The organism is Saccharopolyspora antibiotica (assembly GCF_047200635.1).
In the GTDB taxonomy this organism is placed as follows: Bacteria; Actinomycetota; Actinomycetes; order Mycobacteriales; family Pseudonocardiaceae; genus Saccharopolyspora_C.
The window spans coordinates 1-56867 of sequence record NZ_JBJZOI010000019.1; the positions used below are offsets into that span (position 1 = coordinate 1).

59 protein-coding genes (1 of these 59 running past the window's edge) are annotated in these 56867 nt (G+C 70.6%); 52 read left to right on the forward strand and 7 right to left on the reverse strand.

Features of this window, described 5'->3' with window-relative positions:
- The 8 genes from ACL03H_RS16720 to ACL03H_RS16755 all read left to right on the forward strand — a co-directional run.
- Window positions 1–502 (forward strand): MCE family protein (locus ACL03H_RS16720; RefSeq protein WP_412812178.1); only part of this gene is annotated, 502 nt, incomplete at its 5' end.
- Complete coding sequence (locus ACL03H_RS16725) at window positions 499–1524, forward strand: MCE family protein (protein WP_412812179.1); 1026 nt, start codon at window positions 499–501, stop codon at window positions 1522–1524. The genes ACL03H_RS16720 and ACL03H_RS16725, both read left to right, overlap by 4 nt.
- Window positions 1521–2501 carry an MCE family protein gene (locus ACL03H_RS16730; RefSeq protein ID WP_412812180.1) on the forward strand — a complete coding sequence of 327 codons (981 nt, stop codon included), beginning with the start codon at window positions 1521–1523 and terminating at the stop codon, window positions 2499–2501. Before ACL03H_RS16725 ends, ACL03H_RS16730 begins: the two co-directional genes overlap by 4 nt.
- Window positions 2498–3706, forward strand: a complete 1209-nt coding sequence (locus tag ACL03H_RS16735; protein ID WP_412812181.1) for an MCE family protein — start codon at window positions 2498–2500, stop codon at window positions 3704–3706. The genes ACL03H_RS16730 and ACL03H_RS16735 overlap by 4 nt, the downstream gene beginning before the upstream one ends.
- The gene (locus ACL03H_RS16740; protein WP_412812182.1) at window positions 3703–4938 is read left to right on the forward strand and encodes an MCE family protein; all 1236 of its coding nucleotides are present in this window, start codon (window positions 3703–3705) and stop codon (window positions 4936–4938) included. Before ACL03H_RS16735 ends, ACL03H_RS16740 begins: the two co-directional genes overlap by 4 nt.
- Window positions 4938–6044 (forward strand): MCE family protein, encoded by a 1107-nt coding sequence (locus tag ACL03H_RS16745; protein ID WP_412812183.1) that lies wholly within the window; start codon window positions 4938–4940, stop codon window positions 6042–6044. Before ACL03H_RS16740 ends, ACL03H_RS16745 begins: the two co-directional genes overlap by 1 nt.
- Before the next feature lie 49 nt (window positions 6045–6093).
- Window positions 6094–6651, forward strand: coding sequence for a nuclear transport factor 2 family protein (locus tag ACL03H_RS16750; protein ID WP_412812184.1), 558 nt, complete (start codon window positions 6094–6096; stop codon window positions 6649–6651).
- Window positions 6652–6696: 45 nt separating this feature from the next.
- Entirely contained in the window at window positions 6697–7716 is a 1020-nt protein-coding gene (locus ACL03H_RS16755; protein WP_412812185.1) for a hypothetical protein, read from the forward strand.
- 28 nt (window positions 7717–7744) lie between these two features.
- On the opposite strand, the gene ACL03H_RS16760 is transcribed toward ACL03H_RS16755, so the two are convergent.
- Complete coding sequence (locus ACL03H_RS16760) at window positions 7745–10897, reverse strand: CHAT domain-containing protein (protein ID WP_412812186.1); 3153 nt, start codon at window positions 10895–10897, stop codon at window positions 7745–7747.
- Window positions 10898–11624: 727 nt separating this feature from the next.
- Here ACL03H_RS16760 and rpoB point away from each other — a divergent pair.
- Together rpoB and ACL03H_RS16770 are read left to right on the forward strand one after the other, a co-directional pair.
- Window positions 11625–15107, forward strand: coding sequence for a DNA-directed RNA polymerase subunit beta (rpoB, locus tag ACL03H_RS16765; protein ID WP_412812187.1), 3483 nt, complete (start codon window positions 11625–11627; stop codon window positions 15105–15107).
- Window positions 15108–15218: 111 nt separating this feature from the next.
- Complete coding sequence (locus tag ACL03H_RS16770; protein WP_412812188.1) at window positions 15219–19130, forward strand: DNA-directed RNA polymerase subunit beta'; 3912 nt, start codon at window positions 15219–15221, stop codon at window positions 19128–19130.
- Between the two features lie 143 nt (window positions 19131–19273).
- Here the strand turns inward: ACL03H_RS16770 and ACL03H_RS16775 are convergent, their stop codons facing one another.
- On the reverse strand, window positions 19274–19597 hold the full coding sequence (locus tag ACL03H_RS16775) for a hypothetical protein (RefSeq protein ID WP_412812189.1): 324 nt from the start codon (window positions 19595–19597) through the stop codon (window positions 19274–19276).
- A gap of 97 nt (window positions 19598–19694) precedes the next feature.
- On the opposite strand from ACL03H_RS16775, the gene ACL03H_RS16780 reads away from it, so the two are divergent.
- Complete coding sequence (locus tag ACL03H_RS16780) at window positions 19695–20630, forward strand: NADP-dependent oxidoreductase (RefSeq protein WP_412812190.1); 936 nt, start codon at window positions 19695–19697, stop codon at window positions 20628–20630.
- A gap of 137 nt (window positions 20631–20767) precedes the next feature.
- Here ACL03H_RS16780 and ACL03H_RS16785 read toward each other — a convergent pair whose 3' ends face one another.
- Entirely contained in the window at window positions 20768–21235 is a 468-nt protein-coding gene (locus ACL03H_RS16785; protein ID WP_412812191.1) for a DUF6319 family protein, read from the reverse strand.
- A 124-nt stretch (window positions 21236–21359) separates the two neighbouring features.
- The gene (gene pdxR / locus ACL03H_RS16790) at window positions 21360–22763 is read right to left on the reverse strand and encodes a MocR-like pyridoxine biosynthesis transcription factor PdxR (protein WP_412812192.1); all 1404 of its coding nucleotides are present in this window, start codon (window positions 22761–22763) and stop codon (window positions 21360–21362) included.
- 146 nt (window positions 22764–22909) lie between these two features.
- Between pdxR and ACL03H_RS16795 the strand changes: the two genes are divergently transcribed.
- The 33 genes from ACL03H_RS16795 to map all read left to right on the forward strand — a co-directional run bounded on the left by ACL03H_RS16795 (window position 22910) and on the right by map (window position 48907).
- Window positions 22910–24013, forward strand: coding sequence for an ADP-ribosylglycohydrolase family protein (locus ACL03H_RS16795; protein ID WP_412812193.1), 1104 nt, complete (start codon window positions 22910–22912; stop codon window positions 24011–24013).
- Between the two features lie 301 nt (window positions 24014–24314).
- A complete protein-coding gene (locus tag ACL03H_RS16800; RefSeq protein ID WP_412812194.1) occupies window positions 24315–27752 on the forward strand; it encodes an ADP-ribosylglycohydrolase family protein in 3438 nt (1145 codons plus the stop codon).
- A 658-nt stretch (window positions 27753–28410) separates the two neighbouring features.
- Complete coding sequence (gene rpsL / locus ACL03H_RS16805) at window positions 28411–28785, forward strand: 30S ribosomal protein S12 (protein WP_009948619.1); 375 nt, start codon at window positions 28411–28413, stop codon at window positions 28783–28785.
- Complete coding sequence (rpsG, locus tag ACL03H_RS16810) at window positions 28785–29255, forward strand: 30S ribosomal protein S7 (RefSeq protein ID WP_412812195.1); 471 nt, start codon at window positions 28785–28787, stop codon at window positions 29253–29255. Before rpsL ends, rpsG begins: the two co-directional genes overlap by 1 nt.
- A 76-nt stretch (window positions 29256–29331) precedes the next feature.
- Entirely contained in the window at window positions 29332–31434 is a 2103-nt protein-coding gene (gene fusA, locus ACL03H_RS16815) for an elongation factor G (RefSeq protein WP_412812196.1), read from the forward strand.
- Between the two features lie 160 nt (window positions 31435–31594).
- Window positions 31595–32788 (forward strand): elongation factor Tu, encoded by a 1194-nt coding sequence (gene tuf, locus ACL03H_RS16820; protein ID WP_412812197.1) that lies wholly within the window; start codon window positions 31595–31597, stop codon window positions 32786–32788.
- Window positions 32789–33400: 612 nt separating this feature from the next.
- Window positions 33401–33706 carry a 30S ribosomal protein S10 gene (rpsJ, locus tag ACL03H_RS16825; RefSeq protein WP_009948626.1) on the forward strand — a complete coding sequence of 102 codons (306 nt, stop codon included), beginning with the start codon at window positions 33401–33403 and terminating at the stop codon, window positions 33704–33706.
- Between the two features lie 63 nt (window positions 33707–33769).
- Window positions 33770–34420 (forward strand): 50S ribosomal protein L3, encoded by a 651-nt coding sequence (gene rplC / locus ACL03H_RS16830; RefSeq protein ID WP_412812198.1) that lies wholly within the window; start codon window positions 33770–33772, stop codon window positions 34418–34420.
- Complete coding sequence (gene rplD / locus ACL03H_RS16835; RefSeq protein ID WP_412812199.1) at window positions 34420–35091, forward strand: 50S ribosomal protein L4; 672 nt, start codon at window positions 34420–34422, stop codon at window positions 35089–35091. The genes rplC and rplD overlap by 1 nt, the downstream gene beginning before the upstream one ends.
- Window positions 35088–35387: a 50S ribosomal protein L23 gene (gene rplW, locus ACL03H_RS16840; protein ID WP_412812200.1), complete on the forward strand. Its 300-nt coding sequence runs from the start codon at window positions 35088–35090 to the stop codon at window positions 35385–35387. The genes rplD and rplW overlap by 4 nt, the downstream gene beginning before the upstream one ends.
- Window positions 35388–35419: 32 nt before the next feature.
- Entirely contained in the window at window positions 35420–36253 is an 834-nt protein-coding gene (gene rplB, locus ACL03H_RS16845) for a 50S ribosomal protein L2 (RefSeq protein ID WP_412812201.1), read from the forward strand.
- An 18-nt stretch (window positions 36254–36271) separates the two neighbouring features.
- Window positions 36272–36553 carry a 30S ribosomal protein S19 gene (rpsS, locus tag ACL03H_RS16850; protein ID WP_184476345.1) on the forward strand — a complete coding sequence of 94 codons (282 nt, stop codon included), beginning with the start codon at window positions 36272–36274 and terminating at the stop codon, window positions 36551–36553.
- 32 nt (window positions 36554–36585) lie between these two features.
- Window positions 36586–36999 (forward strand): 50S ribosomal protein L22, encoded by a 414-nt coding sequence (gene rplV, locus ACL03H_RS16855; protein WP_412812202.1) that lies wholly within the window; start codon window positions 36586–36588, stop codon window positions 36997–36999.
- Window positions 36999–37898, forward strand: a complete 900-nt coding sequence (gene rpsC, locus ACL03H_RS16860) for a 30S ribosomal protein S3 (RefSeq protein WP_412812203.1) — start codon at window positions 36999–37001, stop codon at window positions 37896–37898. Before rplV ends, rpsC begins: the two co-directional genes overlap by 1 nt.
- Before the next feature lie 3 nt (window positions 37899–37901).
- Window positions 37902–38321, forward strand: a complete 420-nt coding sequence (rplP, locus tag ACL03H_RS16865) for a 50S ribosomal protein L16 (protein WP_224956659.1) — start codon at window positions 37902–37904, stop codon at window positions 38319–38321.
- Window positions 38321–38563 (forward strand): 50S ribosomal protein L29, encoded by a 243-nt coding sequence (rpmC, locus tag ACL03H_RS16870; protein WP_412812204.1) that lies wholly within the window; start codon window positions 38321–38323, stop codon window positions 38561–38563. Before rplP ends, rpmC begins: the two co-directional genes overlap by 1 nt.
- On the forward strand, window positions 38560–38841 hold the full coding sequence (gene rpsQ / locus ACL03H_RS16875) for a 30S ribosomal protein S17 (protein WP_412812205.1): 282 nt from the start codon (window positions 38560–38562) through the stop codon (window positions 38839–38841). The genes rpmC and rpsQ overlap by 4 nt, the downstream gene beginning before the upstream one ends.
- Window positions 38842–38980: 139 nt before the next feature.
- Entirely contained in the window at window positions 38981–39349 is a 369-nt protein-coding gene (rplN, locus tag ACL03H_RS16880) for a 50S ribosomal protein L14 (RefSeq protein ID WP_412812206.1), read from the forward strand.
- The gene (gene rplX, locus ACL03H_RS16885; RefSeq protein ID WP_412812207.1) at window positions 39349–39663 is read left to right on the forward strand and encodes a 50S ribosomal protein L24; all 315 of its coding nucleotides are present in this window, start codon (window positions 39349–39351) and stop codon (window positions 39661–39663) included. Before rplN ends, rplX begins: the two co-directional genes overlap by 1 nt.
- A gap of 2 nt (window positions 39664–39665) precedes the next feature.
- Window positions 39666–40229, forward strand: coding sequence for a 50S ribosomal protein L5 (gene rplE, locus ACL03H_RS16890; RefSeq protein WP_412812208.1), 564 nt, complete (start codon window positions 39666–39668; stop codon window positions 40227–40229).
- Between the two features lie 42 nt (window positions 40230–40271).
- The gene (locus ACL03H_RS16895; RefSeq protein WP_412812209.1) at window positions 40272–40457 is read left to right on the forward strand and encodes a type Z 30S ribosomal protein S14; all 186 of its coding nucleotides are present in this window, start codon (window positions 40272–40274) and stop codon (window positions 40455–40457) included.
- Window positions 40458–40678: 221 nt separating this feature from the next.
- Window positions 40679–41077, forward strand: a complete 399-nt coding sequence (gene rpsH / locus ACL03H_RS16900) for a 30S ribosomal protein S8 (protein WP_184476384.1) — start codon at window positions 40679–40681, stop codon at window positions 41075–41077.
- A 12-nt stretch (window positions 41078–41089) separates the two neighbouring features.
- Entirely contained in the window at window positions 41090–41629 is a 540-nt protein-coding gene (gene rplF / locus ACL03H_RS16905) for a 50S ribosomal protein L6 (protein WP_412812210.1), read from the forward strand.
- Window positions 41630–41631: 2 nt separating this feature from the next.
- Window positions 41632–42036: a 50S ribosomal protein L18 gene (gene rplR / locus ACL03H_RS16910; RefSeq protein WP_412812302.1), complete on the forward strand. Its 405-nt coding sequence runs from the start codon at window positions 41632–41634 to the stop codon at window positions 42034–42036.
- A 42-nt stretch (window positions 42037–42078) separates the two neighbouring features.
- Complete coding sequence (gene rpsE, locus ACL03H_RS16915; protein WP_184476393.1) at window positions 42079–42690, forward strand: 30S ribosomal protein S5; 612 nt, start codon at window positions 42079–42081, stop codon at window positions 42688–42690.
- A 1-nt stretch (window position 42691) separates the two neighbouring features.
- A complete protein-coding gene (gene rpmD, locus ACL03H_RS16920) occupies window positions 42692–42874 on the forward strand; it encodes a 50S ribosomal protein L30 (RefSeq protein ID WP_412812211.1) in 183 nt (60 codons plus the stop codon).
- 2 nt (window positions 42875–42876) lie between these two features.
- Complete coding sequence (gene rplO / locus ACL03H_RS16925; RefSeq protein WP_412812212.1) at window positions 42877–43326, forward strand: 50S ribosomal protein L15; 450 nt, start codon at window positions 42877–42879, stop codon at window positions 43324–43326.
- Window positions 43327–43821: 495 nt separating this feature from the next.
- Window positions 43822–44325: a hypothetical protein gene (locus ACL03H_RS16930; RefSeq protein ID WP_412812213.1), complete on the forward strand. Its 504-nt coding sequence runs from the start codon at window positions 43822–43824 to the stop codon at window positions 44323–44325.
- An 88-nt stretch (window positions 44326–44413) separates the two neighbouring features.
- Complete coding sequence (locus ACL03H_RS16935) at window positions 44414–45019, forward strand: hypothetical protein (RefSeq protein WP_412812214.1); 606 nt, start codon at window positions 44414–44416, stop codon at window positions 45017–45019.
- A gap of 61 nt (window positions 45020–45080) precedes the next feature.
- Window positions 45081–45677, forward strand: coding sequence for a hypothetical protein (locus ACL03H_RS16940; protein ID WP_412812215.1), 597 nt, complete (start codon window positions 45081–45083; stop codon window positions 45675–45677).
- 292 nt (window positions 45678–45969) lie between these two features.
- The gene (gene secY / locus ACL03H_RS16945) at window positions 45970–47274 is read left to right on the forward strand and encodes a preprotein translocase subunit SecY (protein WP_412812216.1); all 1305 of its coding nucleotides are present in this window, start codon (window positions 45970–45972) and stop codon (window positions 47272–47274) included.
- Window positions 47275–47523: 249 nt separating this feature from the next.
- Window positions 47524–48081 (forward strand): adenylate kinase, encoded by a 558-nt coding sequence (locus ACL03H_RS16950; protein WP_412812217.1) that lies wholly within the window; start codon window positions 47524–47526, stop codon window positions 48079–48081.
- 34 nt (window positions 48082–48115) lie between these two features.
- Window positions 48116–48907 carry a type I methionyl aminopeptidase gene (gene map, locus ACL03H_RS16955; RefSeq protein ID WP_412812218.1) on the forward strand — a complete coding sequence of 264 codons (792 nt, stop codon included), beginning with the start codon at window positions 48116–48118 and terminating at the stop codon, window positions 48905–48907.
- 82 nt (window positions 48908–48989) lie between these two features.
- Here the strand turns inward: map and ACL03H_RS16960 are convergent, their stop codons facing one another.
- Window positions 48990–49589, reverse strand: a complete 600-nt coding sequence (locus ACL03H_RS16960; RefSeq protein WP_412812303.1) for a class I SAM-dependent methyltransferase — start codon at window positions 49587–49589, stop codon at window positions 48990–48992.
- Window positions 49590–49699: 110 nt separating this feature from the next.
- Window positions 49700–50347: a class I SAM-dependent methyltransferase gene (locus ACL03H_RS16965; RefSeq protein WP_412812219.1), complete on the reverse strand. Its 648-nt coding sequence runs from the start codon at window positions 50345–50347 to the stop codon at window positions 49700–49702.
- A 597-nt stretch (window positions 50348–50944) separates the two neighbouring features.
- Here ACL03H_RS16965 and infA point away from each other — a divergent pair.
- From infA to truA, 8 genes are all read left to right on the forward strand, one after another.
- The gene (infA, locus tag ACL03H_RS16970; protein ID WP_009948665.1) at window positions 50945–51166 is read left to right on the forward strand and encodes a translation initiation factor IF-1; all 222 of its coding nucleotides are present in this window, start codon (window positions 50945–50947) and stop codon (window positions 51164–51166) included.
- Between the two features lie 53 nt (window positions 51167–51219).
- Window positions 51220–51333: a 50S ribosomal protein L36 gene (gene rpmJ / locus ACL03H_RS16975; RefSeq protein ID WP_009948666.1), complete on the forward strand. Its 114-nt coding sequence runs from the start codon at window positions 51220–51222 to the stop codon at window positions 51331–51333.
- Window positions 51334–51507: 174 nt separating this feature from the next.
- Window positions 51508–51888: a 30S ribosomal protein S13 gene (rpsM, locus tag ACL03H_RS16980; RefSeq protein ID WP_412812220.1), complete on the forward strand. Its 381-nt coding sequence runs from the start codon at window positions 51508–51510 to the stop codon at window positions 51886–51888.
- Window positions 51889–51913: 25 nt separating this feature from the next.
- Window positions 51914–52318, forward strand: coding sequence for a 30S ribosomal protein S11 (gene rpsK, locus ACL03H_RS16985; protein ID WP_224956627.1), 405 nt, complete (start codon window positions 51914–51916; stop codon window positions 52316–52318).
- Window positions 52319–52341: 23 nt separating this feature from the next.
- On the forward strand, window positions 52342–52947 hold the full coding sequence (rpsD, locus tag ACL03H_RS16990; protein ID WP_412812221.1) for a 30S ribosomal protein S4: 606 nt from the start codon (window positions 52342–52344) through the stop codon (window positions 52945–52947).
- 144 nt (window positions 52948–53091) lie between these two features.
- Window positions 53092–54174 (forward strand): DNA-directed RNA polymerase subunit alpha, encoded by a 1083-nt coding sequence (locus tag ACL03H_RS16995; protein WP_224956624.1) that lies wholly within the window; start codon window positions 53092–53094, stop codon window positions 54172–54174.
- Window positions 54175–54224: 50 nt separating this feature from the next.
- On the forward strand, window positions 54225–54773 hold the full coding sequence (gene rplQ / locus ACL03H_RS17000) for a 50S ribosomal protein L17 (RefSeq protein WP_412812222.1): 549 nt from the start codon (window positions 54225–54227) through the stop codon (window positions 54771–54773).
- Between the two features lie 68 nt (window positions 54774–54841).
- Entirely contained in the window at window positions 54842–55669 is an 828-nt protein-coding gene (gene truA / locus ACL03H_RS17005; RefSeq protein WP_412812304.1) for a tRNA pseudouridine(38-40) synthase TruA, read from the forward strand.
- A gap of 19 nt (window positions 55670–55688) precedes the next feature.
- Here the strand turns inward: truA and ACL03H_RS17010 are convergent, their stop codons facing one another.
- A protein-coding gene (locus tag ACL03H_RS17010; RefSeq protein ID WP_412812223.1) for an ABC transporter permease crosses the window boundary here: on the reverse strand, window positions 55689–56867 show its 3' portion. Its footprint extends 9 nt past the window's final position; 1179 of the gene's 1188 nt are visible here — the last part of the coding sequence; its start codon lies off the right edge, out of view — the gene reads right to left on this strand; it ends in the stop codon at window positions 55689–55691.

Sequence of the window (56867 nt, forward strand, 5' to 3'; positions counted from 1 at the left end):
CCCGGCCTTCCCCTGCTTCCTCAAGGGCATGGCCGACTACGTCCCGCTGGTCGACCAGGCCTTCGGCGTCGGCACCGACGAGCCCGGCCTGCACATCACGCTGGAGGTCGTGCCGAACCGGGGCAAGTACGTCCCCGGCCAGGACGAACCGGAGTACGGCGACAAGCGCGGGCCGCGCTGCTACGACTTCGTCAACGGGCCGAAGCCCTTCCCGCAGTACCCGCCGGACGGCCCGCTCGTCGACGGTTCGGTGCCGCCGCCCGCGGCGCGCACCGGCAACGAGGGGCTGCTCCCCAGCGGTGGAGCGCCCGCGAGCACGACGCCGCAGGCGGCGAGCGCGCCCGCCCCGGACGGTCTCGGGCTGTTGAACTCGCCGGCCGAGCGGGACGTGGTCTCGACGGTGCTGGCACCGACGATGGGCCTGCCCGCCCAGGAGGTCCCCGGCTGGGGCTCGCTGCTGGTCGGCCCGGTCCTGCGCGGAGCGGAGGTGAGCTACCGGTGAACGCGCGCGGCGTGCTCGGACCCCTGGTCAAGTTCGGCGTCTTTGTCCTCGTCACGGTGCTGGCCACCGGCATCCTGGTGATCACCATCGCGAACGACGACCTGCGCTCCTCGGAGTCCTACCGGGCGCGGTTCACGGACGTGACCGCGCTCAACGAGGGCGACGAGGTGCGCATCTCCGGGGTCAAGGTCGGTCAGATCGAGAAGATCAGCGTGGTCGACCGGCGCCAGGCCGAGGTCGAGTTCAGCGTCTCGGAGCGCAGGCTGCCGAAGTCGGTGCGGGCGACGCTGAAGTACCGCAACCTCGTCGGCCAGCGCTACCTCGCACTGGAGCAGGGGCCGGGAGCCCCGAACGACTACCTGCCCGCTGGCGGCACCATCCCGCTCGCCCAGACCAAGCCCGCGCTGGACCTGACCGTGCTGCTCGGCGGGTTCAAGCCGCTGTTCCAGGCGCTGTCCCCGGACGACGTGAACAAGCTGTCCTACGAGATCATCCAGGTCCTGCAGGGCGAGGGCGGCACGGTCCAGAGCCTGTTGTCGCACACGGCCTCGCTGACCTCGACGCTGGCCGCCAAGGACCAGGTGATCGGCGAGGTGGTCAACAACCTGAACGGGGTGCTCGGCACGGTCAACGCGCGCGACGAGCAGCTCTCGGGGCTCATCGTGCAGTTGCAGCAGGTTGTCTCCGGGCTCGCGGCCGACCGCGAGTCCATCGGCGACGCGGTGGGCGCGCTCGACGGCCTCACCAACACCACGGCCGGGCTGCTGACCGAGGCGCGGCCGCCGCTGCGGCAGGACATCGCCGCGCTCGGCGCGCTGTCGCAGAACCTCAACGACAACGAGGAGATCACCGAGCGGACCCTGCGGAACATGCCGGACAAGCTGCACACCATCACGCGGACCGGTACGCACGGCGCCTGGTTCAACTTCTTCCTGTGCGGGCTCTCCGGTCAGGTCGGCATCGGCGACGCGAACCTGCCGCTGCCGCTGATGCCCGTCACCCAGCCGAGGTGCCAAGCATGACGTCATTCCAGAAGCGCGATCCCCTCAAGATCGGCCTGGCCGGGATCCTGGTGCTGGTCATCGGGTTCGTGATCGCGATGAACTTCGAGCGCCTCCCGCTGATCAGCGGAACCAGCTACCAGGCGAACTTCAGCGAGGCCGCCGGGTTGATGCCGGACAACGAGGTCCGGGTCGCCGGGGTGAAGGTGGGCGCCGTCAGCTCCGTGGAGCTGGAGGGTGATCACGTCGCGGTGTCCTTCCGCGTGAAGGACACCTGGATCGGGAACAACACGACCGCCGCGATCAAGATCAAGACCCTGCTGGGGCAGAAGTACCTCGCGCTGGACCCGCGCGGCTCCGAGGAGCAGGACAGCTCGGAGCCGATCCCGCTGAACCGGACCATGGCGCCCTACGACGTGATCGAGGCGTTCAGCGGCTTGCAGCGCACCGTCGGCAGCATCGACACCGAGCAGCTCGCGGAGAGCTTCCGGACCCTGTCCGACACCTTCGCCGACACCCCCGGCGACGTGCGGGGCGCGCTCAACGGGCTCTCCGCCCTGTCGCAGACGATCTCCTCGCGCGACCAGCAGCTCAAGGAGCTGCTCGCGAACACCGCGAACGTGTCGCGCACCGTCGCCGACCGCAACGCCGAGTTCGAGAAGCTGCTCGCCGACGGAAACCTGCTGCTCGGCGAGATCCGCGACCGCCGGGACCAGATCAGCTCGCTGCTGGACGGGACTCGCGCGTTGTCCGCGCAGCTCAGCGGCCTGGTGGACGAGAACTCCGCGCAGCTCGGACCAACCCTGGCGCAACTGGACAAGGTCACGAAGATGCTCCAGCGCAACCAGGACTCGCTCAGCCGCAGCATCGAGGCGTTCGGGCCGTTCACCCGGGTCTTCGCCAACGTGCTCGGCACCGGCCGCTGGTTCGACACCTACATCTGCGGCCTGCTGCCGCCGTCCGTCGGACCGATCAACCCGGAGGGCTGCCGGCCATGAGCACTCGGAGAAAGCCGCTCACCAGCGTGATCGCCATCGCCTGCGCGGTCGCGCTGCTGGCCACCGGCGCCGCGTGGTGGCTGTTCCACGGCGCGGGCGAGAAGCGGGTCACCGCCCACTTCTCCGCCGCGGTCGGGATCTACCCCGGTGGCGACGTGCGGATGCTCGGCGTGTCGATGGGCACCGTCGAGGAGGTCGTCCCGCAGGGCCGGACCGTGCGCGTGACGCTGTCGCTGGACCGGGACGTGGACGTGCCCGCCGACGTGAACGCGGTGCTCGTCTCGCCGAGCGTGGTCAGCGACCGGTACGTGCAGCTGGCGCCGGTCTACCGGGGCGGGCCGAAGCTCCAGGACGGCGCGGTCATCCCGAAGGAGCGGACCGCCACCCCCGTCGAGCTCGACGAGGTCTACCGCAGCCTCAACGACATCACCGCCGCGCTCGGCCCGGAGGGCGCGAACCGGGACGGCGCGCTGAGCGACCTGCTCAACACCGGGGCGGCCAACCTCGACGGCAACGGGCAGGCGCTGGCCGACACCCTCCAGCACCTCGGCCAGGCGGGCAGCACGCTGTCCGGCAGCAGCGAGGACCTGTTCGCCACGGTGGACAACTTGCAGCGGTTCACCGCGATGCTCAACGCCAACGACGGGCAGGTGCGCGAGTTCAACACCCAGATGCAGGAGGTCAGCGCGCTGCTGGCCGGGGAGCGCGAAGACCTCGGCGCCTCCCTGGCGGAGCTGGCCGTGGCGCTGGGCAAGGTCGAGTCCTTCGTTCGGGACAACCGCGAACAGCTCAAGTCCAACGTGGACCAGCTGAACGGGGTCGCGCAGGTGCTCGTGGAGCAGAAGGCGGCGCTGTCCGAATCGCTCACCGACGCCCCGCTGGCGCTGGGCAACCTGCAGAACTCCTACAACGCCGCCTCCGGCACCCTCGACACCCGCGCGGTGATCAACGAGCTGAACGAGCCGCCGCTGGTGGCGGTGTGCAAGCTCGTGCGCCAGCCCACCGCGGGCACCCCGTTGCAGCTGCCGGACGACGTGCTCGCCGCCTGCGACGCCATCCAGCCGGTGCTCGACGGGCTGCTGCCCGTCTCCAGCATCGCCGACCTGCTCGCCCAGCTGCAGGGCAACCCGCCCGCGCAGCAGAACGGCACCCCGTTCCCGCTCGGCGGCTCCGGTGCCCCGCTCGTCACCGGAGGTGGCCAGTGAACCGCTCCGCGCGCCGCGCTGCCCGGCTCCGCAACGGCAAGCTCCTCGCCCTCACCACCACCGCCCTGGTGCTGGTGAGCGGATGCGGATTCACCGGCGTGTCCGGCTTACCCCTGCCCGGCGGGGCCGACGTCGGCGACCATCCCTACCAGGTGAAGGTGCGCTTCGCCGACGTCCTCGACCTGGTGCCCAACGCCGGGGTCCGGGTCAACGACGTGCCCGTCGGCCGGGTCAGCCGGATCGGACTCGCCCCCGGCTCCTGGGACGCCGAAGCCGTCCTCGAGGTCAACCGGGACGTCGAACTGCCCGGCAACGCCATCGCGCGGCTGCGCCAGTCCAGCCTGCTCGGCGAGAAGTACGTGGAGCTCGCCGCCCCGCCCGAGCCGCCGCGGGGCGAGTTGATCAACGGCGACGTCATCGGCCTCGACCGCAGCGGGCGCAACCCCGAGGTGGAAGAGGTGCTGGGCGCCCTGTCCCTGCTGCTCAACGGTGGCGGCGTGGCGCAGCTGCAGAACATCACCCGCGAGCTCAACGCCGCGCTGGAGGGCCGCGAGGGCGACGCCCGCGACCTGCTCGGCAACCTCGACCAGCTCGTCGCCGGGCTGGACGCGCAGCGCGACGACATCACCCGCGCCCTCGACAGCGTCAACCGGCTCGCCGCCCGGCTCGACGAGCAGCGCGGCAACATCGACGTCGCGCTCCGGGACCTCGAACCCGGGCTGAAGGTGCTCGACGACCAGCGCACCCAGCTGGTCACCATGCTGCGGTCGCTCGACGAGCTCTCCGGGGTGGCCACCGACGTCGTCAACCGCAGCCAGGACGACCTCGTGCACAACCTGCGGGCGTTGCAGCCGACGCTGCTCCAGCTGCAGGCCGCCGGTGACGACCTGCCGAAGTCCTTCGAGATCCTGCTGACCTACCCGTTCACCGACGGTGCCGTGCAGGGGATCAGGGGGGACTACACGAACCTCTACATCGACGCCGACCTCAACCTCACCAACATCCTCGGCAACATCGGCCGCTCCCGGCAGCCGCTGGTCCAGCTGCCAGGCGCGCCCCCGCTGCCGCTGCCGCAGCCCGCGCCGGACCAGCGGCCCGGTACCAGCTCGCCCGGCACGTCCACCCCTCCCGAGCCCGGCGCCGGCTCCGGGGACGGCGGCGACACCGGGAACGACGGCGACGCGGGGAAGGACGGCGGCCTGCTCGGCTTCCTGTTCGGAGGTGGTGACTGATGCTCACCCGCAAGACCCGCCTGCAGATCGTCGCGTTCCTCGCGATCGCGCTCGTCGGCATCGGCTACGCGGGTGCCCGCTACGCCGGGCTGGACCGGTTGCTCGGTCCGCGCGGCTACGTCGTGACGATGAACCTCGCCGACTCCGGCGGGATCTTCGACAACGCCGAGGTCACCTACCGGGGAGTGCCCATCGGCCGGGTCGGGACGATGCGCCTCACGTCGAACGGGGTGGAGGTCCCGCTCGACATCGAGGCCGGGCACGACCGGATCCCGCGCGACGTCGAAGCCGTGGTCACCAACCGCTCCGCGGTCGGCGAGCAGTACGTGGACCTGCGGCCCCGGCGCGACGACGGGCCCTACCTGCGCGACGGCTCGATCATCGACCGGGCCGCCACCAGCACCCCGCTGCCGGTGGAGCAGCTCATGACCAACCTCGACGACTTCGCGAAGTCGGTCCCGGAGGACTCGCTGCGCACCGTCGTCGACGAGCTCGGGACCGCGTTCCGGGACAACGGCGGCAACCTGCAGCGGATCCTCGACACCACCCGCGAGTTCACCACCGAGGCCCAGGCGCACCTGCCGCAGACCAGGCAGCTGCTGGCGGACGGCAACGCGGTGCTGGCGACGCAGAACGAGCAGGGCTCCGCGATCCGCTCCTACAGCTCCGACCTGCGGTTGCTCGCCGAGCAGCTGCGCAGCTCCGACCCGGACCTGCGGAACCTGATCGAGCGGGCCCCGCCGGCCGCCCGGCAGATCAGCGGGCTCCTGCGCGAGACCGGCCCGCAGCTGGGCGATCTGGTGCGGAACCTGACCAGCACCACCGACCTGCTCGCGGCCAACAACGACGGCATCGAGCAGCTGCTGGTGACCTATCCGATGGTCTCCGCGGGCGGCTACAGCGTGGTGCCCGGCGACGGCACGGCCCACTTCGGGCTCGCGCTCAACGTCTTCGACCCGCTGCCGTGCACGGCGGGTTATGAGGCGACCGTCAAACGTGCTGGCAACGACCTGACGCCGACCCCGCTGAACACTGATGCACACTGTGCGGAGCCCCCGGGCAGCCCGATCAACGTGCGCGGTGCGCAGAACGCCCCCGGGCAGTGAGGCGGTGCGGCGAACCAGTGGCTCGACGACCCGTGAAACGTGGTGAGCGATGACCGAGAACGAGACCGGAACAGGTTCCGAACCGGCTGCCCCGGCGCCGGGCCCGGCGGCGAAGCGGCCGCTGGTGATCTCGGCGGCGCTGCTGGCCGTCGCCCTGCTGGCGGCGGTGGTCACCGGGGTCAGCTGGGCGATCGCCGCCAACGGAGGTACCGCCGCCTTCGCCGCCGAGCGGGACGACGCCCTGCAGGCGGGCACCCAGGGGATCATCAACTTCAACACGCTGGACCACCGCGACGTGCAGGGCGGGCTCGATCGGTGGGAGGCCTCCTCCACCGGACCGCTGCACGAGGACGTCGTGCGCGGGCGGCAGCAGTACGTCGACACGATCACCCAGGCGAAGACCGTGACCTCGGCCGAGGTCCTCTCCGCCGGGCTCACCGAGCTCAACGAGCGGGCGGGCAAGGCCCGCATGATCGCCGTGGTGAAGGTGGTCGTGACCCCCGAGGGGCAGCCGCCGACCGAGAAGCGCAGCCGGTACCAGGCCGAGCTGACCCGCGAGAACGACCAGTGGAAGCTCAGCGTCCTCGGACCCGTCGCGGTCGGCTGACCCGTCCGCGAGCCCGCCGACCAGTTCGCACTAGGAGTGGTTCCCGTGCCCAGTCCCCGCCGTCCCGGATCGTCGCGGCCGCGCGTCGCCGGTCAGCGCAACCGAACCGGATCCAGGGGCCCCGGCGCGCGTCCCGGGCTGAACCGGCCGGAGGAGGCGGAGCAGCAGCCCCCGGAGGACACCGCCGCGCCCGGAACCGGGCAGGACGGAACTGAGGCATCCCCGGAGGACACCGCCGCGCCCGGAACCGGGCAGGGCGGAACTGAGGCATCCCTGGAGGAATCGGACGCGACGGACACGAGCCGGGCGGCCGACCGGCCGGAGCCCGAACCGGACGGGGCTCCCGCGGTCGCCGGGCGCGAGCCCGAGGAAGCCGCCACCGAACCGGGCGGCGGGGGAGCCGGGGAGCCGGAGCCCGACGCCACCCATGACGATGCCGCTCCGCCCGATGCCGCCGCGTCCGGCGCGACCGCGCCCGCCGAGGCGTCCCCCGCTGAATCCGCCCCCGCTGATCGCGCCGAGGACGAGGGCTCGGCGACCGAGGCCGCCGGCGGCGGCCCGGATCGCCGCGGCTCCACCGGGCTCATCGCCGCGATGCTCGCGGCCGCCGTCGTGCTCGCCGGGCTCGCCACCTGGTTCGGAGTCCAGGCCCACGCCGCGCACAACGGGAACCGGGCCCTCGCCGACCAGGCGGGCACCAGCGAGGTGAACGGCCAGATCAGCCAGGGCGTCGAGCAGATCTTCTCCTACGACTTCGCCGACACCGGCAAGACCGAGCGGGCCGCGAAGGACCTGCTCGTGGGCGACGCGGTGGGCGAGTACGAGCAGCTGTTCACCACCGTCAAGCAGCAGGCGCCCATCCAGAAGCTCGTCGTGACCACCACCGTCAAGGCCAGCAGCGTCACCCGCCTCGAAGGCGACCGCGCGGAGGTCCTGCTGTTCGTGGACCAGAACGCCACCCGCACCGACATCGGCGGCGAGCCCTCGGTCGGCCCGGCGCAGGTCGTGATCAACGCCGAGAAGCGGGGCGACCGGTGGAAGATCTCCCGGATCAGCCAGCACTGACCACGACCGCCGAGCAGCGCTGCCCGGGTCAGGGGCCGACGTGCAGGTGCGCCGCCCAACGCGACGGCACGTCGGGATACTCCGCGCGCAACCGCCGCGACACCTGGTGCAGGGCGGTCGCGGACCGCCCGGTGTCCAGCCCCTCGGCGCCGAAGACCGCGTCGTAGACCTCGGCGTGCACCTCCAGCGCGCACTCCTCGTCGACTTCCCAGAGAGTGCCGATGACGTGCGCGAACCCGGCGAAACCCAGCGCCGGCGCGAGCGGCAGGGCCGCCGCCGACGGCACGTCCACGAAGGTCGAGCAGCGTCCCAGGTATCCGAACTCGACCTGGTGCAGCCCCAGCTGCCCCAGCTCGACGAGCCCGAGCCCGCGCTGCGGCGGTTCCCGGTCCAGCACCAAGCCCGCCGCGGGCTGCGCGGGGTACTGCGCGCTCGGTTCGCAGACGTGCACCCAGCTGGCGTCCGGCAGCAACCGCTGCACCTCCACCGCCGAAGTCGAATCGGGCGAGAGCACCTCCGCCTCCGGCCAGTAGCGGGCCAGGATCTGGTTCTCCCGGGGCAGCTCGCGCGCGCCCGGGCCCAGCGAGTCCGCCGCCACCAGCGCTCGGCCCCCGTCCGGAACCGGCCGCGTCCTCGTCTCGTTCAAGGTGCCCAGCGAGGGCGCGTACGAGGACACCACCCGGTCCAACGCGCTCGCGCCGTCCCGCGCGGCAGCCGCGTGCAGCGGGAGGAACGACAGCGCCCCCAGCACGCACCACCACAGCCGGGGCCAGCGCTCGCCCTCGGCGGGCGGCTGCACGTACCCCATGCGGTCCAGCACCGGGCGGGTGATGTTGTGCCAGGACCAGTCCAGCGCCTCCCGCAGCGCCCGCTGGTCCCGCTGGTCCGTCGCGGCCAGCGAGTTCCGCACCTTCTCGGCCGCCGCTTCCGGACCCGCGCCGGGCAGCGGGACGGTGAGCACCCGGCCGGCGACCAGGATCAGCGCGTCGGAGCGGTACCGGCTGAGGTTGACCAGCACAACCGAGCCGTCCGAGTCCTCGCCCGCCAGCTCGCTGAACGGGCGTAATCGCAGGTGACCGGCGTGCGCCGGATCCGAGCGGACCTCCCGCAGCAGGTCCTCCCAGGCGTCCACCAGCCGCGCGCGCAGCTCCACGCCTTCCTCGGGGTCGGTCAGCGCGGGCTCGCCCGGCGGCCGGTCCAGCAACCGGCGCAGCCGCACCGCCTCGTCGGCGAGCTCCGGGTGGTCGCGGTGCAGGCCGCCCAGCTCACCGCCCGCGGGCAGGAAGTCGGCGAGCAGTGCGGTGCGGCCGTGCTCCAGCAACTCCACGGCCCGCTCCGGCTCGCCGTTCTCCACCGCGCAGGCGGCGGCGTCGGCGGCGATCAGCGCCCAGCGCTGCTGCATCGCGGGAGAGGCCACTGCGCGCTTGGACCGGGTGACCAGCGGCAGCAGCTCCACGGCCTCGGTGAACGCCTCCGCGGCCTCCGACCAGCGCTGCGCCCCGGCGGCGAGGCGTCCGTTCAGGCTCGCGGCCCGCAACCGCTGGTCCGCGGGCGCGGAGGCCTGCGCGGCGGCCTCGCCGAGCACGCGCCTCGCCCAGCGGTAGAACCGGCGCCGCCCGCTGCGCTGGTGCAGCGATTGGAGGGCCCGGCCCAGGTGGGTGGCGACGGCGGCGCGCTCCGGGGCGTCGGCGGACATCCCCGCCAGCGCGCGGTCGAACCACTCCACGGCGGTATCCAGATCGCCGGTGCGGGTGGTGCGGCGGAAGCGGTGCGCCGAGATCACGCCCAGCTGCGCCCAGGCGAGGTGTCGCGGCACGTCCGGGAGGGCCTCGGCCTGCTCGCAGAGCTGCTGCGCGCGGTCCAGGTCGGCCTCGTCCGCGCCGTTCTCGTAGCGGGTGAGCAGGCTCAGCACCAGCGAGTGCAGCACCCTGCCGTGCTGCGCGGACTCCACCGAGGCCTCGCCGGCGGCGACGGCGGTGTCCAGCGCACCGGCCTCGGCCCCGTGCAGGAAGTGCCTGCGCAGCAGGGCGCCGTACCCGGCGAGCGCGAACGGCTGCTCCGGGTCGTCGGCGGCCATCCCGCGAGCGCTCGCCGAGTAGGCCCGCAGCGTGCGCCGCAGCGGCCCCGGCTCACCGGTGCTGTCCACGTGCGCGGCGGTGGACTCCGCCAGCAGCACCAGCGCCCGGCCCAGCATCGGGTGACCCGCGCCCAGCACGCCCAGCACGCCGACCAGCTCACCGATCCCGGCTTCGAGGTCGGCCAGATCGCCCGCCTGCTCGAAGCGCAGCCGCAAGGCACCCGCCAGCTGGCACAGCGCGTTGCGCCGCGGCTCGCCGTCCGCCAGCGCGTCGGCCCCGCGGCGCAGGTGCGTGATGCCCTCGTCGAGGTCCTGCGGCGAGCCCGCGCGCTGGTAGCGGCGCAGCACGGCCGCGCCCAGGTTGATCCGCAGCTCGGCGGCCTCCGCGCCGCCCGTCCGGGACGCGGCGCGGGCCGCCTCCCGGAAGGCGTCGATCGCCTCGTCGTCCGAGCTCGGATCTGAGGCGAGCCGGGCGTGGGTCTTCAGCGCGTTCGCGAGGCGGACCAGCGTCATGATCCGCCGCGGGTCGCGGCGCGGCGTCTGCTCGGCGGCGGCACGACCGGCGCGCACCGCCTCCGCCGCCTGGACGGCGTCCCCGGTCTGGGCGGACAGCTCGGTCAGCGCCAGCGCCAGGTTGCACTGGTAGAGCACCAGGTCCGGATCTTCCTGGTGGGCCTGCGCGGCGGCGCCCCGGTAGTAGCCCGCGGCGTCCTCCAGGTCCTCCACCTGCTTGCTGCCCAGGTACCGCAGCTGCGCGGCGCTGCCGAGGTTGTTGAGCACCCCGGCCCGCGCCGGATCGCGCTCGTCCAGAACCCCGGCCGTGGCGCGGAACACCTCGGTGACCCAGGGGAGACGATCGAAGTCGAGCGTGGAGATGATCTCGTTCATCGCCGCGATGGCGTCGGCGTACCGCTGTTCCGGGCTCGCGCGCGACTGGGCGGCGGGGCTCGCCTCCGGCGCGGGGTGCGCCGCCGGCTGATCAGCCGCGGACTGGTGATCAGTCCTGCTGAACCACGATGCTCCCGCCTCGGCGCGTTGCTGCTCGCCGGTCGAACGGGCTCGCCCTCCGGCGACGTCGTCCGGCCGACCCGCGTCGTCATTCATCCCGATTCTCCTGTGGCATGCTCACGCGACCGTCAGCGTCGCGGCGTCGCGGGGCGTTCCACGGTACCGATCTTCGCGGGTGCCGAGTAGCCCGTCCGCCGGGGCGGAGGCCCCGGGGCGTCCACGCGCGTCCCGGGCGCTGCCGACGGCTCCGCTGCGGGGTCGCACCTCGGTGCACCTCCTGGTGCCAGGTCCCGTGTGAAGGCCGTCGACGTGAGCTCCCCGACAGCCTCGGTTGCTGCCCGGATCATAGGGGAACCCGGGTGCTCCACGGCGGTGAAAGGCCCGGATTCGAAGCATGATCGACAGGCTGGCGCACACGGAGCGAATACGGCGGAGAAGCGCGGGGTTTACCGCCCGGTAGCCTCGTGACCTGGGGAGATGGCAGGTTTTTCGATCACGACGAGTGATCGTGTCTTGCGCCACGAGGGTGATCGGAGCGTGATCTCTTGACTGTCGGCTGCAGCGGGTTCACTCTGGTCTCCAACACGGGCAGGGCCTCGCGAGGTGCGGCTCCGCGGACGACTTCCGGGACGGTTCGTCGGCGGGCCCCTCGACAGGTGGCGACGTAGGGTCTAGACTGCTACTTTGCGCTGCCCTCTTTCCGCTCTCCCTGTGACGGGACGAAGGATCGTGGGCGCCATTGCACCCTTGACAGTCGTGTTAGTAGGTTGCCAACGCTTCCTGACGCGGCTGTAGCCAGTTCAGAGTCCCGGAAGGACGCATCTTGGCAGTCTCCCGCGCGACCAAGGTCTCTGCAGCTTCCAACTACACGGCAGGCATCGCTGGGGCCCCCAGGCGGGTCTCGTTCGCGAACATCCGCGAACCGTTGGAAGTACCTGATCTGCTCGATCTGCAGGTCCAGTCCTTCGAATGGCTTGTCGGCAACGAGTCCTGGTTCCAGCGCCGGGTCGACGCCGGCGACGAAAGCCCTGTCGGTGGCCTGGAAGAAGTCCTCAGCGAGATCTCCCCGATCGAGGACTTCTCGGGTTCCATGTCGCTGTCCTTTACCGACCCTCGGTTCGATGAGGTCAAGGCCTCGGTCGACGAGTGCAAGGACAAGGACATGACCTATGCGGCCCCGCTGTTCGTCACGGCGGAGTTCACCAACCACACCACTGGCGAGATCAAGAGCCAGACGGTGTTCATGGGTGACTTCCCGGTCATGACCGACAAGGGCACCTTCATCATCAACGGCACCGAGCGCGTCGTGGTGTCCCAGCTCGTGCGCTCGCCGGGCGTCTACTTCGACAGCTCGGTCGACAAGACGACCGACAAGGACGTCTACAGCGTCAAGATCATTCCGAGCCGCGGCGCGTGGCTCGAGTTCGACGTCGACAAGCGCGACACCGTCGGTGTCCGCATCGACCGCAAGCGCCGCCAGCCGGTCACCGTGCTGCTCAAGGCCCTGGGCTGGAGCGCCGAGGCGATCCGCGAGCGGTTCGGCTTCTCCGAGACGCTGATGGCGACGCTGGAGAAGGACCACACCGCCGGGCAGGACGAGGCGCTGCTGGACATCTACCGCAAGCTGCGCCCGGGCGAGCCGCCGACCAAGGAGAGCGCGCAGACCCTCCTGGAGAACCTGTTCTTCAAGGAGAAGCGCTACGACCTGGCCCGCGTCGGCCGCTACAAGGTCAACAAGAAGCTCGGTCTCGAGCTGCCGTTCGACTCCGGCGTCCTCACCGAGGAAGACATCGTCACGACCATCGAGTACCTGGTGCGGCTGCACGCGGGTGAGACCTCGAAGGGCGAGGGGCACCTGGAGGTGCCGGTCGAGGTCGACGACATCGACCACTTCGGCAACCGCCGCCTGCGCACGGTCGGCGAGCTGATCCAGAACCAGGTCCGGGTCGGCCTCTCCCGCATGGAGCGCGTCGTCCGGGAGCGCATGACCACCCAGGACGTCGAGGCGATCACGCCGCAGACGCTGATCAACATCCGTCCCGTGGTGGCGGCGATCCGCGAGTTCTTCGGGACCTCGCAGCTGTCGCAGTTCATGGACCAGACGAACCCGATCGCCGGCCTGACGCACAAGCGTCGGCTCTCCGCGCTCGGCCCGGGCGGTCTGTCCCGGGAGCGCGCTGGCATGGAGGTCCGCGACGTCCACCCGTCGCACTACGGCCGGATGTGTCCGATCGAGACGCCGGAAGGCCCGAACATCGGCCTGATCGGCTCGCTGGCCACCTTCGCCCGGGTCAACCCGTTCGGCTTCATCGAGACGCCGTACCGCAAGGTCGTCGAGGGCCGGGTCACGGACCAGATCGACTACCTGACCGCGGACGAAGAGGACCGCTACGTCAAGGCGCAGGCGAACGCGCCGATCGACGAGGACGGCACCTTCCTCGACGAGCGCGTGCTGGGTCGACGCAAGGGCGGCGAAGTCGAGCTGCTGGCGCCGACCGAGATCGACTACATGGACGTCTCGCCGCGGCAGATGGTCTCCGCCGCGACCGCGATGATCCCGTTCCTCGAGCACGACGACGCGAACCGCGCCCTCATGGGCGCGAACATGCAGCGTCAGGCGGTGCCGCTGCTGCGCAGCGAGTCCCCGCTGGTCGGCACCGGCATGGAGCTGCGCGCCGCGGTCGACGCCGGTGACGTGGTGACCGCCGACAAGGCCGGCGTCATCGAGGAGATCTGCGCCGACTACGTGACGGTGATGGCCGATGACGGCACCCGCCACACCTACCGGCTGCAGAAGTTCAACCGCTCGAACCACGGCACCTGCACCAACCAGAAGCCGATCGTCAACGAGGGCGATCGCGTGGAGGTCGGGCAGGTCATCGCCGACGGGCCGTGCACCCAGAACGGCGAGATGGCGCTGGGCAAGAACCTGCGCGTGGCCATCATGCCGTGGGAGGGGCACAACTACGAAGACGCGATCATCCTGTCCCAGCGCCTGGTGCAGGACGACGTGCTCACCTCGATCCACATCGAGGAGCACGAGGTCGACGCTCGCGACACGAAGCTGGGCGCCGAGGAGATCACCCGGGACATCCCGAACGTCTCCGAGGACGTGCTGGCCGACCTCGACGAACGCGGCATCATCCGCATCGGTGCCGAGGTGCAGGGCGGCGACATCCTGGTCGGCAAGGTCACGCCGAAGGGCGAGACCGAGCTGACCCCGGAGGAGCGGCTGCTCCGCGCGATCTTCGGGGAGAAGGCCCGCGAGGTCCGCGACACCTCGCTGAAGGTGCCGCACGGCGAGACCGGCAAGGTCATCGGCGTCCGCGTGTTCAACCGCGACGAGGACGACGAGCTGCCTCCGGGCGTCAACGAGCTGGTCCGGGTCTACGTCGCGCAGAAGCGCAAGATCCAGGACGGCGACAAGCTCGCCGGACGGCACGGCAACAAGGGCGTCATCGGCAAGATCCTGCCGATCGAGGACATGCCGTTCACCGAGGACGGCACCCCGGTCGACATCATCCTGAACACGCACGGCGTGCCGCGACGGATGAACATCGGTCAGGTGCTGGAGACCCACCTCGGGTGGATCGCCTCGCAGGGCTGGTCCATCGACGGCGACCCGGACTGGGCGAAGCGGCTGCCCTCCGACCTCTACGAGGTGGAGCCGGGCACCAACACCGCCAGCCCCGTCTTCGACGGTGCGCGGGAAGAGGAGATCACCGGGCTGCTGGGCTCGACCCTCCCGAACCGCGACGGCGAGCGCATGGTCAAGGCCGACGGCAAGGCGCAGCTGTTCGACGGGCGCAGCGGTGAGCCGTACCCGTACCCGGTGGCCCTCGGCTACATGTACATCCTGAAGCTGTCGCACCTGGTGGACGACAAGATCCACGCCCGGTCGACCGGCCCGTACTCGATGATCACGCAGCAGCCGCTGGGTGGTAAGGCGCAGTTCGGTGGCCAGCGCTTCGGTGAGATGGAGTGCTGGGCCATGCAGGCCTACGGTGCCGCGTACACCCTGCAGGAACTGCTGACGATCAAGTCGGACGACGTGATCGGCCGCGTGAAGGTCTACGAGGCGATCGTCAAGGGAGAGAACATCCCGGACCCGGGCATCCCGGAGTCGTTCAAGGTGCTCCTCAAGGAGCTGCAGTCGCTGTGCCTGAACGTGGAGGTGCTCTCCACCGACGGCGCGGCCATCGAGATGCGCGATGGGGACGACGAGGACCTGGAGCGTGCCGCGGCGAACCTCGGCATCAACCTGTCCCGGAACGAGTCGCCTTCGGTGGACGACGTCGTTCAGTGACCTCGCCGCCGGTCCGCGGGCACGTGCCTGCCCGCGGGCCGGCCATCGACCCAACCTGGCATTCCCGGCCGGTAGCCGGCCGGACCTTTCGACAAAGGGAGAAGACCCGACGTGTTGGACGTCAACTTCTTCGATGAACTCCGCATCGGCCTCGCCACGGCCGACGACATCCGCCAGTGGTCTTTCGGCGAGGTCAAGAAGCCCGAGACGATCAACTACCGAACCCTGAAGCCGGAGAAGGACGGGCTCTTCTGCGAGAAGATCTTCGGTCCGACCCGCGACTGGGAATGCTACTGCGGCAAGTACAAGCGGGTCCGCTTCAAGGGCATCATCTGCGAGCGCTGCGGCGTCGAGGTGACCCGCGCCAAGGTGCGTCGTGAGCGGATGGGCCACATCGAGCTCGCCGCTTCGGTGACCCACATCTGGTACTTCAAGGGCGTTCCGAGCCGGCTGGGTTACTTGCTCGACCTGGCGCCGAAGGACCTCGAGAAGATCATTTACTTCGCCGCCTACGTGATCACCTCGGTGAACGCGGAGATGCGGCACAACGACCTGTCCACTCTCGAGAACGAGATGGCGGTCGAGCGCAAGCGGGTCTCCGACCAGCGCGACGCGGACCTCGAGGCCCGCGCTCAGAAGCTGGAGGCGGACCTCGCCGAGCTGGAGGCCGAGGGCGCGAAGAGCGACGTGCGCCGCAAGGTCAAGGAAGGCGGCGAGCGCGAGATGCGCCAGCTGCGCGACCGCTCGCAGCGCGACATCGACAAGCTCGACGAGATCTGGGAGACCTTCACCAAGCTGGAGCCCCGTCAGCTGATCTCGGACGAGATGCTCTACCGCGAGCTCTACGACCGGTACGGCGAGTACTTCACCGGTGGCATGGGTGCCGAGTCCATCCAGGCCCTGCTGCAGGACTTCGACATCGGCGCCGAGGCCGAGCTGCTGCGCGAGACGATCCGCTCCGGCAAGGGGCAGAAGAAGCTGCGCGCGCTGAAGCGGCTCAAGGTCGTCGCGGCGTTCCAGGCCACCGGGAACAACCCCGGCGGCATGGTGCTCAACTGCGTGCCGGTGATCCCGCCGGACCTGCGGCCGATGGTGCAGCTCGACGGTGGCCGCTTCGCCACCTCGGACCTCAACGACCTTTACCGCCGGGTCATCAACCGCAACAACCGCCTCAAGCGACTGATCGACCTCGGCGCGCCCGAGATCATCGTCAACAACGAGAAGCGGATGCTGCAGGAGTCCGTGGACGCGCTGTTCGACAACGGCCGTCGCGGGCGCCCGGTCACCGGGCCCGGCAACCGGCCGCTGAAGTCGCTGTCCGACCTGCTCAAGGGCAAGCAGGGCCGCTTCCGCCAGAACCTGCTGGGCAAGCGCGTCGACTACTCGGGCCGTTCGGTCATCGTCGTCGGCCCGCAGCTGAAGCTGCACCAGTGCGGTCTGCCGAAGGAGATGGCGGTCGAGCTGTTCAAGCCGTTCGTCATGAAGCGGCTGGTCGACCTCAACCACGCTCAGAACATCAAGTCCGCGAAGCGGATGGTGGAGCGCCAGCGCCCGCAGGTGTGGGACGTCCTGGAAGAGGTCATCGCCGAGCACCCCGTGCTGCTCAACCGTGCTCCCACGCTGCATCGGCTGGGCATCCAGGCCTTCGAGCCGCAGCTGGTGGAGGGCAAGGCGATCCAGCTGCACCCGCTGGTGTGCGAGGCGTTCAACGCCGACTTCGACGGCGACCAGATGGCGGTGCACCTGCCGCTGTCCGCCGAGGCGCAGGCCGAAGCCCGGATCTTGATGCTGTCCAGCAACAACATCCTCTCGCCCGCCTCCGGTCGCCCGCTGGCGATGCCGCGTCTGGACATGGTCACCGGCCTGTACCACCTGACCCGGCAGGTCGACGGCGCGCCCGGCGAGGGCCAGGCGTACTCCTCGGTCGGCGAAGCGATCATGGCCTTCGACCGCGGCGGACTGTCGCTGCAGGCGAAGATCCGGATCCGGCTGCGCGACGTGGTCCCCGCCAAGGAGGTCGCGCCCGAGGACTGGGAGCCCGGCAAGCCCTGGCTGGCCGACACCACCCTGGGCCGGGTGTTCTTCAACGAGCTGCTGCCCGAGGACTACCCGTTCGTCAACGACCTGCTGCCGAAGAAGCGGCAGGCGGCGATCGTGAACGACCTCGCCGAGCGGTACCCGATGGTCACCGTCGCCCAGACGCTGGACAAGCTGAAGGACGCCGGTTTCCACTGGGCCACCCGGTCCGGCGTGACCGTGTCGATCTCCGACGTGGTCGTCCCGCCGCAGAAGGGCGAGATCCTCGACTCCTACGAGCAGCGCGCCGAGCAGGTGGAGAAGCGCTACCGCCGCGGTGCGCTGTCCTACCAGGAGCGCAACGCCGAGCTCGTCAAGGTCTGGACGGCGGCCAAGGACGAGGTCGCCGAGGCCATGGAGAAGAACTTCCCCGAGGACAACTCGATCAGCATGATCGTGAAGTCCGGGGCGGCGGGCAACATGACCCAGGTCGTGCAGCTCGCCGGCATGCGCGGTCTGGTGTCCAACCCGAAGGGCGAGTACATCCCCCGCCCGATCAAGGCGAACTACCGCGAAGGCCTGTCCGTGCTGGAGTACTTCATCTCCAACCACGGTGCCCGCAAGGGTCTGGCCGACACGGCGCTGCGGACCGCGGACTCGGGTTACCTGACCCGTCGTCTGGTGGACGTCTCGCAGGACGTCATCGTGCGCGAGACCGACTGCGGCACCGAGCGCGGCATCAAGATGCCGATCGCCGAGGTGCTGGCGGACGGGACCGTGCTGCGCGACGCCCACGTCGAGACCAGCGTGTACGCCCGGACCACCGCCGAGGACGTCATGGACTCGGACGGCAACGTGGTGCTCGCCCGCGGTTCCGACCTGGGAGACCCGGCGATCGAGAAGCTGCTCGCCGCCAAGATCTCCAGGGTCAAGGTTCGCAGCGTGCTGACCTGCGAGTCCGGCGTCGGCGTCTGCGCGGTCTGCTACGGCCGCTCGATGGCCACCGGCAAGCTGGTGGACGTGGGCGAGGCCGTCGGCATCGTCGCCGCCCAGTCGATCGGTGAGCCCGGTACGCAGCTGACGATGCGTACCTTCCACCAGGGCGGTGTCGCCGGTGACGACATCACCACCGGTCTGCCGCGTGTCACGGAGCTGTTCGAGGCCCGGGTCCCGAAGGGCAAGGCGCCGATCGCCGACGCCCCCGGTCGGATCCGGATGGAGGACAACGACCGGTACTGGAAGATCACGGTCATCCCGGACGACGGCAGCGAGGAGATCGTCTACGACAAGCTGTCCAAGCGGCAGCGGCTCGCGGCGATCTCGGTGGACGGCACCGAGCGGCAGATCTCGGACGGTGACCACGTCGACGTCGGCCAGCAGCTGCTGGAAGGCGCCGTCGACCCGCACGAGGTGCTGCGCGTGATGGGCCCCCGCGAGGCCCAGCTGCACCTGGTCCGGGAGGTCCAGGAGGTCTACCGGTCCCAGGGCGTCGGCATCCACGACAAGCACGTGGAGGTCATCGTCCGGCAGATGCTGCGGCGGGTCATCATCATCGACTCCGGCGCGACCGAGTTCCTGCCCGGTTCCCCGGTGGAGCGCTCGCAGTTCGAGGGCGAGAACCGCCGCGTGGTGGCCGAGGGCGGCGACCCGGCCTCGGGCCGTCCGGTGCTGATGGGCATCACGAAGGCCTCGCTGGCCACGGAGTCCTGGCTGTCGGCGGCCTCCTTCCAGGAGACGACCCGCATCCTCACGAACGCCGCGATCGAGGGCGCGAGTGACAAGCTGGTCGGCCTGAAGGAGAACGTGATCATCGGTAAGCTGATCCCGGCCGGTACGGGCATCAACCGCTACCGCAACATCCAGGTGCAGCCGACCGAGGAGGCGCGGGCCGCGGCGTACGCGATCCCGTCCTACGACGACGGCTACTACACCCCGGACGTGTTCGGTGCGGGCACCGGTGCCGCGGTGCCGCTGGACGACTACGACTTCGGTCGCGACTACCGCTGAGGTAGAGCGCGTTCCGCGGTCGCGGAGCAGTTCCCAGGAGGCCCCCGCTCGGGTTCGAGCGGGGGCCTCCTGCTGTCCGGGGAGGCTCGCGGGGCCGGGTGGGCGCGGGACCGCGCGGGCGGCCCTCCGCGCCGGATCGGGGCTCATGTCGGCGTTCCTCGGGGATCGTCGGAGCCGGGCCGGGCGGGTGCCGTCCGGAGTCGGCCGGGAAGCGGAAGACCGCGACGGCGGGCCTCGGTGAGCAGGGTCAGCTGGTCGCGCAGGAAGCGGTGCCGGAGCACCTCGCGCTCGCGGATCGCGGCGACCAGGCCGGCGTCGGAGCAAGCGGCGGCGCGGGTTTCCGTGATCTCCTCGGTCGTCGCGGGAGCGGGGGTGCGATCAGCGCGCTCGTCGGGCGGAGCCGCCGCGGAGCTCCGCGGGAGCAGCGGGACGAGGGAGATCGGACGGCGGCGTGTTCTGGGGTCCATGAACCCGATGATCCTGAGTCGAACAAGCGTTCACCAGTACACGAGCGGGTGGTTCGGATCCGGAATAGCCACCGCGGGAACGCCGGTTGCACGAGTCGTGCGAGTTGTGGGAGTGGACGAGTTCGGCGGTCCGGACGTGCTGCGCGAGTTCCAGGTCCCCCTGCCGGAGGCAGGGCCTGGTGAGGTCCGGCTCCGGGTCCGCGCGGCCGCGGTCAACCCGACCGACACCGCGCTGCGCAGCGGTGCCTACGCGGAGCGCCTCCGGTCGGACCCGCCGCCGCACGTCCCGGGCATGGACGTCGCTGGGGAGGTCGATCAGCTGGGCGAGGGCGTGGACGACCTCGCGGTCGGCGACCGGGTGATGGCCATCGTGGTCCCGCGCGGCGCCCACGGCGGCTACTCCGAGGGCCTGGTGCTCCCGGCGCGGTCGGTGGTGCGGATGCCGGCGGGGGTCGGTTTCGCGGCCGCGGCGACGTTGCCGATGAACGCGCTCACCGCCAGGCGGGCGCTGGACCTGCTGGACCTGCCGCCGGGGCGGACGATCGCCGTCACCGGGGCGGCGGGGGCCTTCGGCGGGTACGTGGTCCAGCTGGCCAAGTCCGAGGGCCTGCGGGTGATCGCCGACGCGGCGGAGCGGGATCGCGAGCTCGTCCGCTCGCTGGGCGCCGACGTCGTCGTGGCGCGCGGCGACGACGTGGCCGAGCGGATCCGCGAGGTCGAACCCGACGGGGTCCCGGCCATCGCGGACGGCGCCGTGCACGACGAGCTGGTCCTGCCGGCGGTGCGGGACGGCGGCAGGGTCGCGACGGTGCGGGGCTTCACCGCCGAGGCCGGGCGCGGGATCACCTACCACCCGGTCAACGTGCGGGACCAGGCGCGGGAGCGGGAGAAGCTGGACCGGCTCCGGGTCCAGGCCGAGGAGGGCGTGCTCGACCTGCGGGTGGCGCGGACCTTGCCCGCCGCCGAGGCCGCCGAGGCGCACCGGGCGCTGGAGGCGGGCGGCGTGCGCGGCCGGCTGGTGCTGGAGTTCTGACCGGGCGCGTCCGGGGGTGGTACCGGGGCGGTGGCGTTGCGCGCCGCCACCGCCCCGGAGCCCCGGGAGGCCGGGCGCCCCACCCGCGGCGGGACGCCGGGCCTGCCGGGGACGTGCTCAACCGACCGGAACTGCGGTCAGCTCTCGAGCTCGGACAGCGCCTTGCGGACCCGCTCGACCTCGGCTTCGAGTTCGGCGAGCTTCGCCTCGTGCTGCTCCCGAGCGGCGGTGATGACCTCTTCGATGGCTTCGGAGATGTCCTGGTGCAGCTCCGCGGCGGCCTTGGACACGGCCGCGGCGGGCACCGGCAGTCCCTGCACGACCCGCTTGCCGGCGTGCATCAGGTCGGCCTGCCACTCGCCCTCGGCGGTGCCGGTCACGGTCAGCGTGAGCTCGACGGTGCGGGTCTTCTTGGCGGTGCTCTGCTTGCGGGCGCGGGTCTTCTTCGGAGCGGGCTCGGGCTCCGGGGTCGCCTCGGCCGAGGGGGTCTCGGCGGGCGCCGCGGCCGCCTCGGCGGACTGCGCGGCGCCGTCCTCCGGCTGCACCGGGGTCTGCTCGGCTTGGGTCTCTTCGCTGGTCACCTGGTCTGCTTCCTGCTCGCCCACGGGTTCTCCTTGCTGTGCGCCGGTCGGTGACCCAGGATAGAACACCAGTTCCCCTGTCCCGCCGCGGCGGGCGGGACCCGGCGCGCGAGGGGCACTGTAGCGGGGCCCCCGGCGCGGGTGCCGATCATGGGTCGAGCGTGTCGAGCAACGCCGCCAGGGCGGGCCGGAACGCGTGCTCGGCGGGGGCGGCGTAACCGATCACCACGCCCGGCGGGTGGTCGCCGGGATTCACCCACCAGGGGCCGAGCGTCTCGAGCGCCACGCCCCGGCTGCGCGCCCGCGCGAGGACCTCCCGCTCGTCCGGACCGTCCGGGTCGAGGCGCAGCGTCAGGTGCAACCCCGCCGAGATCCCGGCAGGGTAGCGGCGGTGCCGCGAGCGCAGCCCGTCCAGGCCGCGCAGCAACTGCTCGCGCCGCTGCCGGTAGGCGGCCCGCGACCGGCGGACGTGCTGGTCGTAGGCACCGGAGCGCAGCAGCTCCGCCAGGGCGAGCTGATCGAACACGGGCCCGTAGCGACCGTGGGTGCGCATCGCGCGGACCGGTTCGACGAGCCGGGCGGGCAGCGCCAGCCACGCGATCCGCAGCGCCGGGGCGAGCGTCTTGCTGGCGGTCCCCGCGTAGATCACGGCTTCCGGGGCCATCCCCTGCAGCGAGCCGACTGGTTTCCGGTCGAACCGGAACTCCCCGTCGTAGTCGTCCTCGACGATGATCCTGCCCTCGGTCTTGGCGCTGCGGATCAGCGCCGCGCGTCGCTGCGCCCGCATGGTCACCCCGAGCGGGAACTGGTGCGCCGGGGTGACCACGGCGGCCGGGCTGCGCAGCGCGCCGACGTCGATGCCGTCGTCGTCGACGGGGATGCCGTGGACCCGCATGCCGTCGTCCTCGACGATGGTCCGGAAGTGCGGCAGCGAGGGGTCCTCGAAGTCGACCGAGCGGACGCCGTTCGCGCGCAGTGCCCTGCTGATCAGCGACAACGCCTCGCTGTAGCCGTTGCAGACGATCAGCCGCTCGGGCGAGGTGTGCACGGCCCTGGCCCGCCGCAAGTACTCGGCGAGCGCCTCGCGCAGCGCCGGTGGGCCTTGCGGGTCGCCGTAATCGAGGTCGTCGGCGGGCATGGAGCGCAGCACCCGGCGGCTGGCCGCGAGCCAGTCCTTGCGCGGGAACGCGCTCAGGTTCGGCCTGCCGGGTCGGAAGTCCCAGCGCGGGCTGCGGGGCTCCGGCCGGGGGGCCGGTGGGTCGGCGCGTTCGCCGCTGCGGAGCCGGTCGGCGACGGTGGTCGGCGCGCCCTGGCGGGACAGCAGGAACCCCTCGGTGCCGAGCTGCGCGTAGGCGCGGGTCACGGTGCCGCGCGCGACGCCGAGGTCGTGCGCGAGGGCTCGGGTCGAGGGCACGCGGCTGCCCGCGGCGAGCCGCCCGTCGCGGATCGCCGCGCGGAGCGCTTCGGCGAGCGCATGGCTGTCCGGTCGCCCGGACCAGTCCAGGTGCAGGTCAAGCCCCGAACCGGGCGGCCCGGACCGTTCGCGGGTCACAGCACCGGACCCTATCGAACGCGGCCCCCCGCGGGTCCGGTCCGAACGGCCCGGCCGCAACGGCTCCGGCGGGATGTCGGCGTTGATATTCTTCGCCGCGGCGCGGTGGCGCACCGCGGCGGACGTGACCAGAGGAGTGTGGGGACGTGCAGCCAGCGGGGCCCGATGCGCACGAGCGGTTCCTCGGCGCCATGCTCGGCGGGGCGGTGGGCGACGCGCTGGGCTTCGCCGTGGAGTTCCGCTCCATCGAGGCGATCCGGGAGCGGCACGGCCCGGCCGGGCTGACCGGCCCGGTCGTCGACGACGCCCGGGCGGAGATCTCCGACGACACGCAGATGATGCTGTTCACGCTGGAGGGACTCATCCGCGCGCACGTGGCGCGGCGCTTGCGGCCGGTGGACAACGATCCGGTGCCGGAGGTGCAGCACGCCTACCAGCGCTGGCTGCACACGCAGGGCCGGGACTGGGCCAGGGTCGCCGGCCCCTACGCGGCGCACCTGGCGGGACCGGACGGTTGGCTGATCGGGCGGCGGGAGCTGTTCGCGGTCAGGGCGCCGGGCAACACCTGCATGACCGCGCTGATCGGCTTCGCCCGATCGCACCGGCAGGGCTCCCCGGAGAACCGGCTCAACGACTCCAAGGGCTGCGGGGGCGTGATGCGCGCCGCCCCGGTGGCGGTGTGGTCGCACGACCCGGCGGAGGTCTTCCACGCCGCGGTCGGCACGGCGGCGCTGACGCACGGCCACCCGAGCGGCTACCTCTCGGCGGGGGTGCTGGCGGTGGTCGTGCACCAGCTGCTCCGCGAAGTCCCGCTGCCCGAGGCGGTCCGGTTCGCCCGGGAGCTGCTGCTGCGGTGGCGCGAGCACGAGGAGCAGCTGCGAGCGCTGGACGCGGCGGTGGAGCTGGCGGAGCGGGGGCCGGTGGAGCCGGAGGAGCTGGAGGCTCGGCTCGGCGGCGGGTGGGTCGGCGAGGAGGCGCTCGCGATCGGGCTGTACGCCGCGATGGCGGTGCCGACCGCGCGGGAGGCGCTGCTGCTGTCGGTCAACCACTCGGGCGACTCGGACTCCACCGGGATGGTGTGCGGGAACGTCGTCGGCGCGCTGCACGGGCTGCGGGCGATCCCGCCGGAGTGGACGCAGGTGGTGGAGCTGCGCGAGGTCGTGGTGGAGCTGGCGCGGGACGCCCTCGCCGAGTTCAGCCCGTCACCGCCGGTGTCCGAGAGCTGGTCGGGTCGCTACCCGGGCTGGTGATCGCCGGCCCCGTGAGCAAGGTCTCGGCGGTGGTCGCACCCCTCGTGGCCACCGGTGTTCACGGGAGCACGCCGTCCGGTCGTCGGATCATCCGGGGGAGTCGGCCGGACCGTCGGCCAGGTGCGGCAACATTGACGAGTGCGGTCCACGGGATCAGCGGTGCTCCACCGGAGCGTCGCCGCGTCCGGGAGGTGCTCGGACGGATTCGCCGCGGTGACGCGGCGGCCCCGGCGACCGACCTCCCGCGACCGCCGCGTCGCGGGGTGGCTGCCCCGCACGGTGACCCGACAGGAGACTGGGGATGACCGGTGACACCTCGTGGTTCGCGAACAGGCACGGCTCGGCCGTCTCGCGACGAGAGCCGCGCCCGCTGAACTGGGCGGACCGGTTCCGCGGCGCGCTGCTCGGCGGCGCCGTGGGCGACGCGCTGGGCGCGGGGGTGCGCACCCGCACGGCCTGGGACATCCAGCACTGGTTCGGCAAGCAGGGGGTCGCGGACTACCTGCCGGTGTTCGGCAGCCGCGGCGGGGCCACCGAGCTGACCCAGCTCGCGGTGTTCACCCTGGAGGCCTTGCTGCGCGCGCGGGCCGTCAACGGCGAGTCCGCGGAGTGGCTGCCGACCCCGGTGGTCCGCACGAACCACCTGCGCTGGCTCTACACCCAGGGCGTGCCCTGGGAGTACGCGATGTCGGGCCACCTGCAGACGCACCCGGAGCCGAGCGGCTGGCTGCTGGAGACGCCGGAGCTGTTCTCCACCAGGAATCCCGCCGGTGGCGCGCTGTCCGGGCTGGGCAGGCTCGCCGCGCAGCCGCCCGCGCAGACCACCCACGACTCCCGGTTCGGCCCGCTGGTGCGCCCCGGGTTCGCCGACTGCGCGGTGTGGGCGGCGCCGACGATGGTGTGGAGCACCTCGGAGGACCGGGTGTTCGCGGCCGGGGCCGACGTGGCCCGGTTGCTCACCGACGACCTCAACGTGCAGGGCGCGGCCGGTTTCCACGCCGACGTCCTGGCGCAGCTGATCCAGGGGGACATCGGCCTGTGGGACGCGGTGGGGCTCGCCGACGCGCGGCTGAGCTCGCTGCACACCGGGGCGGAGGGTCCGGCCGCGGTGCGCCGCGCGGTGCACGCCGCGATGTTCGCGACGCGCGACGGGCGCCGCCCGCACCCCGCCGAGCTGGACGCCGAGTTCGACACCGAGCACAAGCCGGGTGAGCTGGGAACGGCGCTGGCCTCGGTCGCGGCGACCGGGAGCTTCGCGGAGGCCGTCGTGATGGCGGTCAACGTGTCCGCGGACAGCAGCGTCACCGGCGCGATGGCGGGGCAGCTCGCGGGCGCCCTGCACGGGCCGGACGCGATCCCGGTCCGGTGGCGCGAGGAGCTGGAGCTCGGCGACATCATCGAGACGTTGTGCGCGGACGCCGCCGAGGCCTTCGCGCCGCCTCCGCCTCCGCCGCCGCTGCCGAAGTGGGCGCAGCGCTACGTCGGCGATCCGCGCCGCGGCGCGGCCGGGCCGGTGGAGCTGGGCACCGCACGGCCCGAGCCGGTGACCACGGTGGACAGCGGCCGGGGTCCGGAGCCGGTGCGCCCGGTGGACGGCAGCAACGACCCCACGATGATCATCGACCTGAGCCGGATCGAGACCCGCGCGGACGCCCTGGAGTTCGCCGAGACCGGTGCGGTCGAGGAGCGGCCCGAGCCCGCGCGGCCCGCGGACGCCTTCGGCCAGGTCACCGATCGCACCGACCTCTCGCTGCTCAACGGGCACCAGCGCGGCGAGCCGGAGGACGAGCGGGCGTCGGACGCCGACGAGGCCCGTCCGATGCCGGACTTCGGCAAGGGCGGGTTCGCGCTCTCCACCGATCGCACCGACCGCGAGGAGCTCGCCCGGCTGGCGAAGCTCGTCTCGCTGCGCCCGGAGGAGGCGGGCCGCATCCCCGCCTCCCCGCCCGAGCCCCTCCCGCCCGAGCCGCTCCCGCCCGAGCCCCTCCCGTCCGAGACCGCCTCGGCCGAGGTCGCCGAGTCGGGCGCCGTCCGGTCGGACGGGCCGCAGCTCGCCGAGCACCAGGACCCCGAGCCGCCGGAGCCGCACGAGCCGCCGGAGCAGCCCTCCGACCGATCTCCCGGGGAGGGCGACTCCTGGCCGACCGAGACCGCGGAGGAGTTCGCCGAGTTCCCCGATGCCGACAGCGATCACCCGGCGGTCGAGGACACCGGGCGGTTCCCCGTCGGCGGCGACGCGGGGGAGGACGAGGTGGACACCGCCGCGCGGTCCGACCCGGCCGCCGAGCACGAGGAACCGGCGCACCGCGCGGTCGCGCCGGAGCACTCCGCGCCCGAGCCCCGCACCGCGAAGCCCGGCGGACACGCCAAGTCCGAGGCCGTCGACGAGGTCGCGCCCTCGTTGACCGAGCGGGTGCTGGGCTGCTTCCTCGGCGGCGCGCTCGGCGATGCGCTGGGATCCGACCTGGAGTTCGTCCCCGCCGAGAAGATCACCGAGCGGTTCGGTCCGGCGGGCCCGCAGGGCCTGCGCGAGGCGTACGGGGTGCAGGGTGCGATCACCGACGACACCCAGATGACGCTGTTCGGCGCGGAGGGCCTGATCCGGGGCGGCATCGCCCGGCGCACCCTCGGCGCCACCGATCCGCTGCCGGAGCTCCAGCTCGCCTACCAGCGCTGGCTGCACACCCAGGGCGTCGAGTGGGAGGCGGCCGCGGGCCCGTTCCGATCGGTCTACCCGGAGCCCGACGGCTGGCTGGTCGAGGTCCCCGGGCTGTTCGCCACCCGCGCGCCCGGCAAGACGATCTTCCGCGCGCTGACGCGCTTCGGCGACGGCCACGCGGCGGGGTCGATCAGCGAGCCGATCAACGACTCGAAGGGCTGCGGCGGCGTGATGCGCGCGGCCCCGATGGCGCTGTACTCGCCGGATCCGCCGGTGGCCTTCGAGCTGGCCGCGCGGGCCGCCGCGCTCACCCACAGCCACCCCTCCGGCTACCTGTCGGCGGGTGCGCTGGCGGTGATCGTGCAGCAGGCGCTGCTCGGGCAGACCCTCGACGACGGCGTCTGGCTGGCCCTGCAGGTGCTGGAGACCTGGGAGGGGCACGAGGAGACGAGCGCCCTGCTCAAGCAGGCGGTGGAGCTGGCCGAGCGGGGCCGGCCGAGCCCGGTTGACATCGCCGAGAACCTGGGCGGCGGTTGGGTCGGCGAGCAGGCCCTGGCGATCGCGGTCTGCGGGGCGCTGGCCGGCGGGGACGACGTGAGCGAGGCGCTGCGCATCGCGGTCCACCACGACGGCGACAGCGACTCCACCGGTGCGATCTGCGGCAACATCGTCGGGGCCCTGATCGGGGTCAGCGGACTCCCGGTCGGCTGGCTCGCCGACCTGGAGCTGCGCGACGTGGTGGAGCAGATGGCGCTCGACTGCGTGGCCGAGTTCGGCGATTCCCTGGTCCGCGACCCCGACGACCCGGAGCCGATGAGCGAACGGCCCGCCGACGAGGAGTGGGACGAGCGCTACCCGGTGCGCCCGCTGCCCGGGTCCGCGCCGGTCGCTGCCGAGCACGATTCGGGAGACCCCCCGACCGCGCTGCTGCCCGCGGTCGGGGCGGAACCGCAGCGGGCCGAGCCGGCTCCGCCTCGGGCGCCCGACGCGGACCCGGAACCGCTGGCCGCCTTCCCCGCGCCGAAGCCCGCGCCGCGCCGCATCCAGAGCCCGCAGCCCGCCTACGACGGCGAGGGCTGACCCGGGGGGAGCGCTGTCGTCGCGGTCACGCCCGGGACGCCTCCGGGCGACCGGGGCAGGCCGCGCGAGGCATGCCCGGCCGAGGACGACCGCCCCGCCGCGCTCGGCCCCCGGTCGGGGACCTGGCCGGACCGGGACCGGCAGGTCGTCCGGGGTGCGCGGGGAGGCGCTGCGCGGGCCGCCCGATCGTGCGCTGACGGCGCTTGCCAGCGCCGGTAAGGTCGCGAAGAACACCACACCACTAGCTCGGTCCGCGGCGGCTGCGGGGAAGATCGAGCAGGTCTTGGGGACCCCGTTTTGACCCCCTCAGAACGGGGCGGGTATCTTTGCTTATCGGACCCGAAAGCTATCGGGTCGGTCCGTATGCCCGTGCGTGACCAGTGACCGCTCCGGTGGTCGTGATCGCGGACATGGGCCGTGCGGAACTCTCCTGACAACCATCGGGTTCGTTCCTGTCGGTGCGCTCCCGCGGGGCCCCACCAGCGCCGCAAGGCCGGGGAGTGGGCGACACGCCCGACCTCGTGGTGCGGGGGAGTCCCAAGTAAACAGTGCCTGCCAGGTGCTCGGCGCCAGGGCACGTGCCCGGACGCCGACGTGTGCGAGCGCCGCCGGGCGAGAGCAACCACGAAGACGCGAACGCTCAAGAGAAAGCCGGTCCATGCCCACCATCCAGCAGCTGGTCCGTAAGGGCCGCCAGGACAAGGTCGCGAAGACCAAGACCGCGGCGCTCAAGGGGAGCCCGCAGCGGCGTGGCGTGTGCACCCGCGTGTACACCACCACCCCGAAGAAGCCCAACTCGGCACTGCGCAAGGTCGCCCGTGTCAAGCTCACCAGCGGCATCGAGGTCACGGCCTACATTCCGGGCGAGGGGCACAACCTCCAGGAGCACTCGATCGTCCTGGTTCGCGGCGGCCGCGTGAAGGACCTCCCCGGCGTGCGCTACAAGATCATCCGCGGGTCCGCTGACACCCAGGGTGTGAAGAACCGCAAGCAGGCTCGCAGCCGGTACGGCGCGAAGAAGGAGAAGAGCTGATGCCCCGCAAGGGTCCGGCCCCGAAGCGGCCGCTCAACGCCGATCCCGTGTACGCATCGCCGCTGGTCACCCAGCTGGTGAACAAGGTCCTCGTCGACGGCAAGCGCTCGCTGGCCGAGAAGATCGTGTACGCGGCGATGGAAGGCGCTCGGGAGAAGACCGGCACCGACCCGGTGGTCACGCTCAAGCGTGCGCTGGACAACGTGAAGCCGACCCTGGAGGTCCGCAGCCGCCGCGTGGGTGGCGCGACCTACCAGGTGCCGATCGAGGTCCGCGCCGGCCGCTCCACGACGCTGGCCCTGCGCTGGCTGGTCACCTACTCGCGGGCGCGCCGCGAGAAGACCATGGTCGAGCGCCTCATGAACGAGCTGCTCGACGCCAGCAACGGTCTGGGCGCGAGCGTCAAGAAGCGCGAAGACACTCACAAGATGGCGGAGTCCAACAAGGCCTTCGCGCACTACCGCTGGTGACGTCGGGTCGGCTCCTGCCCGCCTCGGCCCACCGATTCGACGGCTTGCATCTGCTGTAGGAACGGGGAAGAAACTCGTGGCACGCGACGTGCTGACGGACCTCACGAAGGTCCGCAACATCGGCATCATGGCCCACATCGACGCGGGCAAGACCACCACGACCGAGCGCATCCTCTTCTACACGGGGATCAACTACAAGCTCGGCGAGGTTCACGACGGCGCCGCGACGATGGACTGGATGGAAGAGGAGCAGAAGCGGGGTATCACGATCACCTCGGCTGCTACCACGACCTTCTGGGGCGACTACCAGATCAACATCATCGACACCCCCGGGCACGTCGACTTCACGGTCGAGGTGGAGCGCTCGCTGCGCGTCCTGGACGGTGCCGTCGCGGTGTTCGACGGCAAGGAAGGCGTCGAGCCGCAGTCCGAGCAGGTCTGGCGGCAGGCGGACAAGTACGACGTCCCGCGCATCTGCTTCGTCAACAAGATGGACAAGCTCGGCGCGGACTTCTACTTCACCGTGAAGACGATCCGCGAGCGGCTGCACGCCACTCCGCTGGTGCTCCAGCTCCCCATCGGCTCGGAGTCCGACTTCCAGGGCGTCGTCGACCTGGTCAGCATGAAGGCGCTGACCTGGCGCGGTGACGTGAAGAAGGGCGAGAGCTACGAGGTCGAGGAGATCCCGGCGGACCTCGCCGAGATCGCCGCGTCCTACCGCGAGCAGCTGATCGAGGCGGTGGCCGAGACCGACGAGGCCCTCATGGAGGCCTACTTCGGCGGCGAGGAGCTGACCACCGAGCAGATCAAGGGTGGCATCCGCAAGCTGACCGTGGAGCGCTCCGCGTTCCCGGTGCTGTGCGGCACCGCGTTCAAGAACAAGGGCGTGCAGCCCATGCTCGACGCGGTCGTGGACTACCTGCCGGCGCCGCTGGACGTGCCGCCGGTGCAGGGCCTGCTGCTGGACGGCGAGACCACCGCCGAGCGCAAGCCCAGCACCGATGAGCCGTTCGCCGCGCTGGTGTCGAAGATCGCGGTGCACCCGTTCTACGGGAAGCTGACCTACATCCGCGTCTACTCCGGCAAGCTCTCCTCCGGTTCGCAGGTCATGAACTCGACCCGCGAGCGCAAGGAGCGCATCGGGAAGCTCTTCCAGATGCACTCCAACAAGGAGAACCCGGTCGACGAGGCCCAGGCCGGTCACATCTACGCGGTCGTCGGTCTGAAGGACACCACCACCGGTGACACCCTCTGCGACCCGCAGAACCCGATCGTGCTGGAGTCGATGACCTTCCCGGAGCCGGTCATCGACGTGGCGGTCGAGCCGAAGACGAAGGCCGACCAGGAGAAGCTGTCCACGGCGATCCAGAAGCTCGCCGAGGAGGACCCGACCTTCCGCGTCCACCACGACGAGGAGACCGGTCAGACGGTCCTGTCCGGCATGGGCGAGCTCCACCTGGAAGTCCTGGTCAACCGGATGAAGTCCGACTTCAAGGTCGAGGCGAACATCGGTAAGCCGCAGGTGGCCTACCGCGAGACCATCCGCAAGCCGGTCGAGAAGTACGAGTACACGCACAAGAAGCAGACCGGTGGTTCCGGTCAGTTCGCCCGCGTCATCATCGCGCTCGCGCCGATCGAGCAGACCGCGGACAGTGCGACGTACGAGTTCGAGAACAAGGTCACCGGTGGTCGCGTGCCGCGCGAGTACATCCCGTCGGTGGACCAGGGTGCGCAGGACGCCATGCAGTACGGCGTGCTGGCCGGTTATCCGCTGGTGGGCGTCAAGATGACCCTGCTCGACGGCCAGTACCACGAGGTCGACTCCTCGGAGATGGCGTTCAAGGTCGCTGGTTCGATCGCGCTGAAGGAGGCCGCTCAGAAGGCCTCCCCGGCGATCCTCGAGCCGGTGATGGCGGTCGAGGTGATCACGCCCGAGGACTACATGGGCGATGTCATCGGCGACCTCAACTCCCGCCGTGGCCAGATCCAGGCCATGGAGGAGCGCAGCGGTGCGCGCGTCGTCAAGGCGCAGGTGCCGTTGTCCGAGATGTTCGGGTACGTCGGCGACCTGCGTTCCAAGACGCAGGGGCGCGCCAACTACTCGATGGTGTTCGACTCCTACGCCGAGGTTCCCGCGAACGTGGCGAAGGAGATCATCGCGAAGGCTACGGGCGAGTAATTCCCTGTAGTTCGGCGGCGGCCGGCTCGGCCTCGTGCTCGAGGCCGCGGCCGTCCGCTACCAAACCCGACAGGACTCCGCCTGGCACTGAATCTTCGCGCAACGCGGGGACTGGCTAGTCGTACGGCGGAAAGAGAACTAAGTCCAGGAGGACAATCCAGTGGCTAAGGCGAAGTTCGAGAGGGACAAGCCGCACGTCAACATCGGGACCATCGGTCACGTTGACCACGGCAAGACCACGCTCACCGCGGCCATCACCAAGGTGCTGCACGAGAAGTACCCGGAGCTGAACCCCTTCACGCCGTTCGACGAGATCGACAAGGCTCCCGAGGAGAAGCAGCGCGGCATCACGATCCAGATCGCGCACGTCGAGTACCAGACCGAGAAGCGTCACTACGCGCACGTCGACGCCCCCGGTCACGCCGACTACGTGAAGAACATGATCACCGGTGCCGCCCAGATGGACGGGGCGATCCTGGTGGTGGCCGCCACCGACGGCCCGATGCCGCAGACGCGTGAGCACGTGCTGCTGGCTCGCCAGGTCGGTGTGCCCTACATCCTCGTCGCGCTGAACAAGGCCGACATGGTCGACGACGAGGAGATCATGGAGCTCGTGGAGATGGAGGTCCGCGAGCTGCTGTCCGGTGAGGACTACGACGGCGACGACGCTCCGGTCGTCCGGGTCTCCGCGCTCAAGGCGCTCGAGGGCGACCCGGAGTGGTCGAACAAGATCGTCGAGCTGCTCGACGCGGTCGACGAGAACGTTCCGGACCCGGAGCGCGAGACCGACAAGCCCTTCCTGATGCCGGTCGAGGACGTCTTCTCGATCACCGGTCGCGGCACCGTGGTGACCGGCCGGATCGAGCGCGGCATCGTCAAGGTCAACGAAGAGGTCGAGCTCGTCGGCATCAAGGACACCGCGCTGAAGACCACGGTCACCGGCGTCGAGATGTTCCGCAAGCTGCTCGACGAGGGCCAGGCCGGTGACAACGTCGGTCTGCTCGTCCGCGGCATCAAGCGCGAGGACGTCGAGCGCGGCATGGTGGTCGTCAAGCCGAAGACCACGACCCCGCACACCGAGTTCGAGTGCCAGGTCTACATCCGGTCGAAGGAGGACGGTGGCCGTCACACGCCGTTCTTCAACAACTACCGGCCGCAGTTCTACTTCCGCACCACCGACGTGACCGGCGTCGTGACCCTCCCCGAGGGCACCGAGATGGTCATGCCGGGCGACAACGTCGAGATGTCGGTGCAGCTGATCCAGCCGATCGCGATGGAGGACGGCCTCCGCTTCGCGATCCGCGAGGGTGGCCGCACCGTCGGTGCCGGCCGCGTCACCAAGATCATCAAGTGATCTGACGCGAGGGCCCGCTCCTTCTCCGAAGGGGCGGGCCCTCGCTGGTTTCCGGGCTCGGTGCCGAGCGCTGAGCCCGGAACCCACCCCCCGGATTCGGGCTGGCGCACGACGTGTGTCATCCTGTATGGGTTGCTCGTTCGGAGCGGCCGGTTCTCCGTGGAACGCCTCGGAGGGACCCCGGCCGCTCCGCCACGAGAAGCCCTGCGCCCTGGAGTTTCGGAGCAGGACCGGTTTCGACCGGGCCTTGGCGTTGTGACGGGATTTCTCCCGCACCGCCGTCCGGCAGGGTGCAAAGCAAGAGGTGTACGGGTCTTCGAGGGAGCCTCGCGAGGAGCTCTCGGACTCATCCCAGCGGCGGAGTTCGATGGGACCGGTCTGTGCGCAGTGGGCGACACGCCCGACCGCGTGTACCGGGCACCAGCAACCTGAACAGGGGCGGACCGAGGGCTGAGCCCACCGCGCGGAAGTGATTCCGCCGGGAGTTCACCGGCCTAGGCCGCGACGGGCACCCGAAGCCCACGGGCGCGCAGGCGCCGTCCGCAGCACCAGCTGCGGATCGCCGCAGCGCCGACCACTGGCGGCACGAGACTAGAGGAACGGCAAGCCACTATGGCGGGACAGAAGATCCGCATCCGGCTCAAGGCCTACGACCACGAGGCGATCGACGCGTCCGCGCGCAAGATCGTCGAGACCGTGACGCGCACCGGCGCTCGGGTCGTCGGGCCGGTGCCGCTGCCGACGGAGAAGAACGTCTACTGCGTCATCCGCTCTCCGCACAAGTACAAGGACTCGCGGGAGCACTTCGAGATGCGGACGCACAAGCGGCTCATCGACATCCTCGAACCGACGCCGAAGACGGTGGACGCGCTGATGCGCATCGACCTGCCGGCCAGCGTCGACGTGAACATCCAGTAAGGGTCGGCCCATCTTGAGACGGCCCGTTCGCGGGCCGGCCGTAGTGCGGAGAGAACAAGACTGATGTCTGACAGGCAGATCAAGGGGATTCTGGGCACCAAGCTCGGCATGACCCAGGTCTTCGACGAGAACAACCGGGTCGTCCCGGTGACCGTCGTGCAGGCCGGGCCGAACGTGGTCACCCAGATCCGTACCCCCGACAAGGACGGCTACGCCGCCGTGCAGCTGGCGTTCGGCGCCATCGATCCCCGCAAGGTGAACAAGCCGCGCACCGGCCACTTCACCAAGGCCGGGGTCACGCCGCGGCGGCACATGGTGGAGCTGCGCACCACCGACGCTGGTGAGTACGAGGTCGGCCAGGAGATCACCGCTGAGGTGTTCGAGGCCGGCACCGTCGTCGACGTGGTCGGCACCAGCAAGGGCAAGGGCTTCGCCGGCACGATCAAGCGGCACGGCTTCCACCGCCAGCCGATGAGCCACGGTGCTCAGGCCGTGCACCGCAAGCCCGGCTCGATCGGTGGCTGCGCCACCCCGGGCCGCGTGTTCAAGGGCATGCGCATGGCGGGCCGGATGGGCACGAACCGCGTCACCACCCAGAACCTCAAGGTTCACCGGGTGGAGGGCGAGTCCGGCCTGCTGCTGATCAAGGGTGCCGTTCCCGGCCCCAAGGGCGGCCTGGTTCTGGTCAAGAGCCCCGCGAAGGGTGGTGCGTGATGAGCGCGACGCTGGACGTCCGTACCCCGGACGGCGCGACCGATGGCAGCGTGACGCTGCCCGCTGAGATCTTCGACGTGCAGGCCAACGTGGCCCTGATGCACCAGGTGGTGACGGCCCAGCTGGCCGCCATCCGCCAGGGCACGCACTCGACGAAGACTCGCGGCATGGTCTCCGGTGGCGGCAAGAAGCCGTACCGGCAGAAGGGCACCGGCAACGCCCGTCAGGGCTCGATCCGGGCCCCCCAGTTCACCGGTGGTGGCACGGTGCACGGCCCGCAGCCGCGGGACTACACCCAGCGCACCCCGAAGAAGATGAAGGCCGCCGCGCTGCGCGGTGCGCTGTCCGACCGCGCTCGCGCCGGGCAGCTGCACGTCGTGACGCACGTCGTCGGCGGTGAGTCGCCCTCGACCAAGGCCGCCAAGACCGCGGTCCGCAACTGGACCGAGGCCAAGCGCGTCCTGGTCGTGCTGAACCGCGTGGAAGAGGCCAACTCCTGGCTGAGCCTGCGCAACCTGCAGCACGTCGAACTGATCGACCAGGGCCAGCTCAACACCTACGACGTGCTCGTCAACGACGACGTGGTGTTCAGCAAGGCCGCGTTCGAGCGGTTCGTCGGTGAGCGGCAGGGCTCGGCGAAGGCCGCGAGCGCTGAGGAGGCACAGCAGTGATCCCCGACCCGCGAGACATCATCCTGGCGCCGGTGATCTCCGAGAAGAGCTACGCGCTCTTGGAGGAGGGCCAGTACACCTTCCTGGTGCGCCCCGGCTCGAACAAGACCGAGATCAAGATCGCCGTTGAGAAGATCTTCGATGTCAAGGTCACCAACGTGAACACGATCAACCGCGAGGGCAAGCGCAAGCGCACCCGCACCGGGTACGGCAAGCGCAAGGACACCAAGCGCGCGATCGTGACGCTGTCCCCGGAGAGCAAGCCGATCGAGATCTTCGGCGGACCGGCCGCCTGACCGGCGCTGATTAGGACGAGGTTTCTACAGAGATGGGCATTCGCAAGCACAAGCCGACGACGCCGGGCCGTCGCGGTTCCAGCGTGTCCGACTTCGCCGAGATCACCCGGTCGGAGCCGGAGAAGTCGCTGGTGCGCCCGCTGCACGGTCGCGGCGGTCGCAACGCGCACGGCAAGATCACGACGCGGCACCAGGGCGGTGGCCACAAGCGCGCTTACCGCGTCATCGACTTCCGCCGCAACGACAAGGACGGTGTGCCGGCCAAGGTCGCGCACATCGAGTACGACCCGAACCGCAGCGCGCGCATCGCGCTCCTGCACTACCTGGACGGCGAGAAGCGCTACATCATCGCGCCGAACGGTGTGAAGCAGGGCGACCGGATCGAGAGCGGGCCGCGGGCTGACATCAAGCCCGGCAACAACCTGCCGCTGCGCAACATCCCGACCGGCACCGTGATCCACGCGATCGAGCTCCGCCCCGGTGGCGGCGCCAAGATCGCGCGGTCCGCCGGTGCCCGGGTTCAGCTGGTGGCCAAGGACGGTCCGTACGCCCAGCTGCGGATGCCCTCGGGCGAGATCCGCAACGTGGACGTCCGCTGTCGCGCCAGCATCGGCGAGGTCGGCAACTCCGAGCACTCGAACATCAACTGGGGCAAGGCCGGCCGGATGCGGTGGAAGGGCAAGCGCCCGACCGTCCGCGGTGTCGTCATGAACCCGGTCGACCACCCGCACGGTGGTGGTGAGGGCAAGACCTCCGGTGGTCGCCACCCGGTCAACCCCAAGGGCCGCCCCGAGGGTCGCACCCGCCGCAACAAGCCCAGTGACAAGCTCATCGTCCGGCGCCGTCGCACCGGCAAGAAGCGCTGAGCAGGGAGGTAGAAGCACATGCCACGCAGCCTGAAGAAGGGCCCGTTCGTGGACGACCACCTGCTCAAGAAGGTGGACGCGCTGAACGAGTCGGGCAAGAAGACCGTGATCAAGACCTGGTCCCGCCGGTCCACGATCATCCCGGACATGCTGGGCCACACCTTCGCGGTGCACGACGGCCGCAAGCACATCCCGGTGTTCGTCACCGAGTCGATGGTCGGCCACAAGCTGGGCGAGTTCGCGCCGACGAGGACCTTCAAGGGCCACGTCAAGGATGACCGGAAGTCGCGCCGCCGCTGAGCGGGGGCGAACCAAGAGCAAGGGGTAGCAGGATGACAGCCCGTTCCGACGACACCGCGGCGGCGAACGACCGCGCGGTGGCGCGGGCCCGCTTCGTCCGCGTGACGCCGATGAAGGCCCGTCGCGTGGTCGAGCTCATCAAGGGCCGTAGCGCCAGCGAAGCCCTGGCAGTGCTCCAGTTCGCGCCGCAGGCCGCCAGCGGTCCGGTGTCGAAGGTGCTCGCCAGTGCCGTCGCCAACGCGGAGAACAACCAGTCGCTCGACCCCGACACCCTGTGGGTGCACCGGGCGTACGTGGACGAGGGACCGACGCTGAAGCGGTTCCAGCCCCGTGCCCAGGGCCGTGCGTACCGGATTCGCAAGCGGACCGCGCACATCACCATCGAGGTGGAGTCGCGGCCGAAGGCGGCCGGTAAGACGAAGAGCCAGAAGGGGAGTGCCCGGTAGTGGGTCAGAAGATCAACCCGCACGGCTTCCGTCTCGGCATCACCACGGACTGGAAGTCCCGGTGGTACGCCGACAAGCAGTACGCGGAGTACGTTGCGGAGGACGTCAAGATCCGCCGTCGGCTCTCTCGCGGTATGGAGCGCGCCGGGATCTCGAAGGTGGAGATCGAGCGCACCCGCGAGCGGGTCCGGGTGGACATTCACACCGCCCGGCCGGGCATCGTCATCGGCCGCCGTGGTGCCGAAGCGGACCGCATTCGCGGTTCGCTGGAGAAGCTGACCGGCAAGCAGGTCCAGCTCAACATCCTCGAGGTCAAGAACTCCGAGGCGGACGCCCAGCTCGTCGCGCAGGGCGTGGCCGAGCAGCTGTCCAACCGCGTGTCCTTCCGGCGCGCGATGCGCAAGGCCATCCAGTCGGCCATGCGCTCGCCGCAGGTCAAGGGCATCCGGGTGCAGTGCGGCGGTCGTCTGGGCGGGGCCGAGATGTCCCGCTCCGAGTTCTACCGCGAGGGTCGCGTCCCGCTGCACACGCTGCGCGCGGACATCGACTACGGCTTCTTCGAGGCCCGCACCACGTTCGGTCGCATCGGCGTCAAGGTGTGGATCTACAAGGGCGAGCTGGTCGGCGGCCTGAAGCAGAAGCAGCAGGAGTCCGAGGTGCGCGCGCCTCGCGGCGAGGGCGGCGGCCGCGGTGAGCGCGGTGGCCGTGCCGAGCGCGGTGGCCGTCGCCGTTCCGGCGCTTCGGGCACCACGGGTGCCGGAGGCACCGAGGCCGGCCGCGCCGCAGCCAAGGGCGGATCGGCGGAGAGCCCGGAGCAGGCGCAGACCGCGGGCGACGCGGCGACCGCCAACGCCCCGGCCGTGGCCGAGCCGCAGGCCGATCAGAAGACGGAGGGCTGAGCAGTGCTGGTCCCACGCAGGGTGAAGTGGCGCAAGAGCCACGCACCGAAGCGCAAGGGCTTCGCCAAGGGCGGCACCCGGATCAACTTCGGCGAGTACGGCATCCAGGCGATCGAGCACGGCTACGTGACCAACCGCCAGATCGAGTCGGCTCGTATCGCGATCACCCGGCACGTCAAGCGCGGTGGCAAGGTCTGGATCAACATCTTCCCGGACCGCCCGCTGACCAAGAAGCCGGCGGAGACCCGTCAGGGTTCCGGTAAGGGCTCCCCGGAGTCCTGGGTGGCGAACGTCAAGCCCGGTCGGGTCATGTTCGAGCTGAACTTCCCGAACAAGAAGACGGCTGTGGAGGCGCTGACCCGTGCGGCGCACAAGCTGCCGATGAAGTGCAAGATCGTGTCCCGCGAGGGTGGTGACTTCTGATGGCCGCTGGTGTCACCGCTGGTGAGCTCCGGGAACTGAGCGACGACGAACTGCTGTCGCGCGTCCGGGAGTCGAAGGAAGAGCTGTTCAACCTTCGCTTCCAGATGGCGACCGGGCAGTTGGAGAACAACCGCCGGTTGCGCGTGGTCCGCAGGGACATCGCCCGCATCTACACCATCATGCGCGAGCGCGAGCTCGGGCTGACGGTGTCCCCTGACGCGACCGAGGAGGGCGCGGCATGAGCAGCGAGACCGAGAGCAAGGGTGTCGCGCGGAACTACCGCAAGACCCGCGAGGGCTACGTCGTGTCCAACAAGATGGACAAGACGATCGTGGTGTCCCTGGAGGACCGCAAGAAGCACGCCCTGTACGGCAAGGTCATGCGCCAGACCACCAAGGTCAAGGCGCACGACGAGTCCAACACGGCCGGTGTCGGCGACCGGGTCCTCCTGATGGAGACCCGTCCGCTGTCGGCGACGAAGCGCTGGCGCCTCGTCGAGGTCGTGGAGCGGGCCAAGTAAGGACATCGGACGCGGGCCGGTCGCCGGTTTCGGGGACCGGCCCGCTGCCGGTGGTGACCGCGCGCGTCAGGTCGGAAATTTGGCGCGCCAGAGTGTGCCCGCGCAGCAGGGTGCGGGCACTTAGGGTCAGGAGTCAGACGTGATCCAGCAGGAGTCGCGACTTCGCGTCGCCGACAACACTGGGGCCAAGGAGATCCTCACGATCCGGGTTCTCGGTGGTTCTGGTCGGCGTTACGCGGGTATCGGTGACGTCATCGTCGCCACCGTCAAGGAAGCCATTCCGGGTGCCGGCGTGAAGAAGGGCGATGTGGTCAAGGCCGTCGTCGTCCGGCAGAAGAAGGAGAAGCGCCGCGCGGATGGCTCGTACATCCGGTTCGACGAGAACGCCGCGGTGCTGCTCAAGACCGACGGGGGTCCCCGCGGTACCCGCATCTTCGGCCCGGTCGGCCGCGAGCTGCGCGACAAGAAGTACATGAAGATCATTTCGCTCGCGCCGGAGGTGCTGTGATGAAGATCAAGAAGGGCGACACCGTCGTCGTGATCTCCGGCAAGGACAAGGGTGCCCGGGGCAAGGTCATCGCGGCCTACCCGCAGCGCGAGCGCGTCCTGGTCGAGGGCGTGAACCGGATCAAGAAGCACACGAAGGTCTCCCGGACCGAGCGTGGTGCCCAGTCCGGCGGCATCGTCACCCAGGAGGCGCCCATCCACGTGAGCAACGTGATGGTGGTCGACTCCGACGGCACCCCCACCCGCGTGGGCTACCGGTTCGGCGAGGACGGCAAGAAGGTCCGCATCTCCCGCCGCAACGGGAAGGACATCTGATCATGACTACCACGGAGAAGATCGTCCCCCGGCTCAAGACCCGGTACCGCGACGAGATCCGCCCGGCCCTGCTCCAGGAGTTCGAGTACCCGAACCCGATGCTGGTGCCCGGCGTGGTCAAGGTCGTCGTCAACATGGGTGTCGGCGACGCCGCGCGGGACAGCAAGCTCATCGAGGGCGCGGTCCGCGACCTGACCACGATCACCGGTCAGCGCCCCGAGATCCGCCGGGCCCGCAAGTCCATCGCGCAGTTCAAGCTGCGCGAGGGCATGCCGATCGGTGCGCGCGTCACGCTGCGCGGCGACCGCATGTGGGAGTTCGTCGACCGCCTGGTCACCATCGCGCTGCCGCGCATCCGGGACTTCCGCGGTCTGTCGCCGAAGCAGTTCGACGGCAACGGCAACTACACCTTCGGGCTCAACGAGCAGTCGATGTTCCACGAGATCGACCCCGACTCGATCGACCGTCCTCGCGGTATGGACATCACCGTGGTGACCACGGCCACCACCAATGAGGAAGGCCGGCGGCTGCTGCGCCACCTGGGCTTCCCGTTCAAGGAGCAGTGATGTCGGGTATCGCTGGGCGTCGAAACAAGGAGAACTGAGCCGATGGCCAAGAAGGCGCTGATCAACAAGGCCGCGCGCAAGCCGAAGTTCAAGGTGCGCGGTTACACCCGCTGCCAGCGCTGCGGGCGTCCGCGGTCGGTGTTCCGCAAGTTCGGCCTGTGCCGCGTGTGCCTCCGCGAGATGGCGCACGCCGGCGAGCTGCCGGGCGTGAGCAAGTCTTCCTGGTGAGTGCCCGCCCGCCGAGCTCTTCCCGGTCACGGGTACGCTCGGCGGGCATCACCAGGACTTTCACCCGCTCCGGCGGGTCGGCGCGCTGCTGCGCGCCACTGACGTGGCCTGCCGATCGGCAGGCGTGATCCGACTTCGCCTAGGCCAGGATCCAGACCTCCCGCACCGCGGGGTGCGTCCGGGTCCGTCGGAACCGGGTGAGAAAGGTGGACCAGGTCACCATGACGATGACCGATCCCATCGCAGACATGCTGACGCGTCTGCGGAATGGAAGCTCGGCATACCACGACGAGGTCGTGATGCCGCACTCGAAGCTCAAGGCGAACATCGCCGAAATCCTCAAGCGCGAGGGTTACGTGACGGGTTCCCGTGCCGAGCAGGGCGAAAAGGGGCAGAACCTCGTCGTCGAGCTCAAGTACGGCCCGAACCGGGAGCGCAGCATCGCCGGCCTGCGGCGGGTCTCCAAGCCCGGTCTGCGGGTCTACGCGAAGTCCACGAACCTGCCGAAGGTTCTCGGCGGCTTGGGCATCGCGATCATTTCGACGTCGGGTGGTCTGGTGACCGACCGGCAGGCCATCAAGCAGGGCGTGGGCGGAGAAGTCCTCGCCTACGTGTGGTAAGGGAGGAGGAGCATGTCGCGCATCGGGAAGCTTCCGATCACCGTGCCCTCCGGAGTCGAGGTCACCATCGACGGCCAGGCGGTGACGGTCAAGGGCCCCAAGGGCACCTTGGAGCAGCGCATCGCCGAGCCGATCATCGTCGAGAAGGACGATGACGGGTCCGTTCTGGTCAAGCGGCCGGACGACGAGCGCGAGAGCCGCTCGCTGCACGGTCTGTCGCGCAGCCTGGTCAACAACATGGTGCTCGGCGTCAGCAAGGGTTACCAGAAGGACCTGGAGATCCACGGCGTCGGCTACCGCGTGCTGCTCAAGGGATCGAACCTGGAGTTCTCCCTGGGCTACAGCCACCCCATCGTGATCGAGCCGCCGCAGGGCATCGAGTTCGCGACAGAGGGCGCGACCAAGCTGTCGGTCAAGGGCATCGACAAGCAGCTGGTCGGCGAGATCGCTGCCAGGATCCGCAAGCTGCGCCGCCCCGACCCGTACAAGGGCAAGGGCGTCCGGTACGCCGGCGAGACCATCCGCCGCAAGGTCGGAAAGACGGGTAAGTGACCATGAGCGAGACAACCACTGCTACGAAGCGCAAGCCCGTGGGCAAGGACATCTCGACCGTGCGTCGGATCGCCCGTGCCAACCGGCACTTCCGGCTTCGCAAGAAGATCAGCGGCACGCCGGCGCGTCCGCGCCTGGTCGTGACCCGGTCCACGCGGCACATCGTCGCGCAGGTCATCGACGACGTCGCGGGTCACACGCTGGCGTCGGCCTCCAGCATGGAAGCCGACCTGCGCACCCTCGAGGGCGACAAGAAGGCCAAGGCGACCAAGGTGGGCGAGCTCGTCGCGGCTCGCGCCAAGGAAGCCGGTGTCGAGAAGGTCGTGTTCGACCGGGGTGGCAACGCCTACCACGGCCGCGTCGCGGCGCTGGCCGATGCCGCCCGCGAGGGCGGCCTGGAGTTCTGACATGCGTACGACTGAGATGACAACGATCGAGAGGGACGCCTGATGCCTGGACGCACTCGGCGTGACGGCGGTTCGGAGTCCGGCGGCAAAGACCGCCGGGACCGCCGCGACGGTGGCCGTGGCGGGGCGGCCCAAGAGAAGAGCATGCAGTTCGAGCGCGTCGTGACGATCAATCGCGTCGCGAAGGTCGTCAAGGGCGGCCGGCGCTTCAGCTTCACCGCGCTCGTGGTCGTCGGTGACACCGACGGCATGGTCGGTGTCGGTTACGGCAAGGCCAAGGAAGTGCCCGCGGCGATCGCCAAGGGCGTGGAGGAGGCGAAGAAGAACTTCTTCCGCGTCCCCCGCCTCGGTGGCACGATCACGCACCCGGTCCAGGGTGAGGACGCCGCGGGCGTCGTCATGCTGCGCCCGGCCAGCGCCGGTACCGGTGTCATCGCCGGTGGCCCGGTGCGCGCGGTGCTCGAAGGAGCCGGCGTGCACGACGTGCTGAGCAAGTCGCTGGGCAGCGACAACCCGATCAACATCGTGCACGCCACCGTGGCGGCGCTGAAGAGCCTGCAGCGTCCGGAGGAGGTCGCGGCCCGCCGCGGTCTGCCGCTGGAGGACGTGGCTCCGGCGTTCATGCTGCGTGCCCGTGCCGGTCAGGGGGCGTGACGTGGCACAGCTGAAGATCACCCAGACGCGTGGTCTGGTGGGCACCAAGCGCAACCAGCGCGAGAGCATGCGCACCCTCGGCCTGCGCAAGATCCGCCAGACGGTGGTGCGCCCGGACGACGCGAACACGCGTGGCCTGGTCAGGGTCGTGCACCACCTCGTCACGGTCGAGGAGGTCGACTGAGCATGGTCATCAAGATCCATGACCTGCGGCCCGCGCCGGGGTCGAACCGGGACAAGATCCGGGTCGGCCGCGGTGAGGGTTCCAAGGGCAAGACCGCGGGCCGCGGTACCAAGGGCACCAAGGCTCGCAAGAACGTCTCCCCGCGCTTCGAAGGCGGGCAGATGCCGATCCAGATGCGGCTTCCGAAGCTTCGCGGCTTCAAGAACCGCAACCGGGTGGAGTACCAAGGCGTGAACCTCGGCCGCCTGGCGGCCGCGTTCCCGAACGGTGGCACCGTCGGCATCGACGAGCTGATCTCCGCTGGGCTGGCCAACAAGGGCGAGCTCGTGAAGATCCTCGGTGGTGGCGAGCTGGAGGGCGTCAAGCTCGACGTCACCGCGCACGCCTTCACCGGCTCCGCGCAGGAGAAGATCACCGCCGCGGGTGGCTCCGCCACCAAGCTGGAGAGCTGAACGCTCCGGTGATTCCGCTCGGAAGGGCCGGTCGACCTCAGGGTCGGCCGGCCCTTCTGCTGTCATCGGGCGGGTGAGGCCGGGAAGTTCCGCGCCTCCCGTACCGCCCGGACCTCCGGTGGGTCGACTCGCGCCCGGTCGGGGTCTCGGCGGGGAACGCGAGTTCCCGGTTCCTGGCGGTGATTCCCCCGGTGCTCACCGGCGCGGTCCCGCTCAGGCGGCTCGCGGCGCCCCTCCCGAATTCGAGCGGGGCCCTGCTGCGCTGCGACGATCCGCCCCCGGCCGGGGCCTGGCGGATTCCGGCGCGCGTCGGCCGGGGCGTTCAGCGCAGTGTCGCTGCGCTGTTCGGTCGCAGCGGAAGGTGTGAGTGATGACCGCCGTTCCGCCGAATGGAAGCGCTCCCACGGGTGGTGCAGACCTTTCGCGTACCGCTCTAGGTTGATCGGGTCAGCGCGCCGGGCCACCCGGCGCCCCCACGAGCACCGGGAGCGGGACATGCGCTATCGAACGCGGCTAGCAGGGGTGGCGGCGTCGCTGGCCGTCGCCGCCGTTCCGGGCCTCGCGGCGGCCGAGGCACCGGCGGCCCCGCAGCGGTCCGAGGACGCGCCGAGCCACTGCACCTTCGAGGTCGGAAGCGGGCAGCAGCACTGCTTCGGAAGCCTGGCCGAGGCCACCGCGAGCGCCGAGCGGCGGACCGCGGACGCCCGCGACGGCGAGGTCGTCCAGGCCACGCTGTTCGACGAGGAGAACTACGGCGGCGCCAGCTTCACCATCTACGGCGCCGGGTTGTGCGAGAAGGACGGCAAGGTCGAGTACCAGCTCGACCTCCCGGACGACTGGAAGAACCGCGTCAGCTCGGTGCAGCCCTGGGCGAACTGCTGGGTCTGGCTCTACCCCGAGCCGGACCTCGGTGGCGACCGGGACGGCCCGTTCGAGGAGAACACCGGTTACGTCGGCGATCTCATGAACGACCGCGCGCAGTCGGTGGGATTGAGCTGAACGTCCGCGCGGCCGGGGCCCCCGCGGCGAAGCCCGGTCGTGCGGAAAGCGAGTTCGCCGCGGGATCCGCTCTCAACGAGGAGAAGCCATGTCCCCACGCAGAACCAGCGCGGTGCTCGTCTCCGCGATCTCCCTGACCGCCCTGGCCTTCGCGCCCGCCGCCTCGGCGGCCGACGAGCCGACCGTCCGCGAGCTCATGGACAAGTGCGACAACGGCACCGACAGCTGCGTCTTCCACCCCGAAGGGCAGCCCGAGCACTACGCGGAGGACCGGCACACCGTGGGCGATCCGGTTTACAACTGCACCGACGGCGTGCAGCGCTTCTCGGTGGAGTGGTCGGACACCACCTCGCAGAGCAACAGCGTCGGGCTGTCGATGACCACGGAGGCCGGGTTCGGCAAGGTCTTCGCCGTGGCCTACGAGCAGAGCTACCAGCACACCTGGGAGGAGTCGCACACCGAATCCCAGGCGACCTACGTGGACACCGAACCGAACCAGGTGGGCACGGTGGAGCGCGCCGCGCGGATGCAGAAGGTGACGGGCACCTACGAGCTGCACTTCGAGGACAAGTTCTACGACCACTACATCTGGTACGTGCCGATGGAGGTCACCGGCCCGGCCCCGGACCCGACGAGCGCGGTCAGCCAGCACGTGCGGGACATGACCGAGGAGGAGATCTCCCAGTGCCCGTGATGTCCCGGAACCGCACCCTGCCGCCCACGACGAGTCCCGCCGAGCGAGAAGAGGCCCACCGATGATCCGCCGCATCGCCTCCGCCGCGGCCGCGACCGCCGCCGCCGGACTGCTGATCGCCCCGCCCGCCTCGGCCGCCGAGGAGCCCACCGCGCGCGAGCTGCTGGACAAGTGCGACAACGGCACCGACAGCTGCGTCTTCCACCCGGAGGGCGAGCCGGAGTACTTCCAGAACACCAGCGAGCAGGTCGGCAGCCCCACCTTCAACTGCACGGAGCTGCCGCAGCGGATGGGCGTCACCTGGTCGGACACCACCGCGGAGAGCAACAGTCTCGGGCTGTCGATGGCCACCACGTTCGGCGAGGTGTTCAAGGTGACCTTCAAGGCCAGCTACGGCCACGAGTGGAAGGAATCGCACACCGAGAGCCAGACGACGAACATCGACGTGAACCCGGGCGATGCCGGCCGGGTCTACCACGGCCCGCGGATGCAGAGGGTGACGGGCACCTACGAGCTGCACTTCGAGGACAAGTTCTACGACCACTACATCTGGTACGTGCCCATGGAGGTCACCGGCCCCGCCGATGAGCAGCAGGGCACGGTCGTGCAGGACACCAGCCCGATGACGGACGAGGAGAAGGCCGCCAACTGCGAGTGAGCCGGAGCGCGGGGCGGGGTCCGCTCCGGCGTCGCCCCGCCCCGTCGCCCGGGGTCATCGCGCCGCGCCCGGGACGTTCCCAGCGATGATCTCCGAACGGGAAGGATCGGGGAGTGCGGCGGATCACCGCCGACCGCCGGAGCGCGTTCGGCGACCTGCTAGAGTCGCCCAGGCAGCACCGTGCCAGGCACGGTGCTGCGGATTTTCCAGCCGTGCCGGCCCCGCGTACGAGGATTTGGGAAGCCGGCCATCGTTCGGCCGGTACTCCCGGCTTGCGCACCAGGAGGTTCGCGTGCTCGGCGCCTTCCGCTCGGCTCTGGCGACGCCGGACCTGCGCCGCAAGATCCTGTTCACACTGGGCATGGTCGTGCTGTACCGGCTCGGCGCCACGATTCCCTCTCCGGGGGTGTCGTACCCGAACGTCCAGCAGTGCTATCAGGAACTGCAGGGCAGTCAGAGCGTCTTCTCGCTGTTGAACCTGTTCAGCGGTGGCGCGTTGTTGCAGCTCTCGGTGCTCTCGCTGGGCATCATGCCCTACATCACGGCGAGCATCATCGTCCAGCTGCTGCAGGTGGTCATCCCGCGCTTCGAGCAGCTCAAGAAGGAAGGCCAGTCCGGCCAGGCGAAGCTGACCCAGTACACCCGGTACCTGGCGATCGCCCTGGCGGTGCTGCAGGCGACGGGCATCGTCGCGCTCGCCGAGCGCGGCCAGCTGTTCCCGGACTGCTCCGCGGACGTCATCCCGGACAGCTCGGTGCTGAACCTCATCACCATCGTGGTCGTGATGACGGCGGGCGCCGCGCTGCTGATGTGGATGGGTGAGCTGATCACCGAGCGCGGTGTCGGCAACGGCATGTCGCTGCTCATCTTCACCTCGATCGCGGCTCGCATCCCCGCCGAGGGCGGCAAGATCCTGCAGACGCACGGCGGCCTCGTGTTCGGGGTGGTCTGCGTGTTCGCGGTGGCCATCATCGCGACGGTGGTCTTCATCGAGCAGGCGCAGCGCCGGATCCCGGTGCAGTACGCCAAGCGCATGATCGGCCGCCGGATGTACGGCGGGACCTCGACCTACCTGCCGCTGAAGGTGAACCAGGCCGGTGTCATCCCGGTGATCTTCGGTTCCTCGCTGCTCTACCTGCCGCAGCTGCTCGGCCAGCTCGCGGGCAACCAGGACTCCTGGTGGGCGCGGTTCATCCAGACCTACATCGTCGACCCGTCCAGCTGGGTGCACATCCTGCTGTACATGGCGATGATCATCTTCTTCGCCTACTTCTACGTCTCGATCACGTTCAACCCCGAGGAGCGGGCGGACGAGATGAAGAAGTTCGGCGGGTTCATCCCGGGCATCCGCCCGGGGCGGCCGACCGCCGAGTACCTGAGCTTCGTGCTCTCCCGGATCACGCTGCCCGGCTCGCTGTACCTGGGCATCATCGCGATCCTCCCGAACTTCTTCCTGGGGCTGACCGGCCAGGGCGGGAACCAGAACTTCCCGTTCGGCGGCACCGCGGTGCTGATCATGGTCAACGTGGGTCTGGACACGGTGAAGCAGATCGAGAGCCAGCTCACGCAGCGGAACTACGAGGGTTTCCTCCGGTAAACTCGCCGGATACGGATGGCGGACCCGTCGTTTCGCATCGCGGAAGCGGGCGGAGGTCCGCTGGCCGCGTGCACTATGGTGTTCGACCGTGACGACGCTGCGGGCGGCTGTGGCCGGTGCACCGGCCCGGTCGCCCGGCGTCGATTCCGCCGGGCAGCTCGCGCGGTGATCAGCATCCGCACTCCGGTGCAGTGCGGAGCGCTCGACGAAGGTGGCGGCAGACCACCGCAATGATTCGGAGGCAGACCCTTGGTGCGATTGGTTCTCGTCGGCCCGCCCGGAGCGGGCAAGGGCACCCAAGCGGCCGTGCTGGGCGAACGGCTCGCCGTTCCGCACATCTCCACCGGCGACCTGTTCCGGGCGAACATCGGGAACTCCACGCCCCTCGGGCAGAAGGCCAAGTCGTACATCGACGCGGGCGAGCTGGTCCCCGACGAGGTCACCAACGAGATGGTCCGCGAGCGGCTGGCGGAGCCCGATGCGCAGGAAGGCTTCCTGCTCGACGGCTTCCCGCGCACCACCCCGCAGGCCGACGTCCTCGGTGACATCCTCGCCGAGAACGGCATGGAGCTCACCGCCGTCCTCCAGTTCGACGTGCCCGAGGAGGAGCTGGTCCGGCGGATGCTGGACCGCGGCCGCTCGGACGACACGGAGGACGTGATCCGGCGCAGGCTCGCGGTCTACCACTCGGAGACCGAGCCGCTGCTGGACTACTACCGGCCCAAGGTCGTCAAGATCGACGCCCTCGGTTCGGTCGAAGAGATCACCGAACGCGCGCTGGACGCGTTGGGCCAGAAGAAGGCCTGACGGGCGCGCAGGAATTCCGAGGAGCGGAGCACGGGTGTTTCGGCGAGGCAAGGGCATCGAGCTCAAGTCGACCGGTGAGATCGAGGCCATGCGGGCGGCCGGCCTGGTCGTCGCGAGCGCGCTCGCGGCGGTCTCCGCGAAGGCGGTGCCGGGCGCCAGCACCGGGGAACTCGACGAGATCGCCGAGCAGACCATCCGGGACGCGGGCGCGGTGCCGTCCTTCCAGGGCTACCACGGCTTCCCGGCGTCGATCTGCGCCTCGCTGAACGAGAAGATCGTGCACGGCATCCCGTCGAAGGCCGAGGTCCTGGCCGAGGGCGATCTGCTCTCGGTGGACTGCGGCGCCATCCTCGACGGCTGGCACGGGGACTCGGCGGTCACCCTGTCGATCGGCGCGGTCGGCGAGCGCGACCAGGCGCTGTCCGACGCGACGCGCGCCGCGATGTGGGCCGGGTTGCAGAAGGCCCAGGCCGGCAACCACCTCACCGACATCTCGCACGCCGTGCAGACGGCCGCCCAAGCGGCGGGCCGAGCGGACGGCATCGAGTACGGGATCATCGAGGAGTACGGCGGGCACGGCATCGGCACCCAGATGCACATGGAGCCGTTCCTGCCGAACCTCGGCAAGCCGGGGCGCGGCCCGAAGCTGCGAGTCGGGATGGCCCTGGCGGTCGAGCCGATGCTCGCGCTGGGCTCCGCGGAGACCGAGGAGCTCGCCGACGAGTGGACCGTGGTCACCGCCGACGGTTCCCGCTCGGCCCACTGGGAGCACACCGTCGCGATCACCGAGGACGGCCCCTGGGTGCTCACCGCCCCGGAGAGCTGATCGGTCCGGAAGACGGTTCGCCGCCACGACCGAGACGCGCCGCGGAGCCCGCTGGGCCCCGCGGCGCAGTGCTGTCCGGGACCTAGCGCCGGGGTCGGCGGCACACGTAGACCCGGGCGGGCGGGACGTTGCGCCACACCGTGCTGCGGGGCAGCACCTCCTCGAAGGTCTCCCGCAGCAACCCGGTGAACGCGATCGTGTTCGCCCGCCACAGCGTCGTCACGTAGGTGACCGTGGTGAACACGCCGTCCTCGGTCAGCACCTCGGAGACCTGGTCGAGCAGCGCGCGCTGCTGGTCGACGGGCAGCAGCGTCCAGGGGATGCTGCTGATCACCGCGTTCACCCGGTGGCGGCCCGCCGCTTCGAGCAGCTCGGGGAGGTGGCGGGCGTCGCCGTGCACGACCTCCAGCCACGGCTTCGTCGAGTTCAGGTACCGCACCATCTCCGGGTCGATCTCGACGGCGAGATGATCCGCCTCGTCCGGGAGTCGTTCGCGCAGCGCCCCGCTGAGGGCCCCGGTGCCGGGGCCGAGCTCGAGCACGGTGGGAGACCCGGTGGTGGGCACGACCTCCGCGACCGCTCTCGCCACGTGCGCCGAGGTGGGCAGCACGGCACCCACGGTCCCGGGCTGCCGCACTGCGCGGGTGACGAAGGTGCGGTACTCCCGCAACTTGGCTTGCATGTTCACGCGGCGCTCCTGGATCGGTCGGGGGTGTGGTGCTGGCACGGTAGCGACCCGGGAGCGGAGCCCGGGCCGCCCCGACGCGTCCTGGGGGAAATACCCGGAGTCGATCACCCGATGGTTCGGTCCAGGGGGCGGCGGCAGATGTAGTGCAGGATCGGGGGGAGGTTCCGCCAGGTGGTGAGGGTGAGGACTTCGTCGAACGTCTCCTCCAGCCGCTTGCGGAACCGCCTGCCGCCGGAGCTGCGCTCGGCGGACACGTAGGTCAGCGCGGTGAACGCCCCCCGCGGGGCGAGCGCCTTGACGACCTCGTCGAGGATCCGCGCCTGGTCGGGGTCGTCGAGCAGCGACCACGGGATGCTGCTGATCACCGCGTCCACCTGGTCGACGCCCCGCTCCGCCAGCAGCGGGACCAGGTCGCCCGCGTCGCCGTGCACGACCTCCATCCAGGGGGCGTTCTCGCGCAGGTGCGCGACCATCTCGTCGACGAGCTCGATGCCGATGTGCCGGGCCCCGGCGGGCAGCCGCTCCCGGATCCCGCTGCTGAGCGAGCCCGTGCCGGGGCCCAGTTCCAGGACCACCGGCGCGCCCGTGGTCGGCACCACCTGCGCGACGGTCGCCGCGACGGCGGCCGAGGTCGGGGTGGCGGCGCCGACCTCGCGCGGGTTGCGCACGGCACCGGTGAAGAACGTGCGGTACTCGCCGAGCCTTCTCGCCGGGTTCCGGGGCGTGGATGCGTGGTGCTGTTGGGCGGTCACTGCTCTCCTCGAAGCGCGGATGTCGGTTCGGGGACCGCCGGTGCTCCTGAGCCGGGGCAGGGCCGCTCGCGCCGGTACCCGGCGGAGCGGGGTGGTGCCCGGTCGCCGGAGTTCCAGCAGCCGCGCCGGTCGACGTCGTCGTCGTTCCGGCGGATGAGATCGAACGTAGACAGCCCGCGAGCGGGACCGCAACCGCCCGAGAGGGCGTGGCGGGGGCGCCGAGGGCCTGGTAGCGGACCGTGCCCGGACGCGCGCGGGGGGTCGGATCCCGGGCCCGCCGTGGTACCGGATCCCTCGGCGGGCCGCCGACCAGGGATGTTGCCGAGGCCCCGGGTGAGGGGCGGAAGCGGTGGCGCGTACAGTGGAGCAACGGCGCACTCGTCGCGCCGGTTCGTCGTGCCTCGTGCTCGCGGGCGAACACCGGGGGTTCCGCTCAGGATCCGCCGGTCGGATCCCGCAGGCACCTCGCGGCTGTCAGCCGGAGGCCGTGCCGGATCGGTTCGAGCGCGTCCGCCACGGCTCCCGGGTGAAGTCTCCGGGGCACGTGGGCGAAGGCGCAAGCCTTAACAACCGTCACCGTCACGAAACGCGGAGGACATGGGCAAAAAAGACGGGGCCATTGAGGTCGAGGGTCGCGTGATCGAGCCGCTCCCCAACGCGATGTTCCGCGTCGAGTTGGAGAACGGGCACAAGGTCCTCGCGCACATCAGTGGCAAGATGCGTCAGCACTACATCCGCATCCTGCCCGAGGACCGGGTCGTCGTGGAGCTCTCGCCCTACGACCTTTCCCGTGGGCGCATCGTCTACCGCTACAAGTGACCTCCACGGTGTCCGGGAGACCCGGGCACGCGTCCGAGCAGGAGAGCACGACCGTGAAGGTCCAGCCGAGTGTGAAGAGAATCTGCGACAAGTGCCAGGTCATCCGCCGTCACGGGCGGGTTCTGGTCATTTGCGACAACCAGCGCCACAAGCAGCGCCAGGGCTGATCGCTCCCGTCGCGGACGGATAGCTGACAAAGACAACCCAAGGGAACTCCCCTGACCTGCTGGCTCGTGAGTGAGCCGGTCCACCTCCGGTTCCAGGCCGGGGCTCCGCACCGGATCCGGTGCGGGGGTGGCAGGGGCTGCAGACCTGGAACGACACGAAGGAGACCTGCCGCAATGGCACGGATCACCGGTGTCGACCTCCCGCGCGACAAGCGCATGGAGGTCGCGCTGACCTACATCTTCGGGATCGGCCGCAGCCGCTCCCAGGAGATCCTGAAGGCGACGGAGATTTCCTTCGACGCCCGCGCCAAGGATCTCACCGATGAAGAGCTCGCCAAGCTGCGCGACTTCATCGAGAACCACTACCGGGTCGAGGGTGACCTGCGCCGCGAGGTCGCGGCCGACATCCGCCGGAAGATCGAGATCGGTTGCTACGAGGGGACGCGGCACCGCCGCCACCTCCCGTTGAACGGGCAGCGGACGAAGACCAACGCCCGTACCCGCAAGGGGCCGAAGAAGACGGTCGCCGGCAAGAAGAAGGCCGGGAAGAAGTAAGCCTCGCTAGGAGACCACTACCGCTATGCCACCCAAGTCTCGCACCGGCGCCGTCAAGAAGGTGCGGCGCAAGGAAAAGAAGAATGTCGCGCACGGACAGGCGCACATCAAGAGCACCTTCAACAACACCATCGTGTCCATCACGGACCCGACCGGTGCGGTGATCAGCTGGGCCTCCGCGGGCCACGTCGGGTTCAAGGGCTCTCGCAAGTCCACCCCGTACGCCGCGCAGATGGCCGCTGAGAACGCCGCCCGCAAGGCCGCGGAGCACGGCATGAAGAAGGTCGACGTCTTCGTGAAGGGCCCGGGCTCGGGCCGCGAGACGGCGATCCGCTCGCTGCAGGCCGCCGGCCTCGAGGTCGGCACGATCCAGGACGTGACCCCGCAGCCGCACAACGGCTGCCGGCCGCCCAAGCGGCGCCGGGTCTGATCGCGGGAGAGGAGTAGAAGAAGATGGCACGTTACACCGGTCCCGCGACCCGCAAATCCCGCCGTCTCAAGGTTGACCTCATCGGTGGGGACCAGGCGTTCGAGCGCCGCCCGTACCCGCCGGGGCAGCACGGCCGCGCGCGCATCAAGGAAACCGAGTACCTGCTGCAGCTCCAGGAGAAGCAGAAGGCCCGGTTCACCTACGGCATCCTGGAGCGGCAGTTCCGCTCCTACTACGAGGAAGCCAACCGCCGCACCGGCCGTACCGGCGAGAACCTCCTGCAGCTGCTGGAGTCGCGCCTGGACAACGTCATCTACCGGTCGGGCCTGGCCCGCACCCGGCGGATGGCCCGCCAGCTGGTCAGCCACGGGCACTTCCTCGTGAACGGCACCAAGGTGGACGTTCCGAGCTTCCAGGTCTCGAAGTTCGACATCATCGACGTCAAGCCGAAGTCGGTGGGCACCACTCCGTTCATCATCGCCAAGGAGACCGTGGGCGAGCGCCCGGTCCCGGCGTGGTTGCAGGTCGTGCCGTCGAACCTCCGCGTCCTGGTGCACCAGCTCCCGGAGCGCGCGCAGATCGACACCCCGGTCACCGAGCAGCTCATCGTCGAGTTCTACTCGAAGTGATGCTTCCCGCCGGCGGCCCGACCAGGTCGCCGGCGGTGGCCGTCCGGGCGGCGGAGCCGGATTCCGCCGTCCGCCCGCGGTCCGCCGCGGGCAGCCATTCCATCGACGTCAAATAGCGGGCGTCGTGAGGCAAAGGAAATTCACATGCTCATCTCCCAGCGACCCTCACTGGCCGAAGAGGCCGTGACCGAGACCCGCTCCCGGTTCGTCATCGAGCCGCTGGAGCCCGGCTTCGGGTACACCCTCGGCAACTCGCTGCGCCGGACCCTGCTGTCCTCCATCCCCGGTGCGGCCGTCACCAGCCTTCGGATCGACGGTGTGCTGCACGAGTTCACCACCATCCCGGGCGTGAAGGAGGACGTCACCGACGTCATCCTGAACCTCAAGGAGCTCGTCACGAGCTCCGAGGAGGACGAGCCGGTCACGATGTACCTGCGCAAGCAGGGCCCCGGTGAGGTCACCGCGGCCGACATCGTGCCGCCGGCCGGGGTCACCGTGCACAACCCGGACCTGCACATCGCCACGCTCAACGGCAAGGGCAAGCTGGAGATCGAGCTCGTCGTCGAGCGCGGTCGCGGCTACGTCCCGGCGGTGCAGAACAAGCAGACGGGTGCCGAGATCGGCCGCATCCCGGTCGACTCGATCTACTCGCCGGTGCTGAAGGTGACGTACAAGGTCGAGGCGACCCGCGTCGAGCAGCGCACCGACTTCGACAAGCTGATCCTGGACGTCGAGACCAAGCCGTCGATCACCCCGCGCGACGCGGTGGCCTCGGCCGGTCGGACGCTGGTGGAGCTGTTCGGGTTGGCGCGCGAGCTCAACGTCGACGCCGAGGGCATCGAGATCGGGCCGTCGCCGGCGGAGGCCGACACCATCGCGGCCTACGCGATGCCGATCGAGGACCTGGACCTGACGGTGCGCTCCTACAACTGCCTCAAGCGGGAGGGGATCCACACCGTCGGCGAGCTGGTGTCGCGCAGCGAGGCGGACCTGCTGGACATTCGCAACTTCGGTGCGAAGTCCATCGACGAGGTCAAGCTGAAGCTGGTGGGCCTGGGCCTGTCCCTCAAGGACAGCCCGCCCGGGTTCGACCCGTCCGCGGCTGCCGCCGAGTACGCCTCGGAGGGCTGGTCCGCGGACGACGACACCCCGCTGGGCTCCCTGTCGGTGGCCGAGGACAACGGCTACGACGACGGTCAGGACTACGCGGAGACAGAGCAGCTGTAGCTGTGTTGCGCGGGAGGGCCACCCGATCCGCGCCTTGAGAGGAGCAAGCGATGCCCACCCCCACCAAGGGAGCGCGTCTCGGCGGGTCGCCGGCGCACGAGCGGCTGATGCTGGCCAACCTGGCCACATCGCTGTTCGAGCACGGCAAGATCACGACGACCGAGGCGAAGGCGAAGCGGCTGCGTCCGCTCGCCGAGCGCCTGATCACGAAGGCCAAGAAGGGCGACCTGCACAACCGTCGCGAGGTCATGAAGACCATCCGCGACAAGGACGTCGTGCACAAGCTCTTCGCCGAGATCGGTCCGCACTTCGCGGAGCGGCCGGGCGGTTACACCCGGATCATCAAGGCGATGCCGCGTCGCGGTGACAGCGCCAAGATGGCCGTGATCGCCCTGGTGACGGAGAAGACCGTCACCTCCGAGGCGGAAGCCGCTCGCGGCACCAAGTTCGCCAAGGACGCCGAGCCCGCCGAGGAGACCCCGGCCGAGGAGACCCCCGCGGTCGAGGCCGAGGCCACCGAGGCGAAGGCGGACGAGGCCAAGGCCGACGACGCCCCCGAGGCGAAGGCCGAGGAGGCCGAGAAGAAGGACGAGTCCTGATTCCGGCTGCTGACGCTGCGAACGAGCCCGTCGCTCCCTCCGGGGAGGGCGGGCTCGTTCGTCTTCGCCTGGGCGTCTCCTACGAGGGCACGGACTTCTCCGGCTGGGCCAAGCAGCCCGGCAGGAGGACGGTGCAGGGACTGCTGGAGGACGCGCTCGCCAAGCAGCCGCCCGGCCGGGAGATCCCGCGCTCGGTCGTCGTCGCGGGCCGCACGGACGCCGGGGTGCACGCGGAGGGCCAGGTGGTGCACCTGGACGTGGTGCCCTTCGACCCCGCCGCGCCCGGTCGGCTGCCGGTGGACGAGCACGGCGTCCCGGACCTGGAGCGGATGCGGCACCGGTGGAACCGGATCTTGCCCGGCGACGTGCGGGTGCTGGCCGCCTCGGTGGCCCCGGAGGGCTTCGACGCGCGGTTCTCCGCGCTGCGGCGGCACTACCGCTACCAGGTCTCCGACGCCCCGTGGGGCGTCGATCCGCTGCGGCGGCGGGACACCCTGGCCTGGAACCGGCCGGTGGACGTGAGCGCGCTGAACACGGCCTCGCGGGAGCTGCTGGGGCTGCGGGACTTCGCCGCGTTCTGCAAGCCGCGCGAGGGCGCGACGACGGTGCGCGAGTTGCAGCGCTTCGAGTGGGAGCGGGTCGCCGAGCACCTGGTGGTGGCCCGGGTGAGCGCGGACGCCTTCTGTCACTCGATGGTGCGCAGCCTGGTGGGCGCCCTGCTGCTGGTCGGCGACGGGCGGCGGGGCCGGGCCTGGCCCGCCGAGCTCGCGGGTTCGACCGAGCGCACCAGCGCCGTCGCCCCCGCCCACGGCCTCAGCCTCGTCGGGGTGGACTACCCGGACGACGCCGAGCTGGCCGCCCGGGCGGAGAGCACCCGGGCCCTCCGCTCCCTCTGAGGTCCCGCGGCTCCCGGGATCAGGAGCGGCGGAGGGCGTCGCGGAGAGAGGTGCGGGCGCCGGACCGGAGGACGGCCCCGGCGTAGACGCGGCCGCCGACGCGGATCAGGACCGCCAGCGCGACCAGATCGAGCAGCACGGCCAGCGCGGCCTCCCAGGGCGCGGCGACGCCGAGCGCGGTGCGCATCGGCATCAGCACCGGGGAGAAGCCGGGAACCAGCGACAGCGCCGCGCCGACCGGGCTCTCGGGATCGGACGGCAGCAGGCTCACCCCGACGACGAACGGCACCACCAACGCCATGATCACCGGCGTGACCACGCCCTGCAGGTCCTCCTGCCGGGAGACCAGGGAGGCCGCCGCCGCGAGCACCGTGGCGTAGAGGGCGAAGCCGAGCAGGAACCACACCAGCGTCCACAGCGCGGTGCCCAGCAGCGCGGACGAGGGCAGCGCGAGCGCTCCGGTGCCGACGGCGGCGAGCATCCCGATCCCGCCGACCAGCGCGAACTGCACCAGCCCCGCCAGCCCGATGCCGAGGACCTTGCCCGCGAGCAGCTGGGCGGGTCGGATCGTGGAGAGCAGGATCTCCACCACGCGGCTGGTCTTCTCCTCCACCACGCCCTGCGCCACGGCCTGCCCGAAGGAGATCAGGAAGAAGTAGAGGACCGCTCCCGCGCCGATGGCCACCCCGAGCCGCTGGCCGCGCTGCGGGTCGGCCGGTTCCAGGCTCCGCACCTGCACGTGCGCGCCCGCGAGGACCGCGTGCACCTCGGCGGGTTCGAGGCCGGCCATCGCGAGCTCGGCGTCCAGGGCCTGCTGGCGCACCACCTCGTCCAGCGCGGTCCGGATCCGCGGGGGCGGGGTGTCGCGCACCACCAGGTTCAGCGCGTCGGGAGCCCCGGTGACCAGCGCGTTCAGCTCGCCGTCGGCGAGCAGTCGTTCCCCGGTGGCCTGGTCCGGGACCTGGCTGGTGCGGACCTCGGTGCCGAGCCGGGTGGCGGTGCTCTCGAAGGGGGTGGCGATCGCGTTGGCCTGCCCGGTGAAGCCGACCTCGGCCGTGCGGCCCTGCTGCCCGATGAACAGCACCAGCGCGGCGTAGCCGACGAGGACGGCCAGGATCGCCCCGGTGCTGATCAGGAAGGACCGGGTGCGGATGCGGGTGGTGACCTCGCGGCGGGCGACGGTCCACACGGTGCGGGC

Coding starts and splice junctions, on each gene's coding strand:
- ACL03H_RS16730 (WP_412812180.1), top strand. CDS start 1,521: ATGACGTCATTCCAGAAGCGCGATCCCCTCAAGATCGGCCTGGCCGGG.
- ACL03H_RS16735 (WP_412812181.1), top strand. CDS start 2,498: ATGAGCACTCGGAGAAAGCCGCTCACCAGCGTGATCGCCATCGCCTGC.
- ACL03H_RS16745 (WP_412812183.1), top strand. CDS start 4,938: ATGCTCACCCGCAAGACCCGCCTGCAGATCGTCGCGTTCCTCGCGATC.
- ACL03H_RS16750 (WP_412812184.1), top strand. CDS start 6,094: ATGACCGAGAACGAGACCGGAACAGGTTCCGAACCGGCTGCCCCGGCG.
- ACL03H_RS16760 (WP_412812186.1), bottom strand. CDS start 10,897: ATGAATGACGACGCGGGTCGGCCGGACGACGTCGCCGGAGGGCGAGCC.
- ACL03H_RS16775 (WP_412812189.1), bottom strand. CDS start 19,597: ATGGACCCCAGAACACGCCGCCGTCCGATCTCCCTCGTCCCGCTGCTC.
- ACL03H_RS16800 (WP_412812194.1), top strand. CDS start 24,315: ATGACCGGTGACACCTCGTGGTTCGCGAACAGGCACGGCTCGGCCGTC.
- rpsL (WP_009948619.1), top strand. CDS start 28,411: ATGCCCACCATCCAGCAGCTGGTCCGTAAGGGCCGCCAGGACAAGGTC.
- rpsG (WP_412812195.1), top strand. CDS start 28,785: ATGCCCCGCAAGGGTCCGGCCCCGAAGCGGCCGCTCAACGCCGATCCC.
- rpsJ (WP_009948626.1), top strand. CDS start 33,401: ATGGCGGGACAGAAGATCCGCATCCGGCTCAAGGCCTACGACCACGAG.
- rplC (WP_412812198.1), top strand. CDS start 33,770: ATGTCTGACAGGCAGATCAAGGGGATTCTGGGCACCAAGCTCGGCATG.
- rplD (WP_412812199.1), top strand. CDS start 34,420: ATGAGCGCGACGCTGGACGTCCGTACCCCGGACGGCGCGACCGATGGC.
- rplB (WP_412812201.1), top strand. CDS start 35,420: ATGGGCATTCGCAAGCACAAGCCGACGACGCCGGGCCGTCGCGGTTCC.
- rpsS (WP_184476345.1), top strand. CDS start 36,272: ATGCCACGCAGCCTGAAGAAGGGCCCGTTCGTGGACGACCACCTGCTC.
- rplV (WP_412812202.1), top strand. CDS start 36,586: ATGACAGCCCGTTCCGACGACACCGCGGCGGCGAACGACCGCGCGGTG.
- rpmC (WP_412812204.1), top strand. CDS start 38,321: ATGGCCGCTGGTGTCACCGCTGGTGAGCTCCGGGAACTGAGCGACGAC.
- rpsQ (WP_412812205.1), top strand. CDS start 38,560: ATGAGCAGCGAGACCGAGAGCAAGGGTGTCGCGCGGAACTACCGCAAG.
- rplX (WP_412812207.1), top strand. CDS start 39,349: ATGAAGATCAAGAAGGGCGACACCGTCGTCGTGATCTCCGGCAAGGAC.
- rplE (WP_412812208.1), top strand. CDS start 39,666: ATGACTACCACGGAGAAGATCGTCCCCCGGCTCAAGACCCGGTACCGC.
- ACL03H_RS16895 (WP_412812209.1), top strand. CDS start 40,272: ATGGCCAAGAAGGCGCTGATCAACAAGGCCGCGCGCAAGCCGAAGTTC.
- rpsH (WP_184476384.1), top strand. CDS start 40,679: ATGACGATGACCGATCCCATCGCAGACATGCTGACGCGTCTGCGGAAT.
- rplF (WP_412812210.1), top strand. CDS start 41,090: ATGTCGCGCATCGGGAAGCTTCCGATCACCGTGCCCTCCGGAGTCGAG.
- rplR (WP_412812302.1), top strand. CDS start 41,632: ATGAGCGAGACAACCACTGCTACGAAGCGCAAGCCCGTGGGCAAGGAC.
- rpsE (WP_184476393.1), top strand. CDS start 42,079: ATGCCTGGACGCACTCGGCGTGACGGCGGTTCGGAGTCCGGCGGCAAA.
- rplO (WP_412812212.1), top strand. CDS start 42,877: ATGGTCATCAAGATCCATGACCTGCGGCCCGCGCCGGGGTCGAACCGG.
- ACL03H_RS16930 (WP_412812213.1), top strand. CDS start 43,822: ATGCGCTATCGAACGCGGCTAGCAGGGGTGGCGGCGTCGCTGGCCGTC.
- ACL03H_RS16935 (WP_412812214.1), top strand. CDS start 44,414: ATGTCCCCACGCAGAACCAGCGCGGTGCTCGTCTCCGCGATCTCCCTG.
- ACL03H_RS16940 (WP_412812215.1), top strand. CDS start 45,081: ATGATCCGCCGCATCGCCTCCGCCGCGGCCGCGACCGCCGCCGCCGGA.
- ACL03H_RS16960 (WP_412812303.1), bottom strand. CDS start 49,589: ATGCAAGCCAAGTTGCGGGAGTACCGCACCTTCGTCACCCGCGCAGTG.
- infA (WP_009948665.1), top strand. CDS start 50,945: ATGGGCAAAAAAGACGGGGCCATTGAGGTCGAGGGTCGCGTGATCGAG.
- rpsM (WP_412812220.1), top strand. CDS start 51,508: ATGGCACGGATCACCGGTGTCGACCTCCCGCGCGACAAGCGCATGGAG.
- rpsK (WP_224956627.1), top strand. CDS start 51,914: ATGCCACCCAAGTCTCGCACCGGCGCCGTCAAGAAGGTGCGGCGCAAG.
- rpsD (WP_412812221.1), top strand. CDS start 52,342: ATGGCACGTTACACCGGTCCCGCGACCCGCAAATCCCGCCGTCTCAAG.
- ACL03H_RS16995 (WP_224956624.1), top strand. CDS start 53,092: ATGCTCATCTCCCAGCGACCCTCACTGGCCGAAGAGGCCGTGACCGAG.
- rplQ (WP_412812222.1), top strand. CDS start 54,225: ATGCCCACCCCCACCAAGGGAGCGCGTCTCGGCGGGTCGCCGGCGCAC.